The organism is Blautia sp. HCP3S3_B11 (genome assembly GCF_052064435.1).
Taxonomy (GTDB): domain Bacteria; phylum Bacillota; class Clostridia; order Lachnospirales; family Lachnospiraceae; genus Blautia_A.
Genome location: NZ_JBQHVP010000007.1, coordinates 57,672 through 115,342, shown reverse-complemented (window position 1 = coordinate 115,342; position 57,671 = coordinate 57,672). Strand labels below are relative to the sequence as shown.

At 42.3% G+C, this 57,671-nt stretch carries 48 protein-coding genes (2 of these 48 cut by a window edge); 41 read left to right on the top strand and 7 right to left on the bottom strand.

All coding sequences use genetic code 11. The features are described 5' to 3' along the window. The 11 genes from mraZ to ftsZ form a co-directional block, all read left to right on the top strand. Positions 1-92: the 3' portion of a division/cell wall cluster transcriptional repressor MraZ gene (gene mraZ, locus ACTNC0_RS07105; RefSeq protein ID WP_441086903.1), read on the top strand. The gene continues 340 nt to the left of window position 1, outside the view; 92 of the gene's 432 nt are visible here — the last part of the coding sequence; its start codon lies off the left edge, out of view; it ends in the stop codon at positions 90-92. A gap of 51 nt (positions 93-143) precedes the next feature. Further along, positions 144-1,079: a 16S rRNA (cytosine(1402)-N(4))-methyltransferase RsmH gene (gene rsmH, locus ACTNC0_RS07100; RefSeq protein WP_118247022.1), complete on the top strand. Its 936-nt coding sequence runs from the start codon at positions 144-146 to the stop codon at positions 1,077-1,079. A 15-nt stretch (positions 1,080-1,094) separates the two neighbouring features. After that, positions 1,095-1,673, top strand: a complete 579-nt coding sequence (locus ACTNC0_RS07095) for a hypothetical protein (RefSeq protein WP_441086851.1) — start codon at positions 1,095-1,097, stop codon at positions 1,671-1,673. Positions 1,674-1,681: 8 nt separating this feature from the next. Next, entirely contained in the window at positions 1,682-3,916 is a 2,235-nt protein-coding gene (locus tag ACTNC0_RS07090) for a peptidoglycan D,D-transpeptidase FtsI family protein (RefSeq protein ID WP_441086850.1), read from the top strand. 115 nt (positions 3,917-4,031) lie between these two features. Next, the gene (locus ACTNC0_RS07085; protein WP_441086849.1) at positions 4,032-5,861 is read left to right on the top strand and encodes a peptidoglycan D,D-transpeptidase FtsI family protein; all 1,830 of its coding nucleotides are present in this window, start codon (positions 4,032-4,034) and stop codon (positions 5,859-5,861) included. Between the two features lie 155 nt (positions 5,862-6,016). After that, positions 6,017-6,973 carry a phospho-N-acetylmuramoyl-pentapeptide-transferase gene (gene mraY, locus ACTNC0_RS07080; RefSeq protein ID WP_441086848.1) on the top strand — a complete coding sequence of 319 codons (957 nt, stop codon included), beginning with the start codon at positions 6,017-6,019 and terminating at the stop codon, positions 6,971-6,973. 97 nt (positions 6,974-7,070) lie between these two features. Then, positions 7,071-8,426 carry a UDP-N-acetylmuramoyl-L-alanine--D-glutamate ligase gene (gene murD, locus ACTNC0_RS07075; protein ID WP_441086847.1) on the top strand — a complete coding sequence of 452 codons (1,356 nt, stop codon included), beginning with the start codon at positions 7,071-7,073 and terminating at the stop codon, positions 8,424-8,426. Between the two features lie 96 nt (positions 8,427-8,522). Continuing rightward, positions 8,523-9,632 carry an FtsW/RodA/SpoVE family cell cycle protein gene (locus ACTNC0_RS07070; protein WP_441086846.1) on the top strand — a complete coding sequence of 370 codons (1,110 nt, stop codon included), beginning with the start codon at positions 8,523-8,525 and terminating at the stop codon, positions 9,630-9,632. A 168-nt stretch (positions 9,633-9,800) separates the two neighbouring features. Further along, positions 9,801-11,084: a UDP-N-acetylglucosamine 1-carboxyvinyltransferase gene (gene murA / locus ACTNC0_RS07065; RefSeq protein ID WP_441086845.1), complete on the top strand. Its 1,284-nt coding sequence runs from the start codon at positions 9,801-9,803 to the stop codon at positions 11,082-11,084. After that, complete coding sequence (locus tag ACTNC0_RS07060; RefSeq protein WP_441086844.1) at positions 11,081-12,289, top strand: cell division protein FtsQ/DivIB; 1,209 nt, start codon at positions 11,081-11,083, stop codon at positions 12,287-12,289. The genes murA and ACTNC0_RS07060 overlap by 4 nt, the downstream gene beginning before the upstream one ends. A 218-nt stretch (positions 12,290-12,507) precedes the next feature. Further along, entirely contained in the window at positions 12,508-13,686 is a 1,179-nt protein-coding gene (gene ftsZ / locus ACTNC0_RS07055) for a cell division protein FtsZ (protein ID WP_117674482.1), read from the top strand. A 67-nt stretch (positions 13,687-13,753) separates the two neighbouring features. On the opposite strand, the gene ACTNC0_RS07050 is transcribed toward ftsZ, so the two are convergent. Beyond that, positions 13,754-14,083 (bottom strand): DUF1540 domain-containing protein, encoded by a 330-nt coding sequence (locus ACTNC0_RS07050; RefSeq protein ID WP_441086843.1) that lies wholly within the window; start codon positions 14,081-14,083, stop codon positions 13,754-13,756. A gap of 441 nt (positions 14,084-14,524) precedes the next feature. On the opposite strand from ACTNC0_RS07050, the gene infC reads away from it, so the two are divergent. From infC to ACTNC0_RS07005, 9 genes are all read left to right on the top strand, one after another. Continuing rightward, complete coding sequence (infC, locus tag ACTNC0_RS07045) at positions 14,525-15,019, top strand: translation initiation factor IF-3 (protein WP_117844126.1); 495 nt, start codon at positions 14,525-14,527, stop codon at positions 15,017-15,019. Positions 15,020-15,054: 35 nt separating this feature from the next. Continuing rightward, complete coding sequence (rpmI, locus tag ACTNC0_RS07040) at positions 15,055-15,252, top strand: 50S ribosomal protein L35 (RefSeq protein ID WP_019162770.1); 198 nt, start codon at positions 15,055-15,057, stop codon at positions 15,250-15,252. Between the two features lie 55 nt (positions 15,253-15,307). Continuing rightward, positions 15,308-15,664 carry a 50S ribosomal protein L20 gene (rplT, locus tag ACTNC0_RS07035; RefSeq protein WP_119233354.1) on the top strand — a complete coding sequence of 119 codons (357 nt, stop codon included), beginning with the start codon at positions 15,308-15,310 and terminating at the stop codon, positions 15,662-15,664. A gap of 435 nt (positions 15,665-16,099) precedes the next feature. Beyond that, positions 16,100-17,254: an ABC transporter substrate-binding protein gene (locus tag ACTNC0_RS07030; RefSeq protein WP_441086842.1), complete on the top strand. Its 1,155-nt coding sequence runs from the start codon at positions 16,100-16,102 to the stop codon at positions 17,252-17,254. 248 nt (positions 17,255-17,502) lie between these two features. Then, entirely contained in the window at positions 17,503-18,390 is an 888-nt protein-coding gene (locus ACTNC0_RS07025) for a branched-chain amino acid ABC transporter permease (RefSeq protein WP_008706530.1), read from the top strand. Positions 18,391-18,400: 10 nt separating this feature from the next. After that, positions 18,401-19,456: a branched-chain amino acid ABC transporter permease gene (locus tag ACTNC0_RS07020; RefSeq protein WP_020993609.1), complete on the top strand. Its 1,056-nt coding sequence runs from the start codon at positions 18,401-18,403 to the stop codon at positions 19,454-19,456. A 3-nt stretch (positions 19,457-19,459) separates the two neighbouring features. Continuing rightward, positions 19,460-20,218 carry an ABC transporter ATP-binding protein gene (locus ACTNC0_RS07015; protein WP_025578122.1) on the top strand — a complete coding sequence of 253 codons (759 nt, stop codon included), beginning with the start codon at positions 19,460-19,462 and terminating at the stop codon, positions 20,216-20,218. Positions 20,219-20,230: 12 nt separating this feature from the next. After that, the gene (locus tag ACTNC0_RS07010) at positions 20,231-20,941 is read left to right on the top strand and encodes an ABC transporter ATP-binding protein (protein ID WP_020993607.1); all 711 of its coding nucleotides are present in this window, start codon (positions 20,231-20,233) and stop codon (positions 20,939-20,941) included. Between the two features lie 116 nt (positions 20,942-21,057). Continuing rightward, positions 21,058-21,681: an AAA family ATPase gene (locus tag ACTNC0_RS07005; RefSeq protein WP_291806218.1), complete on the top strand. Its 624-nt coding sequence runs from the start codon at positions 21,058-21,060 to the stop codon at positions 21,679-21,681. Between the two features lie 122 nt (positions 21,682-21,803). Here ACTNC0_RS07005 and ACTNC0_RS07000 read toward each other — a convergent pair whose 3' ends face one another. The 5 genes from ACTNC0_RS07000 to ACTNC0_RS06980 all read right to left on the bottom strand — a co-directional run bounded on the left by ACTNC0_RS07000 (position 21,804) and on the right by ACTNC0_RS06980 (position 26,597). Beyond that, positions 21,804-23,123, bottom strand: a complete 1,320-nt coding sequence (locus ACTNC0_RS07000; protein ID WP_291806216.1) for a replication-associated recombination protein A — start codon at positions 23,121-23,123, stop codon at positions 21,804-21,806. Between the two features lie 228 nt (positions 23,124-23,351). Next, a complete protein-coding gene (locus ACTNC0_RS06995) occupies positions 23,352-23,864 on the bottom strand; it encodes a DUF4364 family protein (protein WP_291806215.1) in 513 nt (170 codons plus the stop codon). A gap of 41 nt (positions 23,865-23,905) precedes the next feature. Further along, positions 23,906-24,886: a TIGR01212 family radical SAM protein gene (locus tag ACTNC0_RS06990; protein WP_291806212.1), complete on the bottom strand. Its 981-nt coding sequence runs from the start codon at positions 24,884-24,886 to the stop codon at positions 23,906-23,908. Beyond that, a complete protein-coding gene (locus tag ACTNC0_RS06985; protein WP_441086839.1) occupies positions 24,883-25,635 on the bottom strand; it encodes a YesL family protein in 753 nt (250 codons plus the stop codon). The genes ACTNC0_RS06990 and ACTNC0_RS06985 overlap by 4 nt, the downstream gene beginning before the upstream one ends. 245 nt (positions 25,636-25,880) lie before the next feature. Next, a complete protein-coding gene (locus ACTNC0_RS06980; RefSeq protein WP_291806206.1) occupies positions 25,881-26,597 on the bottom strand; it encodes a polysaccharide deacetylase family protein in 717 nt (238 codons plus the stop codon). Positions 26,598-26,794: 197 nt separating this feature from the next. Between ACTNC0_RS06980 and ACTNC0_RS06975 the strand changes: the two genes are divergently transcribed. The 15 genes from ACTNC0_RS06975 (at position 26,795) to ACTNC0_RS06905 (ending at position 49,081) form a co-directional block, all read left to right on the top strand. Then, complete coding sequence (locus tag ACTNC0_RS06975; RefSeq protein WP_441086837.1) at positions 26,795-27,814, top strand: substrate-binding domain-containing protein; 1,020 nt, start codon at positions 26,795-26,797, stop codon at positions 27,812-27,814. 56 nt (positions 27,815-27,870) lie between these two features. After that, complete coding sequence (locus tag ACTNC0_RS06970; protein WP_300334660.1) at positions 27,871-29,286, top strand: sensor histidine kinase; 1,416 nt, start codon at positions 27,871-27,873, stop codon at positions 29,284-29,286. A gap of 39 nt (positions 29,287-29,325) precedes the next feature. After that, positions 29,326-30,921 carry a helix-turn-helix domain-containing protein gene (locus ACTNC0_RS06965; protein ID WP_300334653.1) on the top strand — a complete coding sequence of 532 codons (1,596 nt, stop codon included), beginning with the start codon at positions 29,326-29,328 and terminating at the stop codon, positions 30,919-30,921. A gap of 14 nt (positions 30,922-30,935) precedes the next feature. After that, positions 30,936-32,024, top strand: a complete 1,089-nt coding sequence (locus tag ACTNC0_RS06960) for a sugar ABC transporter substrate-binding protein (RefSeq protein WP_291806198.1) — start codon at positions 30,936-30,938, stop codon at positions 32,022-32,024. 247 nt (positions 32,025-32,271) lie between these two features. Beyond that, positions 32,272-33,288: a multiple monosaccharide ABC transporter substrate-binding protein gene (gene chvE, locus ACTNC0_RS06955; RefSeq protein ID WP_441086902.1), complete on the top strand. Its 1,017-nt coding sequence runs from the start codon at positions 32,272-32,274 to the stop codon at positions 33,286-33,288. 175 nt (positions 33,289-33,463) lie between these two features. Further along, on the top strand, positions 33,464-35,002 hold the full coding sequence (gene mmsA, locus ACTNC0_RS06950) for a multiple monosaccharide ABC transporter ATP-binding protein (protein ID WP_441086836.1): 1,539 nt from the start codon (positions 33,464-33,466) through the stop codon (positions 35,000-35,002). 5 nt (positions 35,003-35,007) lie between these two features. Continuing rightward, positions 35,008-36,180: a multiple monosaccharide ABC transporter permease gene (mmsB, locus tag ACTNC0_RS06945; RefSeq protein ID WP_441086835.1), complete on the top strand. Its 1,173-nt coding sequence runs from the start codon at positions 35,008-35,010 to the stop codon at positions 36,178-36,180. 401 nt (positions 36,181-36,581) lie between these two features. Further along, a complete protein-coding gene (locus ACTNC0_RS06940; RefSeq protein WP_300336120.1) occupies positions 36,582-37,304 on the top strand; it encodes a phosphatase in 723 nt (240 codons plus the stop codon). Positions 37,305-37,316: 12 nt separating this feature from the next. Continuing rightward, on the top strand, positions 37,317-39,440 hold the full coding sequence (locus tag ACTNC0_RS06935; protein ID WP_320812869.1) for a response regulator: 2,124 nt from the start codon (positions 37,317-37,319) through the stop codon (positions 39,438-39,440). A 137-nt stretch (positions 39,441-39,577) separates the two neighbouring features. Continuing rightward, the gene (locus tag ACTNC0_RS06930; RefSeq protein ID WP_291806183.1) at positions 39,578-39,883 is read left to right on the top strand and encodes a YerC/YecD family TrpR-related protein; all 306 of its coding nucleotides are present in this window, start codon (positions 39,578-39,580) and stop codon (positions 39,881-39,883) included. A 253-nt stretch (positions 39,884-40,136) separates the two neighbouring features. Next, on the top strand, positions 40,137-43,271 hold the full coding sequence (locus ACTNC0_RS06925; RefSeq protein WP_441086834.1) for a glycoside hydrolase family 2 TIM barrel-domain containing protein: 3,135 nt from the start codon (positions 40,137-40,139) through the stop codon (positions 43,269-43,271). A gap of 301 nt (positions 43,272-43,572) precedes the next feature. Further along, complete coding sequence (locus ACTNC0_RS06920; RefSeq protein WP_291817420.1) at positions 43,573-44,538, top strand: Rpn family recombination-promoting nuclease/putative transposase; 966 nt, start codon at positions 43,573-43,575, stop codon at positions 44,536-44,538. A 186-nt stretch (positions 44,539-44,724) separates the two neighbouring features. Next, entirely contained in the window at positions 44,725-45,720 is a 996-nt protein-coding gene (gene mgrA, locus ACTNC0_RS06915; RefSeq protein ID WP_441034646.1) for an L-glyceraldehyde 3-phosphate reductase, read from the top strand. A gap of 52 nt (positions 45,721-45,772) precedes the next feature. Then, positions 45,773-46,684: an AraC family transcriptional regulator gene (locus ACTNC0_RS06910; RefSeq protein WP_291817416.1), complete on the top strand. Its 912-nt coding sequence runs from the start codon at positions 45,773-45,775 to the stop codon at positions 46,682-46,684. A 174-nt stretch (positions 46,685-46,858) separates the two neighbouring features. After that, the gene (locus ACTNC0_RS06905) at positions 46,859-49,081 is read left to right on the top strand and encodes an alpha-galactosidase (RefSeq protein ID WP_441086833.1); all 2,223 of its coding nucleotides are present in this window, start codon (positions 46,859-46,861) and stop codon (positions 49,079-49,081) included. 83 nt (positions 49,082-49,164) lie between these two features. On the opposite strand, the gene ACTNC0_RS06900 is transcribed toward ACTNC0_RS06905, so the two are convergent. Continuing rightward, entirely contained in the window at positions 49,165-50,070 is a 906-nt protein-coding gene (locus ACTNC0_RS06900; protein WP_291806164.1) for an AraC family transcriptional regulator, read from the bottom strand. A 242-nt stretch (positions 50,071-50,312) separates the two neighbouring features. On the opposite strand from ACTNC0_RS06900, the gene ACTNC0_RS06895 reads away from it, so the two are divergent. From ACTNC0_RS06895 to ACTNC0_RS06870, 6 genes are all read left to right on the top strand, one after another. Further along, the gene (locus ACTNC0_RS06895) at positions 50,313-51,578 is read left to right on the top strand and encodes an ABC transporter substrate-binding protein (RefSeq protein WP_055199752.1); all 1,266 of its coding nucleotides are present in this window, start codon (positions 50,313-50,315) and stop codon (positions 51,576-51,578) included. A gap of 165 nt (positions 51,579-51,743) precedes the next feature. Then, positions 51,744-52,637 carry a carbohydrate ABC transporter permease gene (locus ACTNC0_RS06890; RefSeq protein ID WP_055199751.1) on the top strand — a complete coding sequence of 298 codons (894 nt, stop codon included), beginning with the start codon at positions 51,744-51,746 and terminating at the stop codon, positions 52,635-52,637. A 12-nt stretch (positions 52,638-52,649) separates the two neighbouring features. Further along, positions 52,650-53,474 (top strand): carbohydrate ABC transporter permease, encoded by an 825-nt coding sequence (locus tag ACTNC0_RS06885; RefSeq protein ID WP_055199750.1) that lies wholly within the window; start codon positions 52,650-52,652, stop codon positions 53,472-53,474. 208 nt (positions 53,475-53,682) lie between these two features. Then, complete coding sequence (locus tag ACTNC0_RS06880; RefSeq protein WP_300335078.1) at positions 53,683-54,348, top strand: YesL family protein; 666 nt, start codon at positions 53,683-53,685, stop codon at positions 54,346-54,348. A gap of 88 nt (positions 54,349-54,436) precedes the next feature. Next, positions 54,437-56,638, top strand: a complete 2,202-nt coding sequence (locus ACTNC0_RS06875; protein WP_441086832.1) for an alpha-galactosidase — start codon at positions 54,437-54,439, stop codon at positions 56,636-56,638. Between the two features lie 388 nt (positions 56,639-57,026). Next, positions 57,027-57,671 carry the 5' portion of a sensor histidine kinase gene (locus tag ACTNC0_RS06870; RefSeq protein WP_291817399.1) on the top strand. The gene runs 1,200 nt beyond the window's last position, so only the first 645 of its 1,845 coding nucleotides appear in the window; its start codon is at positions 57,027-57,029; its stop codon lies beyond the right edge, outside the window.

Genomic DNA, 57,671 nt, shown 5'->3' with positions numbered 1-57,671 from the left:
TTTGGAGCAAAGAAAAGTGGAGCGAGAACTGTAATTATGATGACATGGACAGCATTGCAGAGAGCATGCAGGATCTGGGAATCACTATTTGATCAGGAATCGTTTAAAGTATCTTGCAGAGTAAATCCAGACAGGAGACGGATATGGAATTTAAACACAAATCTGTATTACTGGAAGAGACCATTGAAGGTTTGAATATCAAACCAGACGGAATCTACGTGGATGGCACTTTAGGAGGTGCGGGACATGCCCGTGAGGTATGTAAGAAGCTTTCTGCCAAGGGGAGATTTATTGGCATAGATCAGGACCAAGATGCGATAATTGCTGCGAGTGAGAGGTTAGCACCCTTTAAACAGGCTACTGTCATTCGCAGCAATTATTGTTACATGGTATCGGAACTGGCAGCAAGAGGCATCAACAAAGTCGACGGGATTCTACTTGACCTTGGAGTATCTTCCTATCAGCTTGATAATGAGGAGCGCGGTTTTACCTACAGGGTAGATGCACCGCTTGATATGCGAATGGATCAGCGCCAGATGCAGACAGCCAGTGATATTGTCAATGGCTATGAAGAGAAAGAGTTATACCGTATCATTCGTGACTATGGTGAAGATAAATTTGCGAAGAACATCGCAAAACATATAGTTGCCGCAAGGCAGGTGAAGCCGATCACTACGACCGGAGAACTCACAGAGATCATCAGGGAATCTATCCCAATGAAGATGCAGGTGAAGTCAGGACATCCCGCTAAGAGAACTTTTCAGGCAATCCGAATTGAACTTAACAGGGAGCTTGATGTGCTGAGAGATTCACTGGATGGAATGATTGATATCCTTGATGACGGAGGAAGACTTTGCATCATTACTTTTCACTCATTAGAAGACAGAATCGTTAAGACGATTTTCAGAAAAAATGAGAATCCATGTACATGTCCTTCAGATTTCCCGGTATGTGTATGTGGAAAGAAATCAAAGGGAAAAGTGATCACAAGAAAGCCGATTCTTCCCGGGGAGACAGAGATGGAAGAAAATCCGCGTTCTAAGAGTGCAAAGCTTAGAATTTTTGAGAGAGTATTATAATTAGAGAGGCATGAAATGGCGAAAACGACCAGGACTGAAACAGCTAGAAGAAGCAGGAACAATGCCAGAGTAAACAGAGGAATGTATGTTGAGGGAAATACGGTCAGACGACTTGCGGAAGTTCCGGAGAGAACCAGACAGCCGCAGAGACCATATCCGGGAAAACAGCAGCCGAATCGAAACCGCAGGGTGCAGGCCCAGCCGGCACCGGTACCAAAGCAGAAACATCAGTTAAGTAAAGAAGCACAGAAGAACAGACAGAAAGCAACAGCAATGAACTGGGGATTTGTAGCATTTCTGGCTGTTATGTGTGTAGCTATATTGTTTTGCTCTGTGAAGTATCTGCGGTATAAATCGGAGATCACAGCGAAAATGAGTACAGTCGCATCCCTTGAGGAAGAGCTGGCAAGCTTAAAAGAAGATAATGATGCATATTACAGCCAGGTCACATCTAATGTGGATCTGAATCAGATCAAGCAGACTGCACTGGGAAGACTGGGAATGAAATATCCATCAGATGATCAGACAGTAACCTATTCTACATCCGGCAACAGCTATGTGAGACAGTATCAGGATATACCAGATTCAAAGTAGGTGATTAATTGAGTAATACAAGAAAAAGAGGCCGCAGAAAACCTCAGAGAAAAATAAATCAAAAGATGAAAGAGAAGCTGGTAATACTATTTGGACTAGTATTACTGGCTTTAGTAGTATTAATACTAAGAATTACATTTATTAATGCTACTGATGGAAGAAAATATAAGAAACAGGTATTAAGCCAGGCTCAGCAGAAATATGAAAGTCAGGTACTGCCGGCAAAAAGAGGCGATATTTATGATAAAAACGGAAATATCCTGGCCACCAGCAATAAAGTTTATAATGTGATCCTGGATTGTAAAACAGTAAATTCCGATGAGGATTACGTAGAGCCGACGATTCGGGCGTTAAACGAAGTGTTGGGAATTGACGAAGAAACGGTGCGCTCTCTTCTGTCAGATTCAAGAACGAGCAAGAGCCAGTATCAGATTCTGATGAAACAGTTATCTATGGATAAGAAGAAAGAATTTGAGGCATATAAGGCTGAAGATGAGGATTCGGGACTTACAGCTGCACAGGCAAAAGAGAGAGCTGATATTAAAGGTATCTGGTTTGAGGAAGATTACCTGAGAAGTTATCCGTTTAATGAGACTGCCTGTGATACGGTTGGGTTTGCACTGGACAGAGATGTTGCAGATATCGGATTGGAAGGATATTATAACAGCACGCTGACAGGTGTGGATGGAAGACAGTATGGATATATCAATAATGATTCAGACGTAGAACAGACAATCATTCCTGCTGTAAATGGTAAGAGTATTCAGACAAGCATTGATATCGGGGCACAGCAGATCGTTGAGAAGTATGTCAATGGATTTAAAGAAGCAATGGGAGCTGAGAATATAGGTGTTATTGTCGAGAATCCTTCCACTGGTGAGATTATTGCCATGGATGGCGGGGATCGTTATGATCTGAATAATCCGCGAGATTTATCTAATGTATATACTGAAGATGAAATTAAAGCTATGAATGATGAGGAAACGGTTGATGCTTTAAATGGTATGTGGAACAACTTCTGTGTGACAGATGCCTATGAACCGGGATCTGTAGTAAAACCGATCGTTATGGCTTCTGCACTGGAAAAAGGTGCAATTCAGGAGACAGATACATTCGTGTGTGATGGTTCTCAGACTTTCGGAGATACCATGATTAAATGTGCGGTTTATCCAAGTGCACATGGTACGGAAACACTGGGCGAAGTAATCGCCAACTCCTGTAATGATGCGATGATGCAGATTGGTGCCAAGATGGGAGCTAACCAGTTTATCAAGGCGCAGAGTCTGTTTAACTTCGGAACGAGAACTGGGATCGACCTTCCAAATGAAGGCGCCGGCATTATCCATACGAAAGATTCCATGGGAGAGACAGAGCTTGCCTGCTCAGCTTTCGGTCAGGGATTTACCTGCACAATGATCCAGGAAGTAAATGCAATGAGTTCTGTTATCAATGGAGGATATTATTATCAGCCACATCTGGTAACAAAAATTCTGGACAGCAATGGAAGTACAGTAAAAACGATTACGCCAACACTTCTGAAACAGACGATTTCTTCAAGAATCTCAAGTGATATCAGAAGTTACATGGCATTAAGTGTACAGCAGGGTACCAGCCGCCATTCTAAAGTACAGGGTTACAGTTCAGGTGGTAAAACAGGTACAGCCGAGAAATATCCTCGAGGAAATGGCAAATATCTGGTTTCCTTTATTGGATTTGCACCTGTTGATGATCCGGCAGTTGTAATCTATGTAGTAGTCGATGAGCCGAATGTCGATGATCAGGCAAACAGTACTTATCCACAGTATATTGCACAGGGAATTCTTTCTGAACTTCTGCCTTATCTGAATGTAACACCGGATGAATCAGAAGATGGAACAGTACCGGAGACAGAGTTATGGGAAGGCTTTAAAGGACACTTAAAGAGTGTTTCAGGCAGCGCACTGAACAGTGACGGAAATCTGGAAGACGCAGATGGAAATCTTATTGACTGGGATGGAAACCGAATTGATGAAAATGGATATCTGTTAGATGCTAACGGAGATCATATTTTAGATGACAATGGAAATTATAAGATGTCCACAAATCTGGTTTCTGCTGCAGGAAGTACAGATACAGACTCCTCCGGAGATGCAGTTTCCAATCCGGATGCACCTGCACCACTGGAAGATGATGGGGCGGAGACAACACAGGATAATAATGCAGAGAGTGATGGAATTACAAACGAAGAAGCCGGACTGGAATAAGGAATTATTTATGACGGTTTATGGCTGTTGTCTGGAACTATAGCAATTTCATAAAATAACATACTCCCGCAGAGTAATGTCATATATTAATGTGACGATCTCTGCGGGTTTTTTTATGAAAAAAAATATGACGTTTCATAAGAAAAAGATATGGGTGGTATTTGTGTGCTGCATTCTGATGATGTCAGGCCTGATTGGCAGACTTGTATACCTTATGTGTTTCAGATCAGATCACTATTATGAGAAAGCGAAAGTTCTTCATGAGAGAGAACGTGACATCAAGGCTGCCAGAGGTAAGATTCTGGATGCAAAAGGAAACGTGCTGGCATCAAACAGGACAGTCTGTACGATTTCTGTGATCCACAGCCAGATCAAAGAGCCGGAAAAGGTGATTGCTTTATTGACTCAGAAACTGAAAATGGATGAAGCGACAGTACGTAAACGGGTAGAAAAAGTTTCTTCCATAGAAAGAGTAAAAACAAATGTAGAGAAAAGTGTGGGGGACGAAATAAGGGAGAGTAATCTGGCAGGTGTGAAGGTTGACGAAGATTATAAACGCTATTATCCATACGGAAGTCTGGCTTCAAAGGTAATCGGTTTTACAGGAGGGGATAACCAGGGAATTATCGGTCTTGAAGTAAAATATGAGGATATATTAAAGGGAGAACCCGGAAAAATCCTGACGACAACAGATGCCAGAGGAGTGGAAATTGATAAACTTGGGGAGACAAGGCAGGACCCGGAAGAGGGAAAAAGCCTGATACTCAGCCTCGATGCGAATATCCAGGAATATGCGCAACAGGCTGCTTTGAAGGTGATGGAAGAGAAACAGGCAGAGCGTGTATCCATTCTGCTTATGAATCCGCAGAATGGAGAAATCTACGCGTGTGTGAATGTGCCGGAATTTGACCTGAATGATCCGTTTACAGTGAATGAAGATTTGCAGGCAAAGTCAGATATGCGGGAAGAACAGACAATAGAAAAAGAAACAGAACAGACAGCAGCACAGATGGCGGCAAAGACAAAGTCGAAAAGAAAACAGGAGTTGTTAAATCAAATGTGGAGAAATCCCTGCATGAATGATACCTATGAACCAGGTTCCACATTCAAAATTATTACGATGTCTGCAGGACTGGAAGAGGGAGTTGTAACGCCGAATGACCGTTTCTATTGTCCGGGATATAAGTTGGTAGAAGACAGACGAATTCATTGTGCAAAAAGAATCGGGCATGGTTCACAGAATTTCGTGGAGGGAGCGCAGAACTCCTGTAATCCAGTGTTTATTGAAGTAGGACTGAGGCTGGGAGTTGATCGTTACTATAAATATTTCAGGCAGTTTGGTCTTCTGGACAAAACGGGGATAGATCTGCCCGGAGAGGCAGGTACGATTATGCATCAGAAGAAAAATATGGGAGAAGTAGAACTGGCAACCGTCTCTTTCGGACAGTCATTTCAGATTACGCCGGTCCAGCTTGCGACAACAGTAAGTTCTCTGATCAATGGCGGCAGGCGCATAACTCCACATTTCGGGGTGGCAGTTTTAAATCCGGATGGTACAGAAGGAAAGAAGCTGGAATTTCCTGTAAAAGAGGGGATTGTTTCTGAGGAAACTTCGAAAAAAGTAAGGGAAATCCTGGAGACAGTAGTGTCGCAGGGCTCCGGAAAGAACGCAAAGATAGAAGGCTACTCTATTGGCGGAAAAACAGCTACATCACAGACACTTCCGAGAAGTGCAAATCGTTATATTTCATCATTCCTTGGATTTGCACCGGCAGAGAACCCACAGGTGCTGGGATTATGCATCATTCATAATCCGCAGGGAATTTACTATGGAGGAACGATTGCAGCGCCGGTGATCAGGAGTATCTTTGAAAATATCCTGCCATATCTGGGAATTGAAAAAGATATTAGTCAGACTGAAACGGAAACTCCGGAAGAGGAATAAACCTGTGAACAGTAACAACCTGTTACCGGGTAAATGAAAATCCTGCCGCCAGGGTTGATAAATAAATAAAAAAGCCTTATACTAAAAGAAATCTGAAAGAGAACAAAACACTTTCAGAAAAAAATGAAAAAACGAAAGAATGAATGAGGTGTGAGATGGAATTTCAAGTTGTAATCCCTGTGCTGATTTCTTTTGCAATCAGCGTTGTATTAGGCCCGATCATCATTCCGTTTCTCAGGAAACTGAAGATGGGACAGACAGAAAGAACAGAGGGCGTACAGTCCCATTTAAAGAAAGCCGGAACACCGACAATGGGTGGTGTGATCTTTCTGATCGCAACTGCAGTGACGGCGTTATTTTATGTCGGTGACTATCCGAAGATCATCCCGGTACTGTTTCTGACAATTGGATTTGGAATCATCGGTTTTCTAGATGATTACCTGAAAGTAGTACTGAAACGATCAGACGGACTGCTTCCATGGCAGAAATTTTCTCTTCAGGTAGTTCTGACTGCGATTTTTGTATTTTATATCGTTAAGTATACAGATATTTCTCTGACAATGAGAATTCCGTTCTGGAGCGGACATTTCCTGAACCTTGGATGGCTGGCAATTCCGGTGCTGTTCTTTGCGGTAATCGGTACTGTAAATGGTGTAAACTTTACAGATGGTCTGGATGGCCTTGCTTCCAGTGTAACTTTGATCGTAGCAGTATTCTTTTCTGTTGTGTCTATCGGAATGAAATCCGGAATTGAACCGATCACATGCGCAGTTGTGGGAAGCCTGATGGGATTTTTACTGTTTAATGTATATCCGGCGAAGGTGTTCATGGGAGATACAGGTTCTCTGGCACTTGGAGGATTTGTTGCAGGTACTGCTTATGTAATGCAGATGCCATTGTTTATCCTGATCGTTGGACTGATCTACCTGGTTGAGGTACTTTCCGTTATCATTCAGGTTACTTACTTCAAAGCAACACATGGAAAGCGTATCTTCAAAATGGCTCCGATCCATCATCACTTTGAGTTATGTGGATGGTCTGAGACACGCGTGGTTGCAGTGTTCTCAGTTATTACAGCAGTTATGTGCATGATCGCACTGCTGGCACTGTAAAAGTAATGTAACTGTGGAAGTACTGAACAGTTACAGATTAATGTAATAGCAACCCGAAAAATCAGCATTGTGCTGATGATAAGGAGGAAAAATTATTATGGAATTACAGGGAAAAAAGGTCCTGGTATTCGGTTCCGGTAAAAGCGGAATCGGAGCATCTGACCTTCTTGCAAAAGTAGGAGCGTCTCCGATCATTTATGACGGAAATGCAGAGATTGATAAAGAGGCAGTCGTACATAAAACAGATGGAACATATCCGGTTACTGTATATGCGGGAGAACTTCCGAAAGAAGTACAGGAGAGCCTTGATCTGGTAGTTTTAAGCCCCGGAGTACCGACAGATCTGCCAATCGTAAAGAGTTTCTATGAGCAGGGACTTCCGGTGTGGGGAGAAGTAGAGTTGGCATACAGAGTCGGAGACGGAGAAGTACTTGCAATTACAGGTACAAACGGTAAGACAACAACTACAGCACTCCTTGGAAAAATTATGCAGGATGCACGTGAGTCTGTATTTGTAGTAGGAAATATCGGAACTCCATATACTTCCAAAGCACTGGAAATGAAATCGAATTCTGTAACTGTGGCAGAAATCAGCAGTTTCCAGCTTGAAACAATCGATGAGTTTGCTCCAAAGGTATCCGCGATCCTGAATATTACAGAAGATCACCTGAACCGTCATCATACAATGGAAGAGTATATCCGTGTAAAAGAGCTGATTACTCAGAATCAGGGGACAGAGGATGTCTGTGTGCTGAATTATGAGGATAAGGTTCTTCGTAAATTTGGTGAGAATCTGACTCCGAGAGTCGTATATTTCTCCAGTGAACGTAAGCTGGATGAAGGCATCTATCTGGATGGAAACAAGATTATCCTCAAAGATGGAGCAAAAGAAATCGAAGTAGTTAAGACAGAAGATCTGAAACTTCTTGGCAAACATAACTTTGAGAATGTAATGGCTGCTGTTGCAATGGCTTATTACGATGGTGTTTCTATGGACAGCATCCGCAAGAGTATATGCGAGTTTACAGCTGTTGCTCACAGAATCGAATATGTGACAGAGAAGAATGGCGTTGTATATTACAATGATTCCAAGGGAACAAACCCGGATGCGGCAATCAAGGGAATTCAGGCGATGAACCGTCCGACATTTCTGATCGGCGGCGGATATGATAAACAGTCAAGCTATGATGAGTGGATCGAAGCTTTTGACGGAAAAGTACGCTATCTGGTTCTGATCGGTCAGACAAAAGAGAAGATTAAAGCGGCTGCCGAGAAACATGGCTTCCATGATATTATTCTTTGTGAGGATCTGAAAGAGGCAGTCAAGGTATGCGCCGAGAAAGCACAGCCGGGAGATGCAGTGTTACTTTCTCCTGCGTGCGCAAGCTGGGGACAGTTTGACAATTATGAGCAGCGCGGAGATATGTTTAAGGAATATGTGAGAAATCTGTAGAATATCTATAAGTAAAGAATCTATGGTCATCTGCCAGCTGACTTTGGAAATCGGACGATTCCAAAAGCTGAATGGCAGGAAGACTATAGAAGATAGATGGAGAATCAGATGGCTCCCGAAAAAGTGGCAGGTTTTTCAAAAAAAGACAGAACAATGCTGGTGCTGGTAGTACTGCTTGCGGCCTTTGGCCTTGCGGTACTGTTCAGTGCAAGTGAATATAATGGCAGAGTACGCTTCGGTGACTCTGCCTATTATTTTAAGAAACAATTATTTGCAACGGCATTAGGACTGTGTGCGATGTATGCAGTTTCTAATATGGATTACCATTTTTTCCTCAGGATTGCGCCGGCAGCATATCTGCTTTCCATGATTTTGTCTACGGCAGTACTTCTGGTCGGACAGGAAATCAATGGCTCAAAGAGATGGCTGAACCTGGGCCCATTGTCTTTTCAGCCGTCTGAGTTTGCAAAGGTGGCGGTAATCCTGTTTCTTGCATGGCAGATCGACAGATCGAAAAAAAGAACGGAAGGCTTCTGGTTTATGTGCAGGACGATGCTTAGTCTGCTTCCAATCGTCGGTCTGGTCGGCTCAAATAATCTGAGTACTGCCATTATCATACTGGGAATAGGCGTTATTCTGATTTTTGTATCAAATCCCAAATATATGCAGTTTATCGGGCTTGGCAGTGCAGGAATCGGATTTGTTGCTATCTTTCTGGCGGCAGAGAGCTATCGTCTGGAACGTCTGGCAATCTGGAAAAATCCTGAGAAATATGAGAAAGGATTCCAGACGATTCAGGGACTGTATGCGATCGGAAGCGGCGGGATTTTTGGCAGGGGATTTGGAAACAGTATTCAGAAGCTGGGCTTTGTTCCGGAAGCGCAGAATGATATGATCTTTTCAATCATATGTGAAGAGATGGGAGTTGCAGGAGCTTCCTTTCTTATTCTTCTGTTTGGAATTCTGCTCTGGCGTCTGGGTGTAACTGCCATGTGCGCAAAAGATCTGGCGGGTGCGCTCATCTGTGGAGGTATCATGGGACATCTGGCGATTCAGGTTATCCTGAATATTGCGGTGGTAACCAATACGATTCCCAATACCGGGATTACTTTGCCATTTGTCAGTTATGGAGGAACTTCGGTCGTGTTTCTTCTTGGAGAGATGGGGCTTGCTTTGAGTGTAAGTAATTCTCAGAGGTTGAGATAAGTGAAATTTTTGCTGCCTTACAGATAGAAAAATGTTGGATGACTGGTGTAGTTTAGCCAGAAAATCAAGGGGCAGTCTGTTAAAGGCAGCAGTGATATTACAGAAAGCGTACAACTGTAACATATAATAAGAAAGAACATACACTATAAGGTAAGAGGCCCTTTAGGAGTGAAATGGTTGGATGAGATCCATGTGATGGGCAAATGTTCTCTTAGCGGAGAAATTTTCATACAGGGCTCTAAAAATGCAGCACTTCCAATGATGGCAGCATCGCTGATGCACAGAGGACTCAGCGTTCTGAAAGGCTGCCCCAGGATTTCGGATGTCTTTTGCATGGAAGAGGTTCTGAAAAGTCTTGGAGCAGTAACCTGGTGGGAAGACCACGATCTTTATCTGGATTGTTCTGATGCGGATGGAACAGAGATTCCGGAGATGTACACACGAAGAATGCGTTCTTCAATTATTCTGTTAGGACCGGTTCTTTCCAGAAATAAAAAGTGCCGGATAGGCTATCCTGGAGGCTGTATCATCGGGAAAAGGCCGATAGATCTTCATCTTATGGCGCTCAGGACGCTTGGCGCAGATATAAGTGAGCAAACGTTTTATCTGGATGCAGAATGTAGTAGATTTCAGGGAAAAGATATATATTTTACAAAATCGAGTGTAGGGGCAACGCAGCAGGCAATTCTGGCGGCAGTGATGGCCCAGGGTGTGACAAAGCTGCATAATTGCGCGAAGGAACCGGAAGTTTTCTGGCTTTGCAGGTATTTAAGATCAATGGGAGCGTTGATCAAAGGCGAGGAAACAAAGGAAATTATGATTACCGGGATCAGGGAACTGGGGCCGGGAAACTATACCGTACCGCCTGACAGAATCGTGGCAGGGACGTATCTGTGTGCGGCAGCTGCGACAAGAAGCGAGATTACTCTTAGGAATGTTCCGGAGCAGGAATTGCAGGCATTCCTGGAAGTATATCAGAAAATAGGTGGACAATATCAAGAGAATAGTGGTACACTAGTGGTCAATGGAAAGAGGGCAGTCCAGCCAATCGCACTTGTGGAGACGAAAAACTATCCGGGTTTTCCGACAGACCTTCAGGCTCCTTTAATGGCAGTACTGACAGGGGCACAGGGGCGAAGTTCTATCAGAGAGAATATTTTTGATCAGAGATTTGGCAGCGCTTTTCAGATGAATAAAATGGGTGCTGATATTAAGATAGATGGTAATCAGGCTGTGATTTGCGGCGGCAGACCTCTTACGGGAACACAGGTACAGGCCGGAGATTTAAGAGGCGGGGCTGCATTGATCATTGCGGCGCTTATGGCCGAGGGAGAAACATGTATCACAGAAGCTGAGCTTATCAACAGAGGATATGAGCACATTTGTGAAGATTTACAAGCTTTGGGCTGCAGGATATGGCAGTCTGGCAGCAGAGGATTTGAAGAGTTATGAGAAAAAGTAATTATGGAAAAAGACCTCCTGTGAGTAAGAAAACAAAGAAGATAATGGCAGGAGTGATAGGAGTTGGTATTCTTACTGCGTTGATCGTTTTCTTTTCTTATTATAAAGTAGATTCTGTAGAAGTAAGAGGAACAGATCATTATACGGATGAAGAAGTAAAGAGTATGGTGCTTCGGGGACCGCTGGCTTCGAACTCGGTCCTTGCACCGTTGGTTTACAGCACAACAAATACGGATGATATTGCATACGTGGATGGATTTAAGGTTACGCAGTTAAATCGTAATACGATTTGCATCAGTGTCAAAGAGAAGAAAACGGTAGGATGTATCCGATACCTTGACAGTTATGTTTATTTTGACAGAAACGGGATTTTCGTAGAGGGCTCTCAGAACAGAGATGTGACAGTTCCATATTTTGACGGAATTCAGGTGAATAGTATCGTGATGGATGAGAAGCTGGATATCAAGGGCGATACGGTATTGAATACAGCGGTAGCTTTGTCCACGATTTTTCAGAAGAATGATATGATTCCTGACCACATTCAGTTTGATAACAGCTATTCTGTCAGTCTGATCTATGGTGACATTACGGTGAATCTCGGAAAGGACGAAGACCTGGAAGAGAAGATGAACCGTGTGATCGCGATTCTTCCTAAAATTCAGGGCAAAAAGGGTATTCTTCATATGGAAAGTGTGTCTACGGATTCTAATACTTTTGAGGAAGAAAAGGAAGAAACAGAGATTACAGCTGAGAACTGGAACGGCGGTTATGATGAAGATGGCAATTATACCGGAGATGGAGAGTATGATGAGGACGGCAACTATGTAGGTCCCAAGCCAAAAACTGCTCTTGATGAGGCTATTGAGAACTGGAATGGTGGTTATGACGAAGAAGGAGATTACACCGGAGCAGGTGAATATGACGAATCCGGTAATTATGTAGGACCGAAACCTACACAGGAATCTCTGGATGCAGCGGCTGCTGAGTCAGGAGATAGTTCTGAAGAGGGAGATGGCAGTTACTCAGATGGTCAGAGTTCTGACGGTTCCGGAGATGGAAGCAGTGATTACTCAGCGGATGAAAATGGCAGTTATGATAGTAGTTATGACAGTAGTTATGACAGCAGCTATGATACGGAAAGCTCAGACGGCTATGATGAATATGGAAATTATACAGGTGATGATACTTCATATTAAAATGCCGGATGAAACCGGAAAAAGGGAAAAAACAGCCATATACAGAGGCTGGACAGGCTTTCATTGCCGAAAAAGAGTGAAAAAAGTATAAAAAAACAAAATTAGTGGTTGATTAATTTTCAAAAAAAATATATGATATATCTATATGTAACTTTGATATAAATCACTGAAAAAGGATATCAGATATAAATAAAGGAGGAAGTACGTTGTTAGAGATCATGTCAAACGAGGCTGAATCATCTGCTAAGATCATAGTGATCGGTGTAGGTGGAGCCGGTAATAATGCAGTAAACAGGATGGTGGAAGAGGCCATCGGCGGAGTAGAGTTTGTAGGTGTTAATACTGATAAGCAGGCTTTAACTCTGTGTAAAGCTCCAACTGTACTTCAGATTGGCGAGAAAATTACCAAAGGTCTTGGCGCAGGAGCGCAGCCGGAGGTTGGACAGAAGGCAGCAGAGGAGAGCATTGAGGAAGTAAAACAGTTAATGGAAGGTGCGGATATGGTATTCGTTACCTGTGGTATGGGAGGCGGAACCGGAACAGGTGCTGCACCTGTTATCGCAGCAGCAGCGAAAGAGATGGGTATCCTGACAGTTGGTGTTGTCACAAAGCCTTTCCGTTTCGAAGCAAGAACTCGTATGAACAATGCACTTGCAGGCATTGAGAATCTGAAGAAAGCAGTGGATACATTAATCGTTATCCCGAATGATAAATTATTAGAGGTTGTAGACCGCAGAACAACTATGCCGGAAGCATTGAAGAAGGCAGACGAAGTTCTTCAGCAGGCAGTACAGGGTATCACAGACCTGATCAATCTGCCGGCACTGATCAACCTTGACTTCGCAGATGTTCAGACTGTTATGACTGATAAGGGAATCGCTCATATCGGTATCGGTGAAGCAAGAGGAGATGACAAGGCTATGGAAGCTGTTCAGCAGGCTGTATCTTCTCCACTTCTTGAGACAACGATCAAGGGTGCTACACACGTTATCATCAACATCTCCGGAGATATTTCTCTTATGGATGCAAACGATGCTGCAAGCTATGTACAGGAGCTTACAGGTGAGGAAGCAAATATCATCTTTGGTGCTATGTATGATGATACAGTTGCAGATTATTGCAGAATCACAGTAATTGCAACAGGCCTGAATGATGAGAACCTTCAGCAGACCCCTTTCGGAAAAAGAAGCACAGCTTCTTCCTTTGGTGCAAGAAGACCTTCTTCCACAACAGGAACAGCAACAGCCGGAACAACAACTACAACTGGAAGCAGCATGAACATGCCTAGCTTCAGTCTTCCGACTATGAATGCAACACCGTTCGGAGCAACTAAGACTCCGTCCAGCACTGTTCAGAAAAAAGACATCCAGATTCCGGATTTCTTAAGAAATAGATAATTAACAGATGATTATGTGAAAATAACAAAAGGCATGTCCGATGTGGACATGCCTTTCATAGTATCTTTTATGCACCACAATGACACTGGAAGGTATCACATTTCGTGTCGCAGGAAGCTTTGGCATTGGAGCCTTCTACCTGAATAGAGGAAGCGGTACATTTGCAGTCATCGTTATAGGTACAGTTGTGAGCTTTGCAGTCAATCTGGATTTTTTCACATCCGCAGCTGTTTGTGAAGTTGTTTGTCATGGAGCTGCCGCTGCGTTCCTGGAAACTTCCACAGCTTGTCTCGTTTGCGTTTGTGGCATTTTCACCTGTTACATCAATCTCACCTTTTGAGCAGAGATGGTCTTTGTTGTAGACACATTTGATTGCTGAACATTTAAGAATTGTCATGGTTTAAAGTCCTCCTTTAATATAGAAATAAAAAACCGAAAAGCTTTTATATTACTGAGCAGAAGCGGACAGTAATATGCTTTCAGGAATTAGAATCTCCTGGATTGAAAAAAATATTCGGAATAAAAAATAAAAAAAGTACTTGACGACACAGAAGAAACATGGTATCTTATACAAGTACGTAAGAAAACAAAGCAGAGTTCACTCTCACCTCAGCGCATTTAAGTCAGCGGCTTGGGTTTATATTGCACAGCATTTATGATATTTAGAATTTTATAAAGACACAGAGTTTATTCTGATTGTGTCGGAAATCTGGATATCAGCAGGTGTGATAACTGGGTGTGGATTTTGTCCACGCTTTTTTTATGTAAATATGAGGGCGACGAGAAGTCATTAGAATCTATCTAACAGGTATGGAGGTGCACTACAATTAGCAATTTAATGATTAACGAACAGATCAGAGACAAAGAGGTACGCTTAATCGGTTCGGACGGAGAACAGCTTGGAATCATGTCCGCGAAAGAAGCAATGTTCAAAGCTCAGGAGGCAGGGCTTGACCTGGTAAAAATTGCCCCGCAGGCGAAACCACCGGTATGTAAGATTATCGATTATGGTAAATACCGCTACGAGCTTGCAAGAAAAGAAAAAGAAGCCAAGAAGAAGCAGAAGACCATCGATGTCAAAGAAGTGCGACTTTCTCCAAACATTGATACCAATGACCTGAATACGAAAGTCAATGCCGCCAGAAAGTTCCTCTCCAAGGGTGACAGAGTAAAGGTAACCTTACGTTTCCGTGGTAGAGAGATGGCACATATGGCAAGCAGTAAACATGTACTCGATGATTTTGCAGAACAGCTTGCAGACGTGGCAACAGTGGAGAAGGCACCGAAGGTTGAAGGCAGAAGCATGACCATGTTTTTAACGGAAAAGCGTTAAATATAATAGAGATACAGTTTAAGGAGGAAATTACAATGCCAAAAATTAAAACTTGTAGAGCAGCAGCAAAACGTTTCAAAAAAACAGGTACAGGAAAATTAGTAAGAAATAAAGCTTATAAGAGCCATATCTTAACAAAGAAATCTCAGAAGAGAAAAAGAAATCTGAGAAAATCTACTGTTGTTGATTCTACTAATGTTAAGAGCATGAAGAAAGCATTACCATATTTATAAAATGCGGTTAAACTAAGTATTTATCGAGATAGACGAACAGGAGGAAATTTAAGAAATGGCAAGAATTAAAGGCGGATTAAACGCAAAGAAGAAACATAATCGTACATTAAAACTGGCAAAAGGCTACAGAGGAGCCCGTTCCAAACAGTATAGAGTTGCTAAACAGTCTGTAATGAGAGCACTTGCTAGCTCCTATGCAGGAAGAAAGCAGAAAAAACGTCAGTTCAGACAGCTCTGGATCGCACGTATCAACGCTGCAGCAAGAATGAACGGATTATCCTACAGCAAAATGATGCACGGACTGAAAGTTGCAAACATCGACATCAACAGAAAGATGCTTGCTGAACTTGCAGTAAACGATGCAGAAGGATTTGCAGCACTTGCTGAGATCGCTAAAAAAGCAATTGCATAATTGTCGGTTTTAGAGAGACATAAGATTTGATAAATTAAATCAGAATTTTGAGGTACACATAGAAATTGTTACGGTTTCTGTGTGTACCTTTTTTAATGCATTTTTTGATGAATGGGATAAAATTGCGTGCGCAGTACGATCAAGTGTCCATGAAAGACGGAAAAATCTTAAATTTCCATAAAGTTTTTCTTGCATGGTCAAATATATGGTGATATAATTCAAAACAGCAACATATTAAAGTGTCAGTGGAAGCCAAAGCCGGCTGGGAACCCAGTTGGCTTTTTGTTACTTTTCAGTTCCTCTACATAATAAATGAACTTGCGGAATTTATCACATCAAAAATGATGTATCAGGTGGAATGAATGGTAACGGAAGCTAATCTTATGAGCCGTAAGAGGGACGAAAGGACTGACAAAATATAAGGAGGATTTTATTATGAAAAACCTGAAAAAAATCATCAGTGTTACTGCGGCAGCAGCAATGGTAATGTCAACAGTTGCACCTGTATCTGTATTTGCAGACGATGCTACATTTAAGATCGGTGGAATCGGACCTGTAACCGGAGCAGCAGCAATCTATGGACAGGCTGTAAAGAATGCAACAGAGCTTGCAATCAATGAAGTAAACGAAGACGGCGGAATCAACGGATATCAGGTAGAGTTCAAATTTGAAGATGATGAAAACGATGCTGAGAAATCCCTGAACGCTTACAACGCATTAAAAGACTGGGGAATGAACATCCTGGTTGGTACAGTTACTTCCACACCTTGTGTAGCTGTAGCAAATGAAACAGCAGCAGACAATATGTTCCAGCTTACTCCATCCGGATCTGCAACAGAGTGTGTTGCTAATCCGAACGTATTCCGTGTATGCTTCTCTGACCCGAACCAGGGTACTGCAGCAGCTCAGTACATTGGAGAGCATAAACTTGCTACAAAAGTAGCTATTATCTACGATAGCTCTGATGTATATTCATCAGGTATCACACAGAACTTCACAGCAGAAGCAGCTAATCAGGGTATTGAAATCGTATCTTCCGAAGCATTCACTGCTGATAACAATAAAGACTTCTCTGTACAGCTTCAGAAAGCAAAAGACGGTGGTGCTGAATTAGTATTCCTTCCGATTTATTATACAGAAGCTTCCCTGATCCTTGCACAGGCAGACAGCATGGGATTTGAAACTAAATTCTTCGGATGCGACGGTATGGACGGTATCCTTGGTGTAGAAAATTTTGATACATCTCTTGCAGAGGGGCTGATGCTTCTTACACCATTTGCAGCAGATTCTACAGATGAGAAAACCCAGAACTTTGTAAAAACATACAAAGATGCTTACAAAGACACACCAAACCAGTTCGCAGCAGATGCTTATGATGCAGTATACGCAGTCAAAGCAGCAGCAGAAAAAGAAGATGTAAAAGCAGACATGGATGTTGCAGATATCTGTGCAGCACTTGAAAAAGGTATGACCGAGATCACACTTGAAGGTGTTACAGGTGACGAGATCACATGGACAGAAGACGGTGAGCCGAACAAAGCTCCGAAAGCTGTAGAAATCAAAGATGGTGCTTACGCAGCAATGGAATAATGAAATTGAAATAACTGAAAAGATTTCATAAGAAATAAAATGCGATTGTTCCTGGAGTGGACAATGGTTGTATGCCAACGGGGCTGTCTGAATTATGCAGACAGCCCTGTTGCCTAATACGTTATTACATTAATGCGTTAATGACAGATTTACTTTTGGCAAAATAAACAAGACAGATTTCGCTAAAGGCAAATCTGCCAGTTTTACACACAATAAAATTATTTAAATATAAGAAAGGAAAGACTTCTATGAGTAGTTTTATATCATATCTTATCAGTGGTATCAGCCTCGGAAGTGTATATGCGATCATCGCTCTTGGTTATACCATGGTATACGGAATCGCTAAAATGCTGAACTTCGCTCATGGAGATGTTATCATGGTCGGCTCTTATGTAGTTTATGTCGCAGTCAGCGGCATGGGATTAAATCCGATTTTAGCCATCCTGCTGTCCATTATCATCTGTACACTCATGGGCGTTGTGATCGAAGGCGTTGCGTATCGACCACTGCGTAATGCAGCTTCACCTCTGGCTGTTCTGATCACAGCAATTGGTGTCAGCTACCTGCTTCAGAACGTGGCCCTTCTGATCTGGGGAGCAGATACCAAATCATTCAGTAACGTGATCAGTCTTCCATCCCTGAAACTTGCAGGTGGTTCTATCGTGATCACTGGTGTAACCATCGTAACCATTATCGGTGGTATCCTGATCATGGCAGGTCTGATGCTCTTTATCAGCAAGACAAAAACAGGACAGGCAATGCTTGCCGTATCTGAGGATAAAGGCGCTGCCCAGTTAATGGGTATTAACGTAAACAAAACAATCTCCATTACTTTTGCAATCGGTTCCGGACTTGCAGCAATCGCAGGTGTGCTTCTCTGCTCTGCATACCCGTCTTTGACACCATATACAGGTGCTATGCCTGGTATCAAAGCATTCGTTGCAGCTGTATTTGGCGGTATCGGATCTATCCCGGGAGCCTTTATCGGAGGTGTTGTTCTGGGTATCCTGGAGATTTTTGGTAAAGCTTATATCTCTTCACAGATGGCTGATGCCATTGTATTCGGTGTTCTGATCGTAGTTCTGGTTGTGAAACCTACCGGTATTCTTGGTAAGAACATTCAGGAGAAAGTGTGAGGTGGCAGACATGGAAAAGAAGAAATTAAACAAAACAACAAAAAGCAATCTCATTACATACGGAATGGTTCTTGCAGCATATCTGATCGTACAGGGAATGATCGCAGGGAATCTGCTTTCCAACCTGATGCAGGGTCTGTTGGTGCCTCTTTGTGTATATATTATCCTGGCACTTTCTCTGAACCTGACGGTTGGTATTCTGGGTGAGTTAAGTCTTGGACATGCCGGATTTATGTGTATCGGTGCTTTCACCAGTGCAGCATTTACAAAGGCAACTATGGATACATTTACAAATGCAGGACTTCGTTTCTTCGTTGCTCTGATCATCGGAGCTGTATGTGCAGGTATCTTTGGATTCCTGATCGGTATTCCTGTACTTCGTCTGAAAGGTGACTACCTTGCTATCGTAACACTGGCATTTGGTGAGATCATTAAGAATATCATCAATGTGCTTTATGTAGGAATTGACAGCAACGGAATCCATTTTTCCATGAAAGACCAGATGTCTCTTGGAATGGAGCCTGGTGGAAAAATGATCATCAGTGGTGCCATGGGTATCACAGGTACACCGAGACAGTCAACCTTTACTATAGGTGTGATTCTGATCCTGGTTACTTTATTCGTAGTTTTGAACCTGATCAATTCCAGAGACGGACGTGCGATCATGGCAATCCGTGATAACCGTATTGCAGCGGAATCAATTGGTATTGATATCACAAAGTATAAACTGAAAGCATTTGCAATCTCAGCAGCATTAGCCGGTATCGGCGGTGTGCTTTATGCTCATAATCTTGCAACTTTAACAGCACTTCCGAAGAACTTCGGTTATAACATGTCTATCATGTTCCTGGTATTCGTAGTTCTCGGTGGAATTGGAAATATGCGTGGTTCTATTATTGCGGCAGTGATTCTGAACCTTCTTCCTGAGCTTCTGCGTGGACTCAGTGATTACCGTATGCTGTTCTATGCAATCGTGCTGATCGTAATGATGCTGATCAACTGGGCACCTAAGGCAATCGAGATGAGAGAGCGTCTTTTCAGTAAATTTAAGAAAAAGGAGGCATAAGCTATGGCATTGCTGGAAGTAAATCATTTAAATATTTCATTCGGCGGTCTTCATGCAGTGGATGATTTCCATGTCTCCATCGAGAAAGGACAGCTTTATGGTCTGATCGGTCCGAATGGTGCCGGTAAGACTACAATCTTTAACCTTCTTACAGGTGTGTATAAGCCGGACGAGGGAATCATCAATCTGGACGGACAGGATATCACCGGAAAGAGTACCATTGATATCAACAAGGCGGGAATCGCCAGAACATTCCAGAATATCCGTCTGTTCCATCAGATGAGTGTGCTGGACAATGTAAAGGCAGGACTTCACAATCATGATAAATACAGCCTTTTTACAAGTATTGTACATACTCCGAAATACTTTAAGGTTGAGAAAACCATGAATGAGGAAGCAATGAAGCTTCTTAAAGTGTTTGATCTGGACAAAGAGGCAGATATCCTTGCATCCAACCTTCCTTATGGTAAACAGAGAAAGCTGGAGATTGCCAGAGCACTGGCAACAAAGCCGAAGCTTCTTCTTCTGGATGAGCCGGCTGCAGGTATGAACCCCAATGAAACTGAGGAACTGATGGATACCATCCGTTTTGTTCGTGATAACTTTGATATGACCATTCTTCTGATCGAGCATGATATGAAGCTGGTTTCAGGTATCTGTGAGGAGCTGACTGTACTGAACTTCGGTCATGTTCTGAGACAGGGCAAGACTTCAGATGTGCTCCATGATCCGGAAGTTATCAAGGCATATCTTGGAGAATAGGAGGAGAGACAGATGGCATTACTGGAAGTACAGGACATACAGGTTTATTATGGAATGATTCAGGCATTGAAGGGTGTTTCTTTCTCTGTAAATGAAGGTGAAGTTATTGCTCTGATCGGTGCCAATGGTGCCGGTAAGACTACTACTCTGCATACAGTGACAGGGCTTCTTCGTGCAAAATCAGGACATATTATTTATGACGGACAGGATATCACAAAGGTTCCGCCTCACAAGATCGTAACAATGGGTATGGCACATGTTCCGGAAGGAAGACGTGTGTTTGCAAATATGACTGTTCTTCAGAATCTGAAGATGGGTGCTTTTACAAGATCTGATAAAAATGAGATTGATGCGACCATTGAGAAAGTATATAAACGTTTTCCGCGTCTGAAGGAACGTCAGAATCAGACTGCAGGTACCTTAAGTGGTGGTGAGCAGCAGATGCTCGCCATGGGACGTGCGCTGATGAGCCAGCCGAAGATCATTCTGATGGACGAGCCGTCCATGGGCCTTTCACCGATCTTTGTAAATGAGATCTTTGATATCATTAAAGAGGTAAGTGAGAGTGGAACAACGGTTCTTCTGGTTGAGCAGAATGCGAAGAAGGCTCTTTCTATTGCTGACAGAGCTTATGTCCTTGAGACCGGAAGGATTACACTGGAAGGTAAGGCAAGTGATCTTCTTCATGATGAATCTGTTCAGAAGGCTTATCTTGGAGAGTAAGAAAGAACTTAACTGTAGAGTGCTTTTGTGTTAGAATATATATAGAATTATAGAGATATCAGGGTCAAAAGGGAAGTATTTTGGCCCTGATACTGCATATGGCAAGGAGGGATTTTATGGAGAATTTTGTAATTACCATTGCGAGACAGTATGGAAGCGGCGGACGTACCGTCGGTAAGATGCTGGCAGAGAAACTGGGAGTTTCTTTCTATGACAAGCAGATCATTCAGATGGCTTCTGATGAGAGCGGGATTGATGTGAAGCTTTTTGGACAGGTAGAGGAGGGTTCCAGTGTGAAGCCGTCTCTGTTTAATAAGACTGGATTATATAAGGGGGAACTGATCACACCAGATCAGAAGGGATTTGTTTCTGATGAGAATATTTTTAATTATCAAGCGAAGGTTGTAACGGATCTGGCAGAGAAGGAGTCCTGTGTGATCGTTGGACGTTGTGTGAACTATATATTTAAGGACAGACAGAATACTCTGAGAGTGTTTGTTCATGCACCGTGGGATTTCCGTATGGAGCAATCACGGGAGAAGATCAGTGGAAGTGATGAGGAGATTGAGAAGTTTCTTCATAAAGATGATAAGCGGAAGCAGGACTATTATCGGAAATTTGCCGGTGGGGACTGGAGTGATGCGACGAATTATGACTTGTGTCTGAATGCAGGTAAATTAGGATTTGAGAAATGTGTAGAGGCGATTCTGGCGCAGATGGAAGTTATGGGAATTAAATAATAGTTTTATGAAAGGCAGTCTCTTTTGAAGAGGCTGCTTTTTTGAATAAGGGACGCACTGAAAAATAGTTTATTGATAAGATGAAATATCCCCGGCAGATTTTATTTAGCCGAGGATGTTTGTTAAATGTTGTTTTTGATTTTGTTTTGGTATTCTTTGAGTGTTTTTTCGTAGCCCATATCGCTTAGTTCGTAGAAGTGTTCTCCCTGGATTTCGGTTGGGAGGTATTGCTGGTCTACGTAGTGGTTTGGGTAGTCGTGGGCGTATTTGTAGCCGATGCCGTGGCCCAGTTTCTCATGGCCGCCGTAGTGGGCATCCTGAAGGTGGGACGGGACGGTGGTTTTGGTGCGTTTAACGGAGTCCATGGCAGCGAAGATAGCATTAACTGAGGAATTACTCTTAGGGGCGCAGGCCATGTAGGTGACTGCCTGAGAGAGGATAATCTGCGCTTCAGGCATTCCAACACGTTCTACTGCCTGTGCAGCTGCGACTGCTACGCAGAGGGCCTGAGGATCAGCATTTCCGATGTCTTCGGAGGCGAGGATCATGATTCGCCTTGCAATGAATTTGACGTCTTCTCCGGCGTAGAGCATTTTTGCCAGGTAGTAGACAGCTGCGTCAGGGTCGGAGCCTCGCATGCTTTTGATGAAGGCGGAGATGATGTCGTAGTGGTTGTCTCCGTTTTTGTCGTAGCGGACAACTCGTTTCTGGATGCACTGGGAAGCGACGTCCAGGGTGATGTGGATGAGTCCGTCTTCGCTTCGTGGGGTGGTGAGAATGCCCAGTTCTATTGCGTTAAGGGCGTTTCTGGCGTCACCGCCTGCCATGTCTGCAAGAAAGTCCAGGGCGTCTTCGTCTATCTGGGCTTTGTAATTTCCCATTCCTTTGGTCTTATCGTTGACTGCGCGGAGAATGAGTTCTTTGACTTCGGAAATCTCCAGAGATTTCAGTTCGAAGATGATAGATCGGGAGATTAAAGCGGCGTTGACCTCGAAGTATGGGTTTTCAGTGGTTGCTCCGATGAGAATAATGGTTCCGTCTTCCACAAATGGAAGGAGATAGTCCTGTTGGCCTTTGTTGAAGCGGTGAATCTCGTCGATGAAAAGGATAGTCTTCTTACCGTACATGCCGAGGTTCTGCTGGGCTTCTTTGACAACGGCTTCCATGTCTTTTTTGCCGGCTACGGTGGCGTTGATCTGGGTGAATTCAGCGCTGGTAGTATTGGCGATAACTTTTGCCAGAGTAGTCTTTCCGGTTCCCGGAGGACCGTAGAAGATGACAGAGGTCAGTTTATCTGCTTTGATAGCTCTGTATAATAAGGTATTTTTTCCGATGATGTGCTGCTGACCAACAACTTCATCGAGCGTGGTAGGACGCAGTCTGGATGCAAGAGGGGATTCCTGATCCAGAGTTTTTGATTTTGCATATTCAAATAAATCCATGATTTTTCTCCATAAAAATTGAATATTAGTGATATGTTTTGTGAGTAATGATATAAGAACATATATTTGCTATAGTATAACGTATCCTGGAAATTTTGTAAAGATTGCAGGTTTTAACCAAACTGCGGAGCAGTTATTTGGTGTAGAGCTACGTAGCGAAGCGGATGCTTTTATCCGCTTGACTGAGATTGGACATCGATATGAGAAAGGCTATAAAAAGGAGAAGCTTTATAAAAGCTCCTCCATAATCTTTCCATATATTTCCTGATAGTGTGTAGACCATTTCTGGCAGATTGATTTTGCAGCGTCCAGATTTGGGGCGGCAATGTTCAGATCAATCAGGGAATGTCCTTTTTCAATCAACTGACATCTTACAGAATAGGTGCCCTGTTTGGTGATGTAATAATCTGCAGGGGTAACAATTCGTTCCTGGGCTTTAAATCCTGTGGATTTTAGGTACTCTCTGACCTCTTGTTTGATTTCAGGAGAGACATCTTTCTGAAAAAAGGCAAGGGTTTTTTTGCCATCCTCGGTAATTCGGTAATGGGAGGTGTTGGAACGGGTATCCATGGTGATCAGTTCAGCTTCCACAAGCTCAGAAATTGCCTGCTGAAGATGGAAATAATTTGTATATTCCCGATCTAGGATGAACTCTGAAATCTGAGAGTTAGTCAGAGTATCCTCTGTATTCTGAAGCATGTATAACACGATTAATTTGTAAATAGTGAATGGTGTTGACAATTAGTTACCTCCTTTGCATGAAGTTGCAGAGAATAGTCTTTTTATACGTTTGAGTTAATTATAACTGCTTTTTCCTCACAGTCAATGAGATTCTGTTTACAGATAAAATACTTTCCCTGAAAACTTTCTTCTTCTTTCATTCTGTGATGCAGCATATTTAATACTTCACGTTTCCGGCCTGCCCAGAGTGGTGCGATCAGCAGATCTTTTGGACCATCACCGGTAATACGGTGAATAACGATATCCGGGCGCAGATGTTCGAGACATTTGATCAGAAGTGAAAGATATTCATCTCTTTCATAAGTCCGGAACATTCCCCTCTCATAATCCGCAGACAGATCTGTGCCTCGCAGGACATGAAGAAGTTGAAGCTTGATTCCCTGAATATCCATCTGATTCAAATATTCCATAGTCTTAAGGATATCGTCTGTACTCTCTCCCGGCAGTCCGAGAATCGTGTGTATGATGACTTCAATGCCTTCTTTTCGCAGACGTTGAACGGCATCATCAAAAACAGAAAGCCGATATCCTCTGCGGATATACTGAGCAGTGGATTCGTGAATCGTCTGAAGTCCAAGCTCCACCCATACAGGCTTCTGTTTATTAAGCCTGGACAAAAGTGCCACGATTTCCGGACTGAGGCAATCCGGTCTGGTGCCGATGGAAAGTGCGACAATCTTAGGATGTGAGATTGCTTCTGTAAAAATTTTCTCCAGGTATTCTACAGGAGCGTAGGTATTTGTATATGCCTGAAAATATGCGATATATTTATGAATTGGTCTTTTCTGTGAAAGAATACTGATCTGGCTTTCAATCTGATTTGTGATGGAAAGTGCTGCATCAGCAGCGAAATCACCGCTGCCTCCTGCACTGCAGAAGATGCAGCCACGGGTTCCAATCTTACCGTCTCTGTTTGGACAGGTCATTCCGCCATTTAAAGTTACTTTGTATACTTTTTCACCGAAACGTTCTCTCAACATATAGTCGAGGGAATGGTACGGCTTTTCACCCCATTTTCTCATACGTTATGAGCTGAGTCTGATGAAGTGCTGTCAACAGATGTTGTTTCCGAAAGTACATTTTCAGCAGTAGCAGCAGTTTCGGCGGAAATGCTTTCTGGACAGTCTGTTTCTGTATCATTTTCCTTCGGAATATAATTGTCGAAGATTTTTACCAGAAAATGTCCATTGATAAATGCCTCCAGTGCAAAGCCCAACAGAATCAGAAGCATGATCATGATAGACTGCACACGGAAATTCTGGATCAAAAATACGGCAGCAGGTGCTGCTGTGATGACAGCCATCAGGATAGTGTATGGGAGGTGACGGATCGCCATCAGGAGTGCGTTTCGGAATGTGTTTTTGATCGAATTATAAAATTTGGCAAGTACCGGATAGATGTAAAGAAAAACTATCAGATACAGAAAAGCAAAGGCAATAAGAAGAATATACAGTACCTTTGACATAGAACCGGTCATATTTGTGACGATGTTCAGGTCAACATAAAGAACTGCGCCGACAGCAAGCATGATCAGATTGATGATCGTCGCCTGTCTGAAATTCTGTTTAAATGATTTGAAGAAACTTCTGACAATGTATGATTCCTCGTTGCGGGCCATTTTCAGGGTGACATAGTGAAGTGCAGTCAGTGATGCACCGATGGTTACGACTGGAAGACAACAGATCAGGAAGACGATATTAAGGATCATAAGGTCTGCCACATGTCCCATGACGGTAAAGAATTTGTTGTCCATGTTAAATAATTTGTCCATTCTTTTGAATTCTCCTTTTATTGTATGGTGTGCTGCGCAGCAGTAATTCAGAATGTTACTGTTTCCTTTATGTGTCCTTCAGCATCGATAATTATTTCTGACAGGCTGGGGAGCGGTGTTCTGATATAAGCAGACAGTAACTTTAAGTGAATTGCCGGTATAAACTGTGAACGGTCTTGCCACGGAAAATCTGCACAAGGTTTATATATTAGTATAACGAATCGGGTGGGAAAAAGCAAACCTTTTTATGTAACCAGAAGCTGGTCTGCAGTGACGAAAACATAACCTTTTTGACTGAAGAGGTCAGCAATCTGCAAGGCAGCATCTACAGAGGTCTGGTAACCGTCATGCATAAGGATAATGGAATCATCATGGACTTCTTTCTCCGCAATAGAGAGGATACAGCTGACATTCTGGCTTTTCCAGTCAAGAGTGTCCACATCCCAGAATACGGGCAGCATATCCACGGATAATTCCATATCTTTGATCCATGCACCGAAAGGTGGGCGTACGTAAGAAGGGTAGACCCCTGTGGCTTCATAGATCCGGTTATTGGTTTTTTCAATTTCCATACGTGCTTTCTGTGCTGGAATTTTATTCAGTTGTACATGATCCCAGGTATGATTGCCAATCAGGTGACCGTCTGTTTGCATTTGCTGAAGGATATCTTCGTTTCCTTCGATATTCTCCCCGATTACAAAAAAAGAAGCCTGGATATTCCGCTCACGCAGACCATCCAGAAGCAGTGGGGTGTATCTGGCATTGGGACCATCGTCAAAGGTCAGTGCGATCCTTGGGGACTCCAGAGCTTCGGAGTCTGCAGGAATGGAGGACTGTTTCAACAGAGAAAGCATCCCTGGTCCTGCAAGTTCTGTAAAAATCTGTATTCGTCTGTCTGTATCAGAAAAGAGGAGAAATAAAAGGGTAAATAGTACAGCTGAAAACGTGAGGATTTGTTTCATAATTAAAATACTCCTTATGAACAGTAACTGATTATGCAAGACCACATTACATTATATGAAAAAAACAAAGCAAAACATACCGATTTATTGTATAATAGATAAGACATTCAACAGATCTTTTACAGACAAACTGTTGATTGGACGAAAGCAGTAATGTGGATGAAGAAAGTCCACTGAAATAAGACAGGGAGAAAAAGATGAAAAAGAAACATACAAATCTGGTCGTCTTTCTGGTACTGGCAGGGATACTGGTCGTTTTTTATATGACAGGAGAATCTTATTATGAAGGCCTGACAGGCAAAAGCAGCCAGGAAAAAGAAAGCACTGAAGTATACCAATATAAATATGACATGATCGTAGACGGACCGGATTCTCCGTTCTGGCAGGCTGTTTACAATTGTGCTCAGGAATGGGCACAGCAGAATGATGCGATCCTTGAATTAAAAGGAAGCGGCAAGGAGAGCAGCTATAATAAACTGGATTACATGAACATGAGTATTGCATCCAATGCAAATGGGATCATTCTTCAGTACAGCGGAGAGCAGGGGCTGGAGTCGAAAATCAATGAAGCTGTTCAGAAAGGAATCCCGGTTGTTACAGTAATGAGTGATGCGGTTCGCAGTAAACGACAGAGTTTCGTAGGGGTAAGTGATTACCAGCTTGGAAGTGCTTATGGGGAAAAAGTTGCCGAATATGTGACAAAAGATACCAAAAGTATTCTAATCCTGCTGAAACGAAACATTGATGACATGAATCAGAGTCAGATTTATACACAGATCAGTAATGCAGCTCAGGCAAAAGCAGATTCTGCGGACAGCATTCAGATAACGGGAAAGAATCTTCTGTCAACAGGAACCTTTGAGACGGAGGAAGCGGTAACAGACATTTTTCAGCAAAAAGACAAGATACCGGACATTCTGGTATGCATGGATGAAGAAACCACAGAGTGTGCAAGACAGGCAGTGCTGGACTTTAATCTGGCGGGGAAAGTTACGATTATCGGCTACTACAGCTCCGAGGATATCCTTACAGCAGTGGAAAAAGGTGTGATTTCCGTTACCTGCGATGTGGACACGGATCAGCTGGGCAGGTACAGTATTGAGGCACTTACAGAATATCAGAAAGAGGGAAGAACAAATTCCTATTATAATGTAGATATTAATTTTCTGGATAAGAAAGCAGTATGTGAAATGAGAAAGGAGGAGCGGACACAGTGAAACAGATACGCTGGAAATACCTTTCTCTGGTCAGCAAGATTGTTATAGAAGTGGGAATGATCGCAATTCTTTTATTTGCCATGAATATGATCTTTTATGTGCGGATCAATAATTCCATGCAAAAGCTGGACAATGTTTATGCCAGCAATGCAGAACTTACAGAGCTTTCCCAGATATTTGAAAAAGTACAGGATAACATGTACGATTATCTAAAAGTAAAAAGCTCTCAGGTGTTGCTGGACTATTATCAGAATGAAGCAAAATACAGAAATCAGCTGGAGAAACTGAATGAAGAGAATATCAATGATTCAGTGAAACTTCTGGAGCGTAATATCAGAAAGATGTCGGAAACTTATCTGGATTATACGGCAGAGACCGTAGCTGCCAAACGAGGCAGAAATGTAGAGAAATATAAACGGAAATATGATGAAGCAACGAAACTTTACGGATATATTCAGAGTTCTATTGATGAACTGAACAATCTGATGTTTCAGGAGAATTCCAGCACCTATTCTGTACTTCGCGCAGTGATGCGCTATCTGGAGATCAGTAATACGATCATTATGTTTGTGATTGTAGCAGGTGGAATGATTCTTCTGATCCTGGCGACCAGAAAAATGTTTGTTTCTCTTTCCAACATGGCAGAGACAGCACAGTTGGTAGGTCAGGGAAATTTCCGGGTAAAAATGCATGATACCGATGCACAGGATGAGCTTGGAATGGTGACCAGAGCGTTTAATACAATGGTGGAGAATCTGGATCTGTATATGGCGAGAACAAAAGCCAGTATGGAGAAGGAGCAGCAGATGATGGAGAGAGAGCTTCTTATGGAGAATCATCTGAAAGAAGCACAGCTGAAATATCTGCAGTCCCAGATCAATCCGCATTTTCTTTTTAATTCTCTGAACGCAGGAGCACAGCTTGCCATGATGGAGGATGCCGAGCAGACGGGAATTTTTGTAGAAAAAATGGCAGATTTTTTCCGCTATAATGTCAAAAAGGGGCAAGAGGATGCGACTCTCGGTGAGGAACTGGAAGCAGTCGACAATTATATTTATATTCTGAATGTCCGCTTTGCCGGAGATATTCATTTCAGCAAAGATGTGGATGAATCTCTGGAGAATGTCAGAGTTCCGAGCATGATCCTGCAGCCTGTTGTGGAGAATGCGGTAAATCATGGAATCCGCGATATCGAATGGGAGGGGAAAATCCATCTCACAGTTACGGGAGACGCAGATTATATCCGAATCAGTGTAAAGGATAACGGAAAAGGAATGACACCTGAGCAGATAGAAGGCGTTCTGACCGGAAATAAGAAATATAAGAAGGAAGAGGGCGATTCTACAGGAATTGGTATGAACAATGTGATCAGCCGTCTGGAACTGTATTATGAGGAAACAGGGCTTGTGGAGATTAACAGCGAAGGAGAAGGAAAAGGAACGGAAGTTGTGATTTATATACCAGTAAATTAACCGGATCAGGTAAGCTGAGAATATATGGGGAGAAGAGCAATGTACAGAATTTTGTTGGCAGATGACGAAGGTATTATGCTGGAATCATTAAAGAAGATTATTGAGTCTGAATATGGAAATGAATGTGAAATCCATTGTGCAAAGTCAGGAAGAGCGGTAGTGGAGACTGCACAGGCATATCCGCCGGATATCTGTTTTATGGATATTCAGATGCCGGGGATCAGCGGAATACAGGCAATCAGAGAGATTAAGAAGTTTAACAGCTCGGCTGTTTTTGTGATCATTACGGCATATGACAAATTTAACTATGCGAAAGAAGCAGTCAGTTTAGGAGTTGAAGAATTTCTGACCAAACCTGTAAATAAAAAAGTGATCCTGGAAACCTGTGCGAAAATGATGGCAAAAGTGGATCAGACACGCCAGAAGAGGAGTGATGACCTCCGCATCAGGGAGAAGCTGGAGACAGTCGTGCCGATGATTGAAAGTGGGTATATCAATAATATCCTCCTGCAGGATGATTTTGTTACTTATCAGGATAATTATACAGAACTTCTCGATATCCATGAGAAATATGGATATATGATGGTGGTGGAATTTGGCGATTCGCTGGAGAACGGAGTACTGAGCAATGCAGTGGGAGCTAGCGTGAAAGCAAACAAATTCTATTCCACTTTCCGTGAGATCGCACAGGATTTCTTTGAATGTCTGGTAGGTCCGATCATGGGAAACAGGATCGTACTGCTGGTTCCATATGAAAATGCGAGAGAAGATTATGAAGAACGTGTTGCCATTGTCACAAGAGCCAGAAATATGGTACATAAATTCGAAAACAGGATTGACAGTATATTCCGCTGCGGAATCGGCAGAGTCAAAGATCTGGGAAGTGTGAAAGAGTCTTTCCAGGAAGCTGTGGTTGCGCTCAGAGAAAGTACCAGCCATGTGGTGCATATAGAGGATGTACCTGTGGTACAGAAATACGATGGTGAATATCCAAGAGATCTGGAGAGCAGATATCAGAAACGTATTCTGGAGAAAGATGTAGCAGGGGCACTGAACTGTGCAAATGGTTTCATCGAATGGATGAAAGGGCAGGCAGCAGTTGATAGAGAGGATGCAGAGATTAAGATTCTTGAACTCGTAATGGATGCGGAGCGAAGGGCTTTCTTTGCGGGAACCATGAAATATAATATCAATGACAGACGCAGTTATATCAGGGAACTTCAGGCATGTCCGGATATGGAGAGCCTGCGTAACTGGTTTCTGGATAAAACAAGAGAAATCTGCACAAAGATGGAGGATTCCAAAGAGAAAGAGGCAGTCAGCGTAATTGACAGGGCAAAGGCATATATTGATGAGAATTTCCGCAAAGATATTTCTCTGGATGATGTTTCCAGAGAGGTAGATATCAGTCCATACTATTTCAGCAAACTGTTTAAGCAGGAGACAGGCAAAAATTTTATTGAGCATCTGACAGAAATCCGTCTGAAAAATGCCAGAAATCTTCTTCAGAATTCGCAGCTTTCCATTAAAGAGATATGCGCAGAATCCGGATATAGTGACCCGAATTATTTCAGCAGGATATTTAAGAAATATGAAGGTGTTACACCAAGTGAGTTCAGGGAGAGATTAGGTTGATGAGGGGACATAGAATGGAAAAGAATGACAGAATTAAGAAATTGGTGCTGGGGATACTGGTACTCTGTGTGGGAATGGTATTTCTGGCAGGATGCGGTTCTGTGCAGGAAAAGGATTCAGCAGAGACAGAAGAAACAGCATCAGCAGGAAAAGAAGAGCACAAAATTCAGATAGGACTTACGGTGGATTCTTTTGTTATTGAAAGATGGATTCGAGACAGAGATGTGTTTGTGGCAACTGCCAGGGAACTTGGGGCAGATGTCAATGTGCAGGATGCAGGTGCGGATGCAGAAGAACAGATCAGTCAGATTGAGTACTTTATCAGTAAGCAGGTGGATGTGATCGTTGTGATCGCTAGAGACTGCGGTGTGCTTTCCGATGTAGTCCAGAAAGCACAGAATGCCGGAATCCCTGTAATCTCCTATGACAGAATGATCAATAATGCAAACACAGATTTCTACATTTCCTTTGATAACAGGAAGGTTGGAGAAATCATGGCGCAGGCGCTGATCGATGCAATTCCGCAGGGCGGTGACATTTTTATGATCCAGGGTTCCTCGTCAGACAATAATGTCAAAATGCTTAAAGAGGGGTTTGACGATACACTTGAAGATACAAACCTGAATGTGGTTTACGAGGCAAACTGTGATGGATGGACTGCAGAGCTGGCAGTGGGATATGTGGAAGAAGCACTGGAAAAATATCCGCATGTGAAAGGGATCATGTGCGGAAACGATGACATTGCCAGCCAGGTGGTGCAGGTTCTTGCCGAGAATCAGCTGGCGGGAAATGTAGTTGTTATCGGTCAAGATGGCGATCTGGCAGCCTGTCAGCGTATTGTAGAAGGAACACAGTATATGACTGCTTTTAAATCTATTGAAGATCTGGCAAGGGAGGCAGCAAAATATGCGGTTGAGATCGGAAGCGGCAGAGAGGCTTCTGAACTGGAGGGAGTCACTGAGAAAGTGAATGATGGAACCTACGATATTCCGTCCAAGGTTCTGGATCCTATTGCTGTGACAAGAGAGAATATTGATGAGGTGATCATAGACGGAGGATTCCACCGCAGAGATGAAGTGTATCTGAATGCGGAGTATAATTAGTAATTAGCACATATTGGATTTTTCAGACTACATACTAGCACAATTTTGTGACAAAAATGTCCTGTTGCATACAGGGCATTTTTTATTTTGCCCGAAATGTCTTGTTTCTTGTCAACCATGTCCAGATATCCTTATGCTATAGTAACATCATCAAGAAAACGTGAACAACGTAAAAAAGAAACGGAGGATTTTTACAATGAGAAAGAAAGTCGTATCAGCAATTCTTTGTGCATCAATGGTAGCAGGAATGGTAGTTATCCCGGGTGTAGCTGTTAAAGCGGATGACAAAAAAGTAATCGGTGTTACAATGCCTACCAAAGACCTTCAGAGATGGAATCAGGACGGCGAGAACATGAAGAAAGAGCTGGAAGCAGCAGGCTACGAAGTAGACCTTCAGTATGCATCTAATGACGTAAGCACACAGGTTTCACAGCTTGAGAACCAGGTAGCTAACGGATGTGACCTTCTGGTTGTAGCATCTATCGACGGAAGCAGCCTTGGCGAGCCACTGAAACAGGCAAAAGAAGCAGGAATCCCGGTTATCTCTTATGACCGTCTGCTTATGAACTCAGATGCAGTTACATACTATGCAACATTCGATAACTACAAAGTAGGCCAGAAACAGGGCGAATACTTAGTAGATGCACTTGATCTTGACAATCAGGACGGACCGTTCAACATCGAGCTGTTCACAGGTGATCCTGGTGATAACAACTGTAACTTCTTCTTCGGCGGAGCAATGGATGTACTTCAGAAATACATCGACGAAGGCAAACTGGTAGTTAAATCCGGACAGACAGAGTTCGAGCAGGTTGCAACTGCTAACTGGGACAGTGCAAAAGCTCAGGACAGAATGGATACAATCATCGCTGGTAACTACTCTGACGGAACAAACCTTGACGCAGTTCTCTGCTCCAATGACTCTACAGCACTTGGTGTAGAAAACGCACTTGCAGCTTCTTACACAGGAGAATATCCGATCATCACTGGTCAGGACTGCGATACACCAAACGTTAAGAACCTTGTAGCTGGAAAACAGGCTATGTCCGTATTCAAAGATACACGTGCTCTTGCATCTGCAGTAGTTGACATGGTTGACGCTATCATGAACGGTGAAGAACCAGAGATCAACGATACAGAATCCTATGACAACGGCACAGGCGTTATCCCGACATACCTTTGCGACCCGGTTGTTGTAACAATTGACAACTACAAAGAAATGCTGATTGATTCCGGATATTATACAGAGGATCAGATTCAGTAATAAGAATGAACAAACAAACTGTACAGGCGGGCGCAGTTCCCGCCTGTATTAATCAGTAATAAGTATTTATTTAACAGGAAAAATGATCTTAGAGAAAATCTATCTTGGAGGAAATTTCCGTTTCTTTCCAAGACGTACTTAAATGCTTTGTTATGGAAAAGGAGGGAAATAGAAATTGGCTAAGATACTTTTGGAAATGAAGAATATCACCAAAACTTTCCCGGGTGTTAAGGCACTGGACAACGTAAATCTTCAGGTAGAAGAAGGCGAGATCCACGCATTGGTAGGTGAGAACGGTGCCGGAAAATCTACCCTGATGAATGTATTAAGTGGTATTTATCCGTATGGAAGTTATGACGGCAACATTATTTATAATGGAGAAATCTGTAAATTCAATACAATCAAAGACAGTGAAGAAAAAGGAATTGTAATCATTCACCAGGAACTCGCGCTGATCCCATATATGACTATTGGCGAGAATATGTACCTGGGTAATGAAAGAGGTAAATCCTTTTCCATCAACTGGAATGAAACTTATGGAGAAGCAGATAAATATTTGAAAATAGTAGGACTGGAGGAATCCTCCAGAACTTTGATCAAGGATATTGGTGTAGGTAAGCAGCAGCTGGTAGAAATTGCGAAAGCACTGGCAAAACATGCGAAACTTCTGATCCTGGATGAGCCGACCGCATCTCTGAATGAAGATGACTCTCAGGCATTGCTGGATCTGCTGCTGAAATTTAAAGAACAGGGAATGACATCTATCATCATTTCCCACAAATTAAATGAAATTTCTTATGTTGCGGATAAGATCACAGTTATCCGTGATGGTTCTACCATCGAGACTCTGGACAAGAAAGTAGATGACTTCTCAGAGCAGCGTATCATTCAGGGTATGGTTGGCCGTGAGATGACAGACCGATTCCCGAAACGTTCGAATGTAAAAGTCGGAGATGTTTCCATGGAAGTTAAGAACTGGACTGTTTATCATCCACTGTACTCAGAACGTAAAGTAGTAGACAATGTATCATTTAAGATTCATAAAGGCGAAGTAGTTGGTATTTCCGGACTGATGGGTGCAGGACGTACAGAGCTTGCCATGAGTATCTTCGGAAAGAGCTATGGAACCAAGATTTCCGGTCAGATCTTTATGAATGGAAAAGAAGTGAAGCTGAATACTGTACAGGAAGCAATTGATAATAAACTTGCTTATGTTACAGAGGACAGAAAAGGAAACGGACTGATCCTTTCCAAATCCATCAAAATGAATACTTCTCTGGCAAACATGAAGGGTATCAGTAATGGACAGGTTATTGATGCGGATAAAGAGTATGCAATAGCCGAGGAATACAGACAGAAACTGAAAACAAAATGTCCATCTGTTGAACAGAATGTAGGTAACTTAAGTGGTGGTAACCAGCAGAAAGTCCTTCTTGCGAAATGGATGTTCGCAGAACCGGATATTCTGATCCTGGATGAGCCTACCCGTGGTATCGACGTAGGTGCAAAGTACGAAATTTACTGTATTATCAACGATCTGGTTGCGGCAGGTAAATCCGTCATCATGATTTCTTCTGAACTTCCGGAAGTACTGGGAATGTCAGACAGAATCTATATCATGAATGAAGGTAAGTTCGTAGGTGAAGTCAGCAAAGAAGAGGCAACATCCGAACTGATCATGTCCAAGATCGTAAAATCAGGAAAAGGAGCGTAAAGAAGATGGAGAAAAAGCTTAGTTTTTCAGAAGTATTAAAGAAATATACCATGGTGATCGTTCTGGTTCTGGTAGTCATCATGTTTACAGCAAACACCAAAGGTGTTATGCTTCTGCCACAGAACGTAAATAACCTTGTAGCTCAGAACGCATATGTATTTATCCTTGCAACTGGTATGTTGTTCTGTATCTTAACCGGTGGTAACATCGACCTTTCTGTTGGTTCTGTTGTATGTTTCGTTGCAGCAGTCGGCGGTAAGATGATGGTTCTCAATAGCATGAATCCATATCTTACAATGCTTGTTATGCTGATCACAGGTATTGCGATCGGTGCATGGCAGGGATTCTGGATCGCTTATGTACGAATCCCACCGTTTATCGTAACTCTGGCAGGTATGCTTGCATTCCGTGGTTTATCAAACGTAGTTCTTCAGGGACAGACACTGGCTCCAATGCCTGATTCTTACCTGGCACTGTTTAACAACTACATTCCTGATTTCTTCGGCAAAGAAGGATTTAATGTTACATGTTTCGCAGTTGGTATCATCGTTTGTGTAGCTTATGTTTTACTTGTACTCAAAAACCGTGCAGACCGTGTGAAAAAAGGCTACAGTGTAGAAGCTTTCGGCGGTGCAGCAATTAAGATGGTTCTGATCTGTGCAGTTATTCTTGCATTCATGTTCCGTCTTGCACAGTACAAAGGTATTCCGAACTCTCTGGTTTGGGTAGCAGTTATTATCGCAATCTATACATACATTGCTTCTAAGACAACTACTGGACGTTATTTCTATGCAGTTGGTGGTAATGAGAAAGCAACTAAACTTTCCGGTATCAATACAAACAAAGTTTATTTCCTGGCTTACTTAAATATGGGTCTTCTGGCAGCTATCGCCGGTATGGTTACTATGGCTCGTCTGAATTCCGCTAACCCACAGGCTGGTACAAACTTCGAGATGGATGCCATCGGCTCCTGTTTCATTGGTGGTGCTTCTGCTTATGGTGGAACTGGTACTGTTCCTGGAGTTATTATTGGTGCTCTTTTGATGGGTGTTCTGAACTTAGGTATGAGTATTATGGGTATTGACCAGAATATTCAGAAGGTTGTTAAGGGTCTTGTTCTTCTGGCAGCGGTTATCTTCGATGTTGTAAGTAAGAGAAAATCCTTTATCGTAAAATAAAAATTTTGTATTCCTCCTTGAAATGGAAATTTTTGACAGGGCTTGCAGAAAAAGTGCAGGCTCTGTTTTTTTGAATTAAGGGACGCATATAAAAATATTCTCTTTCTCGTGCGGTTTCGGACACTAAGATATTCTAAGCTGCCAAAAATCTGCTAAAAGCATGAGTAAAATGACACAAACTCGCCTACGGCTCAGACAGTGTGTCATTTTACTCATAACGCAGATTTTTGCCGACTAAGAATATCTAAGTATCCTGCAAATGCAAGAGAAAGAGAATATTTTTATATGCTGTTTATTAAACAGTGTAAATTCTTTTTTATTAGTGTAAATTTACTTGGAAATGTTGGGGGATGGAAGTATAATGTGAGGGAAAGATTTTACGATATGAGGAGAATTTAATTATGAAGTACAATTCAGTATTAGATTTACATACACATACAATAGCCAGCGGTCATGCATATTGCTCATTGAGAGAGATGGCGAAGGCTGCTTCAGATAAAGGACTGGAACTTCTTGGGATTACGGAGCATGCGCCGAGTATGCCGGGGACCTGTCATAAGTTTTATTTTCATAATCTTAAGGTTGTGCCGAGAAAGATGTACGGGATTCAGTTGCTGCTTGGATCGGAGGTAAATATTCTGGATGCGCAGGGAACAGTGGACTTGGGACAGCATACGCTTTCAACTATGGATGTGGTAATTGCAAGTCTGCATACTCCGTGTATGAAGCCGGCGTCTAAGCTGGAGAATACGGAAGCCTATCTGAATGCGATGAAGAATCCATATGTGAATATCATTGGCCATCCGGATGACGGCAGATATGAGATTGATTATGAGGCATTGGTTCAGGGAGCGAAGGAGCATGGCAAGGTTCTGGAACTGAACAATCATTCCATGGATCCTGACTGTACCCGTGAGAATGCAGTAGAGAATGATACAGTGATGCTGAAGCTCTGCATGAAATATCAGGTTCCGGTTGTGATGGACAGTGATGCACATTTTGACTTGCTGATCGGGGAATTTGATATGGCGAGAGAGCTTCTTACGAAGCTGGATTTTCCGGAGGAACTGGTACTGAACCGTTCAGTGGATGCGATCAGGAAATATGTGAACCGTAAGTTCTAGTGAGGATTTTTGATGCGTAAAAGAGAAAAAACAAATCCGAAAAGCATAAAACGCGGGACAGTAGTCGTATTTCTTATTACGCTTGTTATTGTTATGGGAGTTACCTGGCTGCTCAATGAGAACCAGGTGAAGCGTGAGAAGCTTAAAGCGACTTATACAGCAGAGTCAACAGTAAGCCGTGTAGAGTCCCAGCTGAGCAAATATCTGGCAGAGTCAGATCTGGTGAAACGTGTCCTTGAGAAAGGGTACGATATAGATAGTGAGCAGTTCGATACGCTTGCAGGTCTGATGCAGGAGAATGAAGAGGTGATAGAGGCCAGGGAACTGGCGAAGGATGGTGTTGTAAGTCAGATTTATCCGATGGAAGGCAATGAAGCTGCCATGGGACTGGATATGCTGCGGCATCCGGACCGAAAGAAAGAAGCAAATCTGGCAAAGGAGAGCGGTAAATATACCATAGCCGGACCGTATGAGCTGATGCAGGGCGGAACGGGGGCACTGCTTTTTGACCCGGTTTATGTGACAGATGATGATGGAGAAAAGAAGTTCTGGGGATTTTCCATTCTGGTTATGAACTGGGATAATTTTATCCAACAGGTAGAACTGGATAAGCTGGAAGACGCAGGATATGCTTATCAGATTTGGAAGAAAGACCTGTATACAGGTGAGAAAATCGTGATCGATGAGAGCAAAAGTCAGAGATTTGGAAGTTCGCTGGAAGTGGCGTGCTCAGTGCCAAATGATACCTGGTATTTCGAAATCGTACCGGTAAATGGCTGGATTTCGGCTGCTCAGAGTATATTTGCGGTTATTATTGCTTTTGCAGTGGCGATACTGATGTTTGTCGGCTACTGGCAGTACAGTATGAGACAGTATAAAGATGTGCTTCATGAAGAAGAACTGGAGAAGTCAGTAAGGGAAGCACAGATGGCAAATGAGGCGAAAACACGTTTCCTTTTCAACATGAGCCACGATATCCGTACACCGATGAATGCGATCATAGGATTTGCGGATCTGCTGGAGAAACATCTGGATGACAGAGATAAGGCTGAGAATTATATAGGCAAGATCAAACATTCCAGTTCATTTTTGCTATCTCTGATCAATTATGTTCTGGAGATGGCAAGGATTGAGAGTGGAAAGGCGACGCTGAGGACAGAGGTAGGAAATATTGAGGAACTGACGACTGCCCTGAGTGATGTCTTTGAGCCGTCCATCGAGGAGAAGAATCTGGATTACGTATGTGAAACAGACATTGAGCACACGTATGTGCATTGTGACAGAACGAAACTCAGGGAAATCCTGCTGAATGTGATCAGTAATTCCATCAAGTATACGCCGGAGGGTGGAAAGGTTACTGTCAGAATTACGGAAGAGGGGATTTCCGAGAGGGCAGCAGAGAAACTTGCAGAGGATCACAGGGCTTATGCAAATGAAGGTGTTGCTCATTTTAAATTTGTAATAGAAGATACAGGTATCGGTATGAGTGAGGAATATCTGCCGCATATTTTTGAGGAATTTACCCGTGAGCATACCAGTACAGAGAGTAAGGTAGTCGGAACTGGTCTGGGACTTCCAATCGTGAAAGCTCTGGTTGATCTGATGGGTGGCACCATTGAGGTTACCAGCAAGACAGGAGTAGGGACAAAGACCGTGATCCTTCTGCCATTTGCTATTGCCGGAGAAGAACAGCAGGGGACAGAAGAGAAACAGGAGAACATCAGTGAACTACATCATTTGAAAGGACGACGGGTTCTGCTGGCAGAGGATAATGAACTGAATGCAGAGATCACAGTTACTTTGCTGGAAGAGGAAGGCATGAAAGTGGAATGGGCACAGGATGGTGTCAAATGTCTGGAACTTTTGCAGAAGATGCCTAAGGATTACTATGATCTGATCCTGATGGATATTCAGATGCCGAATATGAACGGCTATGAGGCTACGAGAAGAATCCGTGCTCTGTCCGGTACACGCAGTGCGATCCCAATCGTAGCAATGACTGCCAATGCTTTTGAGGAAGACAAAAAGAATGCATATCAGGCAGGAATGAATGGATATCTGTCGAAACCGATTGATCCGCAGAAGGTATTTGCGACTCTTGGAGAGGTTCTTTTGGCAAAATCCGAAAATCTCTGATTTCTTTACAGTTAAACGCTTGCTTCTTATGTTTTAACGTGGTAAAATATCACTGTTGGAAACAAAATACGGACATTATAAAGACATATGTCTGTCTAGTGAAGAATTGAAGAACAGAGTTCTAAAGGAGCAGGAAAATGAGTAAAAAGATCAGAACAGAGGCTGTGGATCAGCTTTTTGAAGCGATCCTTTGCCTGAAGGATAAAGAAGAATGCTATACTTTCTTTGAGGATGTATGCACAATCAATGAACTTCTTTCCTTATCACAGCGTTTTGAGGTTGCCAAGATGCTGATGGACAAGAGAACCTATCTGGACATTTCTGAGAAGACCGGAGCTTCCACTGCAACGATCAGTCGTGTGAATCGTTCATTAAATTATGGAAACGATGGTTATGAGATGGTATTCTCCAGGATGGAAGAGAAGGAAGCTAAGAGCGAATAAGATACAGATGATGAAAGGACAGGTGAGATTCACCTGTCCTTTTTTAATAACCTTACGTAACATCATAATATATGACAGAAAATCAATTGTAAGAAAGAATAGGGAATGATATAATCTGCCATGACAGAAAAACTGTTTTTATTTGTGCCATGCAGGCGCGAAAACAGAAAGTATATGACTGAATTCGTAAACTATACAGGTATATACAGTGTTACACTAAAAGAACAGTATAAGATAAAACAGGAGGAACAATATGCAGGCATTTGATTATTCGAAGGTAAAAGATCCGCAGTATTTCTGCGAGAACCGAATGGAAGCTCATTCAGATCACGTAAATTATAGAGATGTAAAAGAAATGCGGACTGCTATGCAGGAAGGAGCAGATACTTCTTTCCGACAGAGTCTGAATGGTTTATGGAAATTCCATTATGCCCGTAATTACAGAAGTACAATCCAGGGATTTGAGAAAGAGGATTACTGTTGTTATGACTGGGATGACATTCATGTACCGGCACATATTCAGATGGAAGGATATGATGCACCTCAGTATGCAAATGTCCAGTATCCGTGGGAAGGACATGAGGAAATTAACCCAGGTGAGATTCCGGATCGTTTTAATCCGGTGGCAAGTTATGTGAAATATTTTACAGTGTCGGAACAGATGAAAGGAAAACGACTGTTTATCTCTTTCCAGGGAGCAGAGAGCGGACTTGCGTTGTGGCTGAACGGAACATTCATTGGTTACAGCGAAGACTCTTTTACACCATCAGAGTTCGAATTAACTGATTATGTAAAAGAAGGTCAGAACAAGCTTGCAGCACAGGTATTCAAATGGACTTCCAGCAGCTGGTGTGAAGATCAGGACTTCTTCCGTTTCTCCGGAATTTACAGAGACGTATATCTCTACACAGTACCGGATACTCATGCCTATGATCTTCAGATCCGGGCCATTCCGGAAGAGAATCTGGATGTGGCAGATCTGGAAGTGAAAGTGAAAACATGGGGAAAGGGAAGTATCGTTTTCAGACTTGAAAAAGATGGAGAATGTGTACTGGAAGAAAGAAAAGTACTCATGGAAACTGGCTCTGAAACAGAAAATACGTCAGAGAATGTTCAGGAAGTTTATGTGCAGAAAACAAGATGCAGTAAAACGGTAGAACATAATTTTGCATGGAAAATTAATGATCCGAAATTATGGAGTGCAGAGGATCCGCAGCTCTATGATTTTACAATTGAACTTTATGACGAAGCAGGAACTCTTCAGGAAGTGATTCCGCAGAAAGTAGGTTTCCGCCGTTTCGAGATGAAGAACGGAATTATGACTTTGAATGGAAAACGTATCGTGTTCAAGGGAGTAAACCGTCATGAATTCAGCTCTGTCAGCGGCAGACATGTTTCAGAAGAGGAACTTCGTAAAGACCTCCGCACGATGAAACAGAACAACATCAATGCAATCCGTACCTGTCATTATCCGGATGCTTCGCTGATCTATCAGCTCTGCGATGAATATGGCATTTATATGATTGATGAGACAAATCTGGAATCTCATGGTTCCTGGGATGTGGCAGAGATCACAAAGGATTATACATACATTGTCCCGCACAACAAACCAGAGTGGCTTGATATGATGCTTGACCGTGCAAACTCCATGTATCAGAGAGACAAGAATCATCCGGCAATCCTGATCTGGTCCTGTGGAAACGAATCTTTTGGAGGCAAAGACATTTATGAAATGTCTCAGCTTTTCCGTAAGAACGACCCGACTCGTCTGGTACATTATGAGGGACTTTTCCATGATCGCAGCTATAATGATACCAGCGATATGGAAAGCCAGATGTATCCGTCAGTAGAAGCGATTAAGGAATTCCTTGCAAAAGATGACAGCAAGCCGTTTATCTGCTGTGAATATACTCACGCGATGGGAAATTCCTGCGGTGCCATGCACAAATATACAGATCTGACAGACACGGAACCGAAATATCAGGGCGGATTTATCTGGGATTATATTGACCAGTCTATTTACAAAAAAGACCGCTATGGAAAAGAATTCCAGGCATATGGCGGCGATTTTGGAGAACGCCCGACAGACTATAACTTCAGTGGTAATGGAATTGCATATGGCGGTGACCGCGAAGCTTCTCCGAAGATGCAGGAAGTGAAATTTAACTATCAGAATATCACAGCAGAGGTAACTGCTGATACTGTAAAAGTTATTAACAAGAACCTTTTTGTGAACACAGATACTTTCGATTGTAAAGTAACACTTGCAAAGAACGGAAAAGTAATCCGCACAGAGACTCTGGAAACAGCAGTAGAGCCGTTAAGTGAAAAAGAATACAAACTTCCATTTGGAAAAGCAGAAGTAGCGGGGGAATATGCAGTCACCGTTTCTTTTCATTTGAAAGAGGAAAAAGTATGGGCACCTGCAGGTCATGAGATTGCATTTGGACAGTATGTATATCAGGTTGAAGAAACTGTTGCAGCAAAACTTCCTCAGAAGCCACAGATCATCCGAAGCACACACAATATCGGTGTCCGCGGAGAGCATTTTGAGGCGATGTTTTCCGTTCTCAATGGCGGTCTTGTTTCCTACAAATACGCAGGCAAAGAGATGCTCGAAACTATCCCGAAACCAAACTTCTGGCGTGCACCTACAGACAATGACTGTGGAAATCTCATGCAGATGCGCTACGCACAGTGGAAAATTGCCAGTATGTATTTAAGCCACAAAGAATACAGAAAAGGTGCATATGGTCCATCCAATTTACCACAGGCAGAAGAAACAGAAACTTCTGTAAAAATAACATTCACCTATCTGATGCCAACCACACCAGCCAGTGAATGCCAGCTCACCTACGAAGTATTCGGAGATGGAAAAGTAAAAACAACGTTAACTTATGACCCTGTAAAAGAACTCGGTGATATGCCGGAATTTGGCGTAATCTTCAAATTCAACGCAGACTATGACCATGTACAGTGGTACGGACGGGGCGAAGCCGAAACCTATGCAGACCGCAAAAAAGGTGCAAAACTCGGCATTTACCAGAACCTTGTTGAGGATAACGTGGCAAAATACATGGTTCCGCAGGAATGCGGTGCAAAAGAAGAAGTACGCTGGGCGTCCATCACAGACCGTAAAGGCAGAGGAATCCTCTTTGAGATGGACAAAGAACCAATGATGTTCTCTGCACTTCCATATACTCCGCACGAGATGGAAAACGCCATGCACCCATACGAACTCCCGCAGATCCACTACACTGTGATCCGTGTAGCCAAAGGCCAGATGGGAATCGGCGGCGACGACAGCTGGGGCGCATACACCCATCCGGAATATCTGCTGGATGCAGAAGGAAAGATGGAATTTTCCTTTAGTTTTAAAGGAATATAATAAAATGTGATTAATGAAAAGTCGTTTTCAGTTAAAAAACTGGGAATGGCTTTTTCTTTTTTTATAAAAAGATTATAAACTTATAGGAAATACTGGAAAAACAGACCATATTGTGCTAATATCAACTTAAGCATTTTATTTCTATTATCTGTTCAGGTATAAAAGCCTGTCTATATGCATTTCTGCCATTCAGGCAATCAGCAGGAAATCTCAATGCTTACTATCACAATTAAAAAGCAGGGAGATTTCAGAGAGCAGATTTGCATAGTGATTTCTCCCGGTTCGCAGGAGGAATCATCATATGGGAAAAAAGGATACTCTTACGAAAGATTACATGAAGAATGCACAGGTATTCGCAGATGCATTCAATCATTTGATTTACCAGGGAAAAAAGAAAATAAATCCCGAGATGCTACATACAGTAGATACGACAGCATTATCTGTGCTGTATGGGAAAGATGAAAAAAGAAAGATTCCGTATCCAGTCCAGAAATACAGAGATGAATTAAAACTTCTTCACACAATGGAAGACGGTCAGGCGGTTTATGTTTTGCTGGGAGTGGAGAATCAGTCAGAGGTGCATTATGCAATGCCTGTAAAAGACATGGTATACGATGCACTGGAATATGCTTCACAGATAGATGAGACTGCCAGAAAACATCGAAGAGAAGGCACGAAAGGGACAGTAGGGGAATATCTGTCAGGATTCTATAAAGATGATATATTGATTCCGGTTGTCACATTGGTGATTTATTTTGGTGCTGATGAGTGGGACGGTCCAAGAAGGTTGCATGAGATGTTTGAAGTTACAGATGAGAAGTTATTGTCTATGGTACCGGATTATAAGATTAATCTAATCGTACCAGCAGAGATGAACGATGAAGATTTTGAACATTTTACGACAGATTTAAGAGAAGTTTTATTATTTTTAAAATATTTGAGAGATAAAAAGAAACTTCAGGAGATTATAGAAAATAATCCAGGATTTCATGAGATGGAAACCAAGACAGTGATGATGTTAAAAGAGGTTACAAATGTGAATTTAAATGTGGATGAAAGAAAGGAGAAGCAGAATATGCGAACAGCTATTGATGACATAAGAGAAGAGGCGGAATTGCTGGGGGAGGCAAGAGGAGAAACAAAAGGACAGAAAAGTTTAATTGACAGAGCGTTAAGAAATGGAAAAAGTGAACAGGAAATAGCCGCTTTTTTCAATATGCCGCTAGAAGAGATGCAGAAGCTTCAGGAAGCTAATGAAACAGAGTAAATGTTTAGGATGATGAATTCTCTTGGGAATCAAAGTTTCAATAACTATCCACCGTAATAAAAGAAAATACAAAGAACTTTTATTGAAAATAAATCCTCTGGGATGTATGATTACAGGGAACAGTTATAGTTACTGAGCATGAAATGGACAGTAAATAATGATATCATACATAAGGAGGATTTATTTGTGTATCAGGCAGACGAAAAACGTTATGAAACAATGAAATACCACCGCTGTGGTGCCAGTGGGCTGATGCTGCCGGAGTTATCTCTGGGTTTATGGCATAATTTCGGGGATACCGGTGTTTATGAGAATATGAAGCAGATGTGCTTCACAGCATTTGACAATGGAATCACTCATTTTGACCTTGCAAACAACTATGGTCCACAGCCTGGAAGTGCTGAGGAAAATTTTGGAAAAATCCTGAGAGAGGAATTTTCTGCATACAGAGATGAGCTGATTATCAGCACAAAGGCAGGCTATGATATGTGGCCGGGACCTTACGGAAACTGGGGCAGTCGAAAGTATCTGATCGCCAGTCTTGACCAGAGCCTGAAACGTCTTGGTCTGGATTATGTAGATATCTTCTATCATCACAGAATGGATCCGGAGACTCCTCTTGAGGAGACCATGGAGGCTCTGGCACAGATTGTCAGAAGCGGAAAGGCATTGTATGTTGGAATTTCCAACTATGATGGTGAGACAATGAAACGCGCCGCAGATATTCTGGAGGAACTGCACTGTCCGTTTATCATTAATCAGAATTCGTATAATATTTTTAACAGAACGATTGAGAAAAATGGTCTGAAACAGGCAGCAGCAGAGAGGAGAAAGGGAATTATTTCTTTCAGTCCTCTGGCGCAGGGAATGCTCACAGACCGATACCTGAATGGAATCCCAAAAGACAGCCGTGTCAACACAGACGGACGTTTTCTCCATGCAGACCAGTTCAGTGAGGAACGTCTTAACAGTATCCGCAGTCTGAATGCAATTGCAGCAGAGAGAGGCGAAAGTCTTGCTCAGATGGCACTGAAATGGATTCTCCGCGACGGAATCGTAACCAGCGTTCTCATCGGGGCATCCCGTCCACAGCAGATCCTTGAGAATCTGAAAGTGCTGGACAGTGCATCCTTCAGTGAAGAGGAATTAAAGAAGATAGATGAGTGTTCACTGGCCTTATGATATAGCCGGGAGTTAATGGTTGTTTATAAAACAGGAGAGCAGACTACATATTATGGAAGATTCATATGTCTTACAATTACAGGAACCAAAATTCAGAGAATTTTATCTAAGCTACAGCGGCTACGCACAATGCGGGCCGCTGCATTGCTATGGTCCGGCATCCCGTCCACATTATCTGATCCATTTTGTAGTGAAAGGAAAAGGAATGTATCAGGTGTCCGGACAAAAACATTATCTTACTGCCGGACAGGGGTTTCTGATCGAGCCGGGCACACAGACTTTCTATCAGGCAGATAAAGATGATCCCTGGAGTTATCTTTGGATTGGAGTAGGCGGCACCAATGCAGGAAAATATATTCGGGATATCGGATTAAACAGCGAGCAGTTGATCTTCCGCTCGGAAAGTGGAGAAGAGTTAAAGAAAATTGTGCTGGATATTCTGAAACATACAGAAAGTACCACCTCAAATCTGTATTATCTGCAGGGACGATTATATGATTTCTTTTCAGTTCTTACAAAAGATGTGGTGATTGATACTTATCTGGGTAATTCAAAAGAAAAAAAATATAGAAGCGAAAGCAAGTATGGAGCATATATCAAAGAAGCTATGGCATTTATAAAAAATGAATATGCCTGTGGAATCGGAGTACAGGAACTGGCAGAGCATTTAAATGTTAACCGCAGTTATCTGTACACGATCTTTATGAATGAACTTCATATTTCACCAAAGGACTTTCTGCAGAAATACCGTATTACAAGGGCAAGGGAATTGCTGGCTCTTACGGAATTGTCTGTAGAATCAATTGGAAAATCCTGTGGCTATGGAAATGCAGAACGATTTGCCAGGGCATTCAAACATGAAACAGGACTGACACCAACGCAGTTTCGCAGGCAGGACAGAAGTAAAAACCGCAGAAACCTGGAAGTGTCAGAGGATGGGCTGGAACAGCTGATCAACAGTTAACATTTTAAAGGTTCAGACAAACATAATGCCATAACGCCTCAGAATAACTTTCTCTATAATAATGTATATGATATCAGCACAGCCGCGGAGCAATCCGTGATATCAAGTTAGGGTCAAAAAAACTTTTGACCCTGACATCATGCATATTGAATCTATTATAAAAAGGGGACAGTTATGAGTATTATTTTTCATGAAAGTTCAAACACATTCCATTTATACAACAGTGACATCAGTTATATTATGTGTGTGCTTCCAAATGGACATCTTGGAAATCTCTATTTTGGGAAAAGAATCCATGACAGAGAAGATTTTTCACATCTTCTTGAGATGAAGCAGAGACCAATGACAGCCTGTGTTTATGAGGGAAACCGCAAATTTTCGCTGGAGCATCTGAAACTGGAATATCCGGTGTATGGCAGTTCTGATTACCGTTATCCGGCAGTGGAGATCCTTCAGGAAAACGGCAGCAGGATTTCTGATTTTACTTATGTAAGTTATACAATTGCAGATGGAAAACCAAAACTTCAGGGACTTCCGGCTACATATACTGAGAAAGACGAAGAAGCCCAGACCTTATGTGTAAAATTGAAAGATGAAGTAACAGGAATTGTATTGGAATTGCTTTATACTATTTTTACACAGAGGGGAATCATCACCAGAAGTGCCAGATTTACAAACGAGGGTACATCATCAGTACATCTGTTAAATGCAATGAGCCTCAGTCTTGATCTGCCGGACAAGGATTATGTGTGGATGCAGTTTTCAGGTGCATGGTCCAGAGAACGTCATGTGAAAGAGCGCAGATTAGAGCAGGGAATCCAGTCTGTGGGAAGCATCAGAGGAAATTCTTCCCATGAACATAATCCCTTTATTGTGCTCCGACGTCCGTCGGCAACAGAAAATGCAGGAGAAGTGATGGGATTCAGCCTGATCTACAGCGGAAATCACAGAATGCAGGCAGAGGTGGATACTCATGATACAACCCGTATCACTGTGGGAATCAATCCGCAGAATTTTGACTGGAAGCTGGACTGTGGTGAGAGCTTTCAGACTCCGGAAGCAGTAGTGGTATTTTCTGATAAGGGTCTGAATGGAATGAGCCAGACCTTCCATAAATTATATCAGAAGAGACTGGCAAGAGGTTACTGGAGAGACCGTCCCAGGCCAATCCTTAACAATAACTGGGAAGCTACTTATTTTGATTTTACAGAGGACCGTCTGGTGGAAATTGCTGCAAAGGCAAAGGAATGTGGTGTTGAATTATTTGTGCTGGATGACGGATGGTTCGGTGCACGAAGCAACGATTATGCAGGACTTGGTGACTGGGTGGCAAACAGAGAGCGTCTTCCGCAGGGAATCAAGGGAATCGCAGACAGGATTGAAGAGATGGGTATGAAATTTGGTCTGTGGTTTGAGCCGGAGATGGTGAATAAGGATTCCGACCTTTACCGTGCACATCCGGACTGGATCCTGCAGACACCCCAGAGGCATTCCTGTCATGGCAGAAATCAGTATGTGCTGGACTTCTCCAGAAAAGAAGTGGTGGACTGTATTTATGAGATGATGTACAAAATCCTCTCAGAAGCAAAGGTTTCCTACATCAAATGGGATATGAACAGAAGTATTACGGAATGTTATTCAGCTGCACTTCCTGCAGACCGTCAGGGAGAAGTGTTCCACAGATATATTCTCGGAGTTTATGATCTGTATGAGCGGTTAAATACTGCATTTCCGCAGATTCTCTTTGAGTCCTGCGCAAGCGGTGGCGGACGTTTTGATCCGGGAATCCTTTATTATGCGCCACAGGGATGGACCAGTGATGATACAGATGCGGCAGAGCGTGTGAAAATCCAGTACGGCACAAGCATGTGTTATCCGGTAAGCTCCATGGGAAGTCATGTTTCTGTAGTACCAAACCATCAGTTAAACCGCAAAACTCCATTACATACAAGAGCAAATGTAGCATATTTTGGAACTTTCGGATATGAGCTGGATCTGAATAAACTGTCTGATGAGGAAATCAGTGAAGTAAAACAGCAGATTACCTTTATGAAAGAATACAGAGAACTGATCCAGTTTGGAACTTTTTACAGACTGAAAAGTCCTTTTGAGGGCAATGAAACAGCGTGGATGATAGTCAGTGAGGACAAAAAAACAGCGCTGGTATTCTGGTACAGGGAAAGAAATGTAGTAAACGCAGATTTTACCAGAGTGCGGCTTCAGGGACTGGATCCGGATCTTATCTACAGAAATGAGTATAATGAAACAGAAAACTACGGGGATGAGCTGATGAATCTGGGACTGCTCACCACAGACTGTACAGCAGGTGAACCTACAAGTGAAGACGAACCATGCACAGACTATGAGTCCAGAATTTATGTTTTAACTGCAAAATAATAACCGAATCAGGTAAGCTCCTTATGGAGGTTGCGAAAAGCAATAGACAGAAATAAAAAATCAACAAAAAGCAGGCAGAACGATCACACGGGATCGTCTACCTGCTTTTCGCTAAATTTATCCATCATTTCTTTATGAGTCTTATAATTCTTCGGACTCATTCCAAACTTCTTCTTAAAAGCTTTTGAAAAAACAAGCTGGTCTTCATAGCCCACATTATTAGCAATCTCTTTAACAGACAGACTGGTGCTGACCAGAAGACTGGCTGCTTTATGCATCTTATAATCAATGAGGAAGGTCTGTGCGGACATTCCAAGCTCTTTCTGAAAGGAACTGTTCAGATAGGCACGGCTGATTCCGATATTATCTGCAATATCAGAAATCCCGATTCCCTTTTGATACATATCTTTAATATATTCAATGGCAAGCTCCACGTAGACACTGGTGCTGTAGGCATATTTGGCATTTTTTTTGTTCTGTGCAGACTGCTTTTCATGAAAGCCGGCAAGCTCGGCTAACAACAGGATCAGATAAGCCTGGCGCCTTAGATCATTGGCTTTGGAAAGCTGCTTATGATTCAGCATATAATCGATGTGTTTCAGGATTATTTTCTGATCCGGTGCAGGAAGAACCAATTGATTTTTGGAAAATCCACATTCTTTTACCATTGAGTGAGCTCGGATTCCGCGAAAACCAATCCAGGCATAAGTCCAGGGATTGGTTTCATCAGCACCGTATGTGACTGGTTCATTTGGATAAATTACAAACATCTGTCCGGGAGTAAGGCTCCAGGTCTGACCTCCGGCAGAATAGAATCCGGTACCGTCCAGCACAAAATGGATGATGAACTCATCTCTTGGCATGGAACAGATATGTCCGGGCGGGCAGTGTTCTTTGCCCGTATGGATCAGACTGATATCAAGGGAGCCCTCTTTCAGGTTTTCAAGACAGCGGAAAGTAGCGCTGTCCGTATATTTTACATTTGGCATTTGCGCAATTCCTTTTTCTATTTTCTTTGATACAGATATTGTTGATATAAAGACATAAGGACTGATATCCTGCAAATACGCATAAATTCAAGTCGCTGTTGACATTTTACCATAAATTCAGCGATTTTTCCATAACGATTATGACATAATTTCATTTCATTAGTCTATTTAAAAAAATAGACAAAAACGTATAATAAGAATCACAAGGAACACGTCGAAACGACGAATAAAGGAGGATGTATATGAGAAAAAACATGAAAAAACTCACAGTCGCAACAGTGATCGGTGCTATGACAGTTACTGCACTTGCACCAGTAAGCGCACAGGCGAAAGACAAAACTCTGACAGTTGCAATCTGGGATAACGGACAGAAAGCCGGACTTCAGGAAATCATGGATGAGTTTACAAAAGAGACCGGAATCAAAACTGAACTTCAGGTAGTAGAGTGGAGCAGCTACTGGACACTTCTTGAAGCAGGTGCATCAGGCGGAGACATGCCGGACGTATTCTGGATGCATTCCAACGAAGCAGTAAGATATATGTCCAATGATATCTTACTTGATCTGACAGACAAGGTTGCAGACAGCGATAAACTGGAAATGGACAAATTCCCGGAAGATATCAAAGAAATGTATCAGTGGGACGGAAAAACATACGCAGTACCGAAGGATATCGACACAATCGCTATGTGGTATAACAAAGATATGTTTGATGAAGCAGGAATCGACTATCCGGACGGAAGCTGGACATGGGATGAATTCTATGATATCGCAGAGAAACTTACAAAAGAAGACGGAAGCCAGTATGGTTTCGCAGCAAACCCGTCTAACGAGCAGGATACATGGATGAATATTATCTACTCCATGGGCGGATGTGTACTGACAGATGATAACAAATCCGGTTTTGATGATCCTAATACTATCAAGGCAATGGAATTCGTTGACAAATGCGTTAAAAATGTAATGCCTCCTGCATCTACAATGTCCGAAACAGGTACAGACGTACTCTTCGGATCTGGTAAAGTAGCTATGATCTCTCAGGGATCCTGGATGGTATCTGGTTTCAAAGACAACGATTATATCAAAGAACACTGTGATGTAGCAAGACTTCCGAAAGACGCTGAGACAGGCAGAAGCGTATCTCTTTACAATGGTCTTGGATGGGCTGCTTCTGCAAACACAGATATGCCGGACGAAGCTTTCCAGCTTATTGAGTGGTTCGGTACAAAAGACATGCAGCAGAAACAGGCTGACCTTGGTGTAACAATGGCAGCTTACGAAGGAATGTCCGATGGATGGGTTAACAGTGTTGACTGCTTCAACTTACAGCCATACATGGATGCAATGGATGACATCGTATTCAGACCACACACAAATGCAACACTTGCATGGTGGAACCCAATGTGTGAAGAACTGAAGAAACCATGGAATGATGAGGAAAGCATGGATGATGCATGCAAGAACATCGTTACTATTATGAATGATGCCATTGCAGAAGAGTCCTATTAATTAATGTTTAACAAAACCATTCATAAAAAATAAGAAACAGAAAAGCTGCCGCAGAAAAGATTCCGATCATGTGATAACCGCAGAAGTCACAACAGGTATGCAGATATGCGGCAGTTTTCCATTCAAATCAGCAACAAAATTTTATGATAAGAAGGAGTGAGAGCCGTGGCAAATCCAAAAAAAGGTACCAGTCAGGCGCGGAATGAATTCATCTGGGGATGGGCGTTCATTCTTCCTACAATGCTTGGTCTGATCATTTTAAATATCTATCCGATTTTTAAGACCATTTATGAGAGCTTTTTCAAGACCGGAGATTTCGGTAAGGGAAATATCTTCATTGGTTTTGACAACTATGTAAAGCTGTTCCACGATGCGGAAGTCTGGCAGGCATTATTAAATACATTTAAATATGCCATTGTGGAAGTTCCGTTTTCCATTGCCATCGCACTGGTACTGGCAGTTTTATTAAACCGTAAAATGAAAGGCCGTGCTGTTTACAGAACTATTTTTTTCCTGCCTATGGTTGCCGCTCCGGCTGCGATCGCCATGGTATGGAGATGGCTGTTTAACTCAGAATTTGGTCTTCTCAACCATATTTTCCATACAAAAATCAACTGGATCTCTGATCCGAAGATTGCAGTTTATGCGATCGCAGTGATCGGTGTATGGTCCATCATTGGTTACAATATGGTTCTTTTCCTGTCCGGTTTGCAGGAAATCCCAAGAGATTATTATGAAGCAGCAAGCATTGACGGAGCAACTGGTGTGAAACAGTTCTTCCATATTACAATCCCGCTGCTTTCACCGACCATCTTCTTTGTAATGGTTACCCGTGTTATCGGCGCCATGCAGGTATTTGACCTGATCTTTATGGTTATGGACAGAAACAATCCTGCACTTTACAAAACACAGTCACTTGTTTACCTGTTCTACCAGAATTCCTTTGTACAGAATAACAAAGGCTATGGTTCAACAATCGTCGTACTTCTTCTGGTTGTGATTATGATCATGACAGTATTCCAGAACATTGCGCAGAAGAAGTGGGTTCACTATAATTAAGGAGGGATAATTATGTCAGCAAGAGATAAAGCAAACAGAGTTCTGATCCATGTTATCCTGATACTGGTATCTATTACCATGCTGGTTCCTTTCTTATGGATGATCCTGACAGCTTTCAAAACTATGACAGAGGCAACCTCTGTCAACCCGTTCGTAATCCTCCCGTCTACATGGAGATGGGACAGCTTTAAAGAAGTCATTGAAAATATGGATTTCTTACATCTGTATATCAATACATTGCTTCTGATCCTGGGTCGTGTTGTATGCGCGGTTCTGACAGCAACACTGGCAGGCTATGCATTTGGACGTCTGAACTTCAGGGGGAAAAACCTGATGTTCTCTCTGGTACTTTTCCAGATGATGGTTCCTGGACAGATCTTCATTATCCCACAGTACTTAATGGTAAGTAAAATGGGAATGCTCAATACCATTTTTGCCCTGGTATTTCCCGGTATTGTTACTGCATTTGGTACATTCCTCCTCAAACAGGCTTATATGGGACTTCCAAAAGATCTGGAAGAGGCTGCACGTCTTGATGGATGTAACATCGGTCAGACCTTCCTGTTCATCATGGCTCCTCTGACACGTTCTTCCATGGTGGCACTGGGAATCTTCACAGCAGTATTTGCATACAAAGACCTGATGTGGCCTCTGATCTGTAACAAGGATGTAATGCCTCTGTCAGCAGCACTTGCAAAAATGCAGGGACAGTACACCAACAATTATCCGCAGCTGATGGCGGCATCTCTGCTTGCATGTATCCCGATGATCGTACTGTATCTGATTTTCCAGAAACAGTTCATCGAAGGTATTGCAACATCCGGCGGTAAGCTGTAATAAATAATCAATGTTAAGTATTAAGTAAAAATTCAGGTGCTCAGACAGATTTCTCCTTTGACCTGAGCAGTACAGGCAGGCTTTGTTATAAAATTAGAACGGGTATAACAGGGCTTGCCTGAAACTGGATTTGATAAAGTTCAGAGAAAGTAAACTGAAATATAAAACAAAAGAAGATAAATGACAGGAAAGGAAGAGGTAGATAGAAATGAAACCAGGAAGTCTCTTTGACAGAATATTCGGATTTTTAGGTCAATTAATCGCATTAAATTTGCTGTGGATCGTGTGCTCTCTTCCGATTATCACAGCAGGGGCATCCACCACTGCATTATTTTACTGTACATTGAAACTCCATAAAGATGGAGATATCAGAGTACTTCATGATTTTTTTAAGAGTTTTAAGCAGAATTTCAGGCAGTCCACACTGATCTGGATTCTGATGGCTGCAGCAGGAATATTTATTTATATGGAAAAAGAAGCTCTGGCAACAATGCCGGGATCCATGTCACAGATCTTTAATTATGTGATCTTTGCGGTCTATATTCCTCTGGTGGCAGTTGCACTGTATGTATTTCCAACAGTTGCAGCATTTGAAAATAAAACAATGACTTTGATCACAAACGCATTTTATTTTGCGGTTAAACATATAGGCTATGCATTAGCTGTGGCAGTGATCACAATCCTGCCAATGACAATGACACTTGTAGATGCAAAACTTTTCCCGGTATATCTGCTGATCTGGCTGCTATTTGGATTCTCTCTGACTGCCTATGCAGACTCCTGGTTTATGTGGAAATTGTTCAAACCCTACTTCAAAGAAGATGAAGAGGAACATCACTATGTGGACACAGAACCTGATCAGTATGCGTTTTAACCGAAACAAGCAGCGATACCTGGTTACGTAAAAAAATAGATAGAACATCTATAAAATAGAAAGAACAAAGAAATGAGAGGTACAGAGTATGGAATGGATCAAATATCACGAGGCAGAGAAAGTATTCGACCTGAGAACAGAGCACAGCACTTATCAGATGCAGGTAAGAGAGTATGATACTCTGGTTCATCTGTATTATGGAAGTCCGGTAGGCGATGCACTGATCACAGACAGGATCGTATGTGTGGACAGAGGATTTTCAGGAAACCCTTATGAGGCAGAAAAGGACAAAACATTTTCATTAGATACCCTGCCACAGGAATATACTGCATATGGAAATGGTGATTATCGTATCAATGGCCTGGAGACTGAGCAGGCAGACGGCAGTGATACTGCAAATCTGAAATTTGAGTCCTATGAGATTACAAAAGGAAAGTACAGCCTGAAAGGGCTTCCGGCAATGTTTGCAAAGGAAGATGAGGCAGAGACACTGGAAATTGTTTTGACAGACCGTGTCAGCGGACTGAAAGCACATCTTCTCTATGGTGTATTTCCTCATCTTGATGTGATCACCAGAGCGGTACGCCTGGAAAATACAGGTACAGCACCGGTTACAGTAAAAAAAGCAATGTCTGTGGAAATGGACTATGAATACAGAGAACTGGAGGCAGTCCATTTCTATGGCAGACACAATATGGAACGTCAGATGGAGAGAACTCCTCTTAGCCATGGCAACTGGTCTGTGGGAAGTATCCGTGGCACATCCAGCCATCATCACAATCCATTTGTGATCCTCTGTGACAGAAATACAGAGGAAACTTACGGAAACTGCTATGGATATGCACTTGCATACAGTGGAAACTTCTTATTTGAAACAGAGGTGGATCAGGTAGGACATACCCGTGTGGCAATGGGAATCCATCCTTATCATTTCTCCTGGACACTGGAACAGGGAGAGAGTTTTGAGACACCGGAAGTGATCATGGCATACTCAGCAGAAGGCTTCGGAAAACTTTCCAGAATCTATCATGATGCATACAGAAGCAATCTGATCCGCAGCAAATACACAGAGCAGCCAAGACCGATCCTGGTAAATAACTGGGAAGCAACTTATTTTGATTTTGACGCAGATAAGATTTACCACATTGCAGAAGAGGCAAAAAATATCGGACTGGATATGTTTGTTCTGGATGACGGATGGTTTGGAAAGAGAGACAATGACTGGTGTGCACTTGGTGACTGGGAAGTAAATGAAGAGAAGATTAAAGGCGGGCTTCCTGCACTTGCAGAGAAGATTCATGGACTTGGACTGAAATTCGGTCTGTGGGTAGAGCCGGAGATGATCTCTGAGGACAGTGATCTCTACAGAGAGCATCCGGACTGGGCACTGAAGATCCCGGGACGTGCCATGAACCGAAGCAGATATCAGTTAAATCTGGATATTACCAGAAAAGAAGTACGTGAACACATTATGAACCAGATCTTTAAGGTTCTGGATGCATGCAAGGCTGATTATGTGAAATGGGATATGAACCGAAGCGTAGATAACGTATTCTCAGCAGCTCTTCCAAAGGAACGTCAGGGAGAGGTTTACCACAGATATGTGCTGGCTGTCTATGAAATGATGGAAAGCCTGGTACAGAGATATCCGGATCTTCTGTTTGAGTCCTGCTCAGGCGGAGGCGGAAGATTTGAGGCGGGAATGCTTTACTATTCTCCGCAGATCTGGTGCAGTGACAATACAGACGCCATTGACAGACTGAAGATCCAGTATGGTACCTCCTTCGGATATCCTATAAGTACAATGGGTGCACATGTCAGTGTATGTCCGAATCATCAGTCCGGAAGAACGACTCCTTTTGAGACAAGAGGAACTGTGGCATCATCAGGTACCTTTGGCTATGAGCTGGATCTGATGAAGATGTCCGAAGAAGAGAAAAAGACAGCCAGAGAACAGATTCTGAAGTATAAAGAAATGGAGCATCTGGTACAGTCTGGAGACTATTATCGTCTGGTGAATCCATTCGAAAACAACAACCATGTACTCTGGCAGTTCGTATCAAAAGATAAGAAAGAAACGGTTGTATGCGGAGTAAGACTCCACAGTGAAGCAAATCCTTATATTTATCTTTTCTACCCACAGGGGCTGGATGCTGATATGAAATACGAAGACACAGCAACAGGAAAAGTATATACAGGTGCAGCACTTATGAAGGCAGGCCTGCCTCTGCCACTGACAACGGGTGACTACCAGCCAATCAGATTTACATTTAAGGCAGTGGAAAAATAGTTTAACCGAATCAAGTAGCGAAGCGGATTGCGAATATCCGATTGACTTATAAATAACCGCTTGAAAATAATAAAAGGGTGAAAACCAGTAATTGAGTTTATCAATAACAGATAAACTGGATTACTGGTTTTATTTGTTTTGGGTAATGTAAATAGATCTTTTCTGTGGTATACTTTATACATGCTGTGATTTATTTATGAGGTAACAATAAAACTGAAGAGCTTTAATGAATGAAAGGCCATTGTATTAACAGAGATTATTGCAATGGTTTTCCTTTTTATCTATAGATGTTAACAATCGGAAAAATTTATATGATATTTCTTTATAGATGTTATGGAATAATATAAAATAGCTGTAGAAGTACAAAAAACAAGGCAGGTGAAAGAAAATGAAAGAGAAAACAAAAAAAATGCCGGAAAGAATCAGAAATTATTTTTGCTCACATATGAGTGTACAGGTAACAGTAACAGTGGTGTTACTTCTGATTCTAGCAGGTTTGGTTCTTCAGATTTATGTAAAAAATCAATATTTTAATTACCTGCTTAGGAATACCAGATCAATGGAAGAGACCATGATTGAAACATCAACTATTAATATTGATGCAAATTTGAAGGATATCGTAAATGCTGCGTGTAATGTAGGCGTTAATGAGACATTAAGGACTCTGGTAGAGAATACAGAGGCAGACGGAATACTTCTTGAAAGAGAAAAACTGACACTGGGCAGCAGAATGGATGATATTGCTCATCAGATTGGAAGCGCAGTATCTATTGCGATTGTATCAGACAAAGGTTTGTGGCAGGAGTATGGTATATATTGGTATAAAACATCTGTAAAAGGATTGTGGGAAAATGACAATTTGGATAAACTTCAGGAAATATATGAAAAAACCATGGCTCTTCAGGATGAAAAAGCAAATGTGCGATATTATGTAGAAACAAATCCGGCTGTTAACAGCCAGTGGCCGCAGATAAGAATGGTACATATTGCAGTTCCGCTGATTGGAAAAACTTACAGTTTTTCATATGTAAAT

Coding starts and splice junctions, on each gene's coding strand:
- rplT (WP_119233354.1), top strand. CDS start 15,308: ATGGCAAGAATTAAAGGCGGATTAAACGCAAAGAAGAAACATAATCGT.
- ACTNC0_RS06935 (WP_320812869.1), top strand. CDS start 37,317: ATGCGTAAAAGAGAAAAAACAAATCCGAAAAGCATAAAACGCGGGACA.
- ACTNC0_RS06875 (WP_441086832.1), top strand. CDS start 54,437: ATGGAATGGATCAAATATCACGAGGCAGAGAAAGTATTCGACCTGAGA.
- ACTNC0_RS06965 (WP_300334653.1), top strand. CDS start 29,326: ATGTACAGAATTTTGTTGGCAGATGACGAAGGTATTATGCTGGAATCA.
- ACTNC0_RS06895 (WP_055199752.1), top strand. CDS start 50,313: ATGAGAAAAAACATGAAAAAACTCACAGTCGCAACAGTGATCGGTGCT.
- ACTNC0_RS06905 (WP_441086833.1), top strand. CDS start 46,859: ATGAGTATTATTTTTCATGAAAGTTCAAACACATTCCATTTATACAAC.
- ACTNC0_RS07005 (WP_291806218.1), top strand. CDS start 21,058: ATGGAGAATTTTGTAATTACCATTGCGAGACAGTATGGAAGCGGCGGA.
- ACTNC0_RS07015 (WP_025578122.1), top strand. CDS start 19,460: ATGGCATTGCTGGAAGTAAATCATTTAAATATTTCATTCGGCGGTCTT.
- ACTNC0_RS06985 (WP_441086839.1), bottom strand. CDS start 25,635: ATGGACAAATTATTTAACATGGACAACAAATTCTTTACCGTCATGGGA.
- ACTNC0_RS07085 (WP_441086849.1), top strand. CDS start 4,032: ATGAAAAAAAATATGACGTTTCATAAGAAAAAGATATGGGTGGTATTT.
- ACTNC0_RS06910 (WP_291817416.1), top strand. CDS start 45,773: ATGGAAGATTCATATGTCTTACAATTACAGGAACCAAAATTCAGAGAA.
- rsmH (WP_118247022.1), top strand. CDS start 144: ATGGAATTTAAACACAAATCTGTATTACTGGAAGAGACCATTGAAGGT.
- ACTNC0_RS07025 (WP_008706530.1), top strand. CDS start 17,503: ATGAGTAGTTTTATATCATATCTTATCAGTGGTATCAGCCTCGGAAGT.
- ACTNC0_RS07000 (WP_291806216.1), bottom strand. CDS start 23,123: ATGGATTTATTTGAATATGCAAAATCAAAAACTCTGGATCAGGAATCC.
- mmsB (WP_441086835.1), top strand. CDS start 35,008: ATGGAGAAAAAGCTTAGTTTTTCAGAAGTATTAAAGAAATATACCATG.
- ACTNC0_RS06920 (WP_291817420.1), top strand. CDS start 43,573: ATGGGAAAAAAGGATACTCTTACGAAAGATTACATGAAGAATGCACAG.
- ACTNC0_RS07050 (WP_441086843.1), bottom strand. CDS start 14,083: ATGACAATTCTTAAATGTTCAGCAATCAAATGTGTCTACAACAAAGAC.
- ACTNC0_RS06880 (WP_300335078.1), top strand. CDS start 53,683: ATGAAACCAGGAAGTCTCTTTGACAGAATATTCGGATTTTTAGGTCAA.
- ACTNC0_RS06980 (WP_291806206.1), bottom strand. CDS start 26,597: ATGAAACAAATCCTCACGTTTTCAGCTGTACTATTTACCCTTTTATTT.
- ACTNC0_RS06940 (WP_300336120.1), top strand. CDS start 36,582: ATGAAGTACAATTCAGTATTAGATTTACATACACATACAATAGCCAGC.
- ACTNC0_RS06885 (WP_055199750.1), top strand. CDS start 52,650: ATGTCAGCAAGAGATAAAGCAAACAGAGTTCTGATCCATGTTATCCTG.
- ACTNC0_RS07010 (WP_020993607.1), top strand. CDS start 20,231: ATGGCATTACTGGAAGTACAGGACATACAGGTTTATTATGGAATGATT.
- mraY (WP_441086848.1), top strand. CDS start 6,017: ATGGAATTTCAAGTTGTAATCCCTGTGCTGATTTCTTTTGCAATCAGC.
- ACTNC0_RS07030 (WP_441086842.1), top strand. CDS start 16,100: ATGAAAAACCTGAAAAAAATCATCAGTGTTACTGCGGCAGCAGCAATG.
- ftsZ (WP_117674482.1), top strand. CDS start 12,508: ATGTCAAACGAGGCTGAATCATCTGCTAAGATCATAGTGATCGGTGTA.
- chvE (WP_441086902.1), top strand. CDS start 32,272: ATGGTAGTTATCCCGGGTGTAGCTGTTAAAGCGGATGACAAAAAAGTA.
- ACTNC0_RS07020 (WP_020993609.1), top strand. CDS start 18,401: ATGGAAAAGAAGAAATTAAACAAAACAACAAAAAGCAATCTCATTACA.
- infC (WP_117844126.1), top strand. CDS start 14,525: ATGATTAACGAACAGATCAGAGACAAAGAGGTACGCTTAATCGGTTCG.
- ACTNC0_RS07060 (WP_441086844.1), top strand. CDS start 11,081: ATGAGAAAAAGTAATTATGGAAAAAGACCTCCTGTGAGTAAGAAAACA.
- ACTNC0_RS06960 (WP_291806198.1), top strand. CDS start 30,936: ATGGAAAAGAATGACAGAATTAAGAAATTGGTGCTGGGGATACTGGTA.
- ACTNC0_RS06990 (WP_291806212.1), bottom strand. CDS start 24,886: ATGAGAAAATGGGGTGAAAAGCCGTACCATTCCCTCGACTATATGTTG.
- murD (WP_441086847.1), top strand. CDS start 7,071: ATGGAATTACAGGGAAAAAAGGTCCTGGTATTCGGTTCCGGTAAAAGC.
- ACTNC0_RS06930 (WP_291806183.1), top strand. CDS start 39,578: ATGAGTAAAAAGATCAGAACAGAGGCTGTGGATCAGCTTTTTGAAGCG.
- ACTNC0_RS06975 (WP_441086837.1), top strand. CDS start 26,795: ATGAAAAAGAAACATACAAATCTGGTCGTCTTTCTGGTACTGGCAGGG.
- ACTNC0_RS07095 (WP_441086851.1), top strand. CDS start 1,095: ATGGCGAAAACGACCAGGACTGAAACAGCTAGAAGAAGCAGGAACAAT.
- ACTNC0_RS06925 (WP_441086834.1), top strand. CDS start 40,137: ATGCAGGCATTTGATTATTCGAAGGTAAAAGATCCGCAGTATTTCTGC.
- ACTNC0_RS07070 (WP_441086846.1), top strand. CDS start 8,523: ATGGAGAATCAGATGGCTCCCGAAAAAGTGGCAGGTTTTTCAAAAAAA.
- ACTNC0_RS06900 (WP_291806164.1), bottom strand. CDS start 50,070: ATGCCAAATGTAAAATATACGGACAGCGCTACTTTCCGCTGTCTTGAA.
- rpmI (WP_019162770.1), top strand. CDS start 15,055: ATGCCAAAAATTAAAACTTGTAGAGCAGCAGCAAAACGTTTCAAAAAA.
- ACTNC0_RS06970 (WP_300334660.1), top strand. CDS start 27,871: ATGATCGCAATTCTTTTATTTGCCATGAATATGATCTTTTATGTGCGG.